This is a genomic window from Actinopolymorpha sp. B17G11 (assembly GCF_040196095.1).
Classification (GTDB): domain Bacteria; phylum Actinomycetota; class Actinomycetes; order Propionibacteriales; family Actinopolymorphaceae; genus Thermasporomyces.
The window spans coordinates 57,672-113,445 of the sequence record NZ_JBEFTW010000012.1; the positions used below are offsets into that span (position 1 = coordinate 57,672).

55 protein-coding genes and 1 pseudogene (1 of these 56 running past the window's edge) are annotated in these 55,774 nt (G+C 67.9%); 22 read left to right on the forward strand and 34 right to left on the reverse strand.

What is annotated here, in order from left to right:
* Window positions 1-197 precede the first annotated feature (197 nt).
* The 7 genes from ABN028_RS14790 (at window position 198) to ABN028_RS35360 (ending at window position 5,988) form a co-directional block, all read left to right on the forward strand.
* Window positions 198-1,010 (forward strand): IclR family transcriptional regulator domain-containing protein, encoded by an 813-nt coding sequence (locus tag ABN028_RS14790; RefSeq protein WP_349331070.1) that lies wholly within the window; start codon window positions 198-200, stop codon window positions 1,008-1,010.
* A 191-nt stretch (window positions 1,011-1,201) separates the two neighbouring features.
* Window positions 1,202-2,395 (forward strand): CaiB/BaiF CoA transferase family protein, encoded by a 1,194-nt coding sequence (locus ABN028_RS14795; protein WP_349696975.1) that lies wholly within the window; start codon window positions 1,202-1,204, stop codon window positions 2,393-2,395.
* A gap of 52 nt (window positions 2,396-2,447) precedes the next feature.
* Window positions 2,448-3,281 (forward strand): citryl-CoA lyase, encoded by an 834-nt coding sequence (locus ABN028_RS14800; protein ID WP_349696976.1) that lies wholly within the window; start codon window positions 2,448-2,450, stop codon window positions 3,279-3,281.
* Window positions 3,282-3,291: 10 nt separating this feature from the next.
* Complete coding sequence (locus ABN028_RS14805) at window positions 3,292-4,155, forward strand: DODA-type extradiol aromatic ring-opening family dioxygenase (RefSeq protein WP_349696977.1); 864 nt, start codon at window positions 3,292-3,294, stop codon at window positions 4,153-4,155.
* Between the two features lie 85 nt (window positions 4,156-4,240).
* Window positions 4,241-4,600, forward strand: a complete 360-nt coding sequence (locus ABN028_RS14810) for a hypothetical protein (RefSeq protein WP_349696978.1) — start codon at window positions 4,241-4,243, stop codon at window positions 4,598-4,600.
* 8 nt (window positions 4,601-4,608) lie between these two features.
* On the forward strand, window positions 4,609-5,589 hold the full coding sequence (locus tag ABN028_RS14815; protein WP_349696979.1) for a quinone oxidoreductase family protein: 981 nt from the start codon (window positions 4,609-4,611) through the stop codon (window positions 5,587-5,589).
* 231 nt (window positions 5,590-5,820) lie between these two features.
* Window positions 5,821-5,988: an RCC1-like domain-containing protein gene (locus tag ABN028_RS35360; protein WP_502879182.1), complete on the forward strand. Its 168-nt coding sequence runs from the start codon at window positions 5,821-5,823 to the stop codon at window positions 5,986-5,988.
* A gap of 138 nt (window positions 5,989-6,126) precedes the next feature.
* Here ABN028_RS35360 and ABN028_RS14820 read toward each other — a convergent pair whose 3' ends face one another.
* The 7 genes from ABN028_RS14820 to ABN028_RS14850 all read right to left on the reverse strand — a co-directional run bounded on the left by ABN028_RS14820 (window position 6,127) and on the right by ABN028_RS14850 (window position 13,283).
* Entirely contained in the window at window positions 6,127-7,116 is a 990-nt protein-coding gene (locus ABN028_RS14820) for a transketolase family protein (protein ID WP_349696980.1), read from the reverse strand.
* On the reverse strand, window positions 7,113-8,066 hold the full coding sequence (locus ABN028_RS14825; RefSeq protein ID WP_349696981.1) for a transketolase: 954 nt from the start codon (window positions 8,064-8,066) through the stop codon (window positions 7,113-7,115). The genes ABN028_RS14820 and ABN028_RS14825 overlap by 4 nt, the downstream gene beginning before the upstream one ends.
* 64 nt (window positions 8,067-8,130) lie before the next feature.
* Window positions 8,131-9,132 (reverse strand): sugar phosphate isomerase/epimerase family protein, encoded by a 1,002-nt coding sequence (locus ABN028_RS14830; protein WP_349696982.1) that lies wholly within the window; start codon window positions 9,130-9,132, stop codon window positions 8,131-8,133.
* 49 nt (window positions 9,133-9,181) lie between these two features.
* Window positions 9,182-10,078: a carbohydrate ABC transporter permease gene (locus ABN028_RS14835; protein ID WP_349331061.1), complete on the reverse strand. Its 897-nt coding sequence runs from the start codon at window positions 10,076-10,078 to the stop codon at window positions 9,182-9,184.
* Window positions 10,075-10,902, reverse strand: coding sequence for a carbohydrate ABC transporter permease (locus ABN028_RS14840; protein WP_349331060.1), 828 nt, complete (start codon window positions 10,900-10,902; stop codon window positions 10,075-10,077). The genes ABN028_RS14835 and ABN028_RS14840 overlap by 4 nt, the downstream gene beginning before the upstream one ends.
* A gap of 123 nt (window positions 10,903-11,025) precedes the next feature.
* Window positions 11,026-12,321 carry an ABC transporter substrate-binding protein gene (locus ABN028_RS14845; RefSeq protein WP_349331059.1) on the reverse strand — a complete coding sequence of 432 codons (1,296 nt, stop codon included), beginning with the start codon at window positions 12,319-12,321 and terminating at the stop codon, window positions 11,026-11,028.
* A gap of 71 nt (window positions 12,322-12,392) precedes the next feature.
* A complete protein-coding gene (locus ABN028_RS14850) occupies window positions 12,393-13,283 on the reverse strand; it encodes a nucleoside hydrolase (RefSeq protein WP_349331058.1) in 891 nt (296 codons plus the stop codon).
* A 188-nt stretch (window positions 13,284-13,471) separates the two neighbouring features.
* Here ABN028_RS14850 and ABN028_RS14855 point away from each other — a divergent pair, with 188 nt between their 5' ends.
* Together ABN028_RS14855 and ABN028_RS14860 are read left to right on the forward strand one after the other, a co-directional pair.
* A complete protein-coding gene (locus ABN028_RS14855; RefSeq protein WP_349696983.1) occupies window positions 13,472-14,929 on the forward strand; it encodes an FGGY family carbohydrate kinase in 1,458 nt (485 codons plus the stop codon).
* A gap of 91 nt (window positions 14,930-15,020) precedes the next feature.
* On the forward strand, window positions 15,021-16,001 hold the full coding sequence (locus ABN028_RS14860) for a sugar-binding transcriptional regulator (protein WP_349331056.1): 981 nt from the start codon (window positions 15,021-15,023) through the stop codon (window positions 15,999-16,001).
* Window positions 16,002-16,123: 122 nt separating this feature from the next.
* On the opposite strand, the gene ABN028_RS14865 is transcribed toward ABN028_RS14860, so the two are convergent.
* Together ABN028_RS14865 and ABN028_RS14870 are read right to left on the reverse strand one after the other, a co-directional pair.
* Entirely contained in the window at window positions 16,124-17,266 is a 1,143-nt protein-coding gene (locus ABN028_RS14865; RefSeq protein WP_349696984.1) for an FAD-dependent oxidoreductase, read from the reverse strand.
* 116 nt (window positions 17,267-17,382) lie between these two features.
* Window positions 17,383-18,327, reverse strand: coding sequence for an AraC family transcriptional regulator (locus ABN028_RS14870; RefSeq protein WP_349696985.1), 945 nt, complete (start codon window positions 18,325-18,327; stop codon window positions 17,383-17,385).
* Window positions 18,328-18,447: 120 nt separating this feature from the next.
* Here ABN028_RS14870 and ABN028_RS14875 point away from each other — a divergent pair, with 120 nt between their 5' ends.
* Window positions 18,448-18,897: a pyridoxamine 5'-phosphate oxidase family protein gene (locus ABN028_RS14875; RefSeq protein ID WP_349331053.1), complete on the forward strand. Its 450-nt coding sequence runs from the start codon at window positions 18,448-18,450 to the stop codon at window positions 18,895-18,897.
* 9 nt (window positions 18,898-18,906) lie between these two features.
* Here ABN028_RS14875 and ABN028_RS14880 read toward each other — a convergent pair whose 3' ends face one another.
* Both ABN028_RS14880 and ABN028_RS14885 read right to left on the reverse strand, forming a co-directional pair.
* Entirely contained in the window at window positions 18,907-20,049 is a 1,143-nt protein-coding gene (locus ABN028_RS14880; protein ID WP_502879183.1) for a sensor histidine kinase, read from the reverse strand.
* On the reverse strand, window positions 20,042-20,737 hold the full coding sequence (locus tag ABN028_RS14885; RefSeq protein ID WP_349331051.1) for a response regulator transcription factor: 696 nt from the start codon (window positions 20,735-20,737) through the stop codon (window positions 20,042-20,044). The genes ABN028_RS14880 and ABN028_RS14885 overlap by 8 nt, the downstream gene beginning before the upstream one ends.
* An 87-nt stretch (window positions 20,738-20,824) precedes the next feature.
* On the opposite strand from ABN028_RS14885, the gene ABN028_RS14890 reads away from it, so the two are divergent.
* Window positions 20,825-21,529 carry a M15 family metallopeptidase gene (locus tag ABN028_RS14890; RefSeq protein ID WP_349696987.1) on the forward strand — a complete coding sequence of 235 codons (705 nt, stop codon included), beginning with the start codon at window positions 20,825-20,827 and terminating at the stop codon, window positions 21,527-21,529.
* A 46-nt stretch (window positions 21,530-21,575) separates the two neighbouring features.
* Here the strand turns inward: ABN028_RS14890 and ABN028_RS14895 are convergent, their stop codons facing one another.
* The 6 genes from ABN028_RS14895 to ABN028_RS14920 form a co-directional block, all read right to left on the reverse strand.
* Window positions 21,576-22,781, reverse strand: coding sequence for an RNA polymerase sigma factor (locus ABN028_RS14895; RefSeq protein WP_349331049.1), 1,206 nt, complete (start codon window positions 22,779-22,781; stop codon window positions 21,576-21,578).
* Window positions 22,778-23,119: a YciI family protein gene (locus ABN028_RS14900; RefSeq protein ID WP_349696988.1), complete on the reverse strand. Its 342-nt coding sequence runs from the start codon at window positions 23,117-23,119 to the stop codon at window positions 22,778-22,780. Before ABN028_RS14900 ends, ABN028_RS14895 begins: the two co-directional genes overlap by 4 nt.
* A gap of 69 nt (window positions 23,120-23,188) precedes the next feature.
* Window positions 23,189-23,671 (reverse strand): VOC family protein, encoded by a 483-nt coding sequence (locus tag ABN028_RS14905; RefSeq protein ID WP_349696989.1) that lies wholly within the window; start codon window positions 23,669-23,671, stop codon window positions 23,189-23,191.
* Between the two features lie 206 nt (window positions 23,672-23,877).
* Window positions 23,878-24,681: an ABC transporter permease gene (locus tag ABN028_RS14910; protein ID WP_349331046.1), complete on the reverse strand. Its 804-nt coding sequence runs from the start codon at window positions 24,679-24,681 to the stop codon at window positions 23,878-23,880.
* Window positions 24,675-27,770, reverse strand: coding sequence for an alpha/beta fold hydrolase (locus ABN028_RS14915; protein WP_349696990.1), 3,096 nt, complete (start codon window positions 27,768-27,770; stop codon window positions 24,675-24,677). The genes ABN028_RS14910 and ABN028_RS14915 overlap by 7 nt, the downstream gene beginning before the upstream one ends.
* A gap of 175 nt (window positions 27,771-27,945) precedes the next feature.
* On the reverse strand, window positions 27,946-28,746 hold the full coding sequence (locus tag ABN028_RS14920) for a class I SAM-dependent methyltransferase (RefSeq protein ID WP_349696991.1): 801 nt from the start codon (window positions 28,744-28,746) through the stop codon (window positions 27,946-27,948).
* A 186-nt stretch (window positions 28,747-28,932) separates the two neighbouring features.
* Between ABN028_RS14920 and ABN028_RS14925 the strand changes: the two genes are divergently transcribed.
* Window positions 28,933-30,741 carry a DUF429 domain-containing protein gene (locus ABN028_RS14925; protein ID WP_349696992.1) on the forward strand — a complete coding sequence of 603 codons (1,809 nt, stop codon included), beginning with the start codon at window positions 28,933-28,935 and terminating at the stop codon, window positions 30,739-30,741.
* Between the two features lie 32 nt (window positions 30,742-30,773).
* On the opposite strand, the gene ABN028_RS14930 is transcribed toward ABN028_RS14925, so the two are convergent.
* Window positions 30,774-31,496, reverse strand: a complete 723-nt coding sequence (locus tag ABN028_RS14930; RefSeq protein ID WP_349331042.1) for an HAD family hydrolase — start codon at window positions 31,494-31,496, stop codon at window positions 30,774-30,776.
* Window positions 31,497-31,640: 144 nt separating this feature from the next.
* Here ABN028_RS14930 and ABN028_RS14935 point away from each other — a divergent pair, with 144 nt between their 5' ends.
* Window positions 31,641-32,393, forward strand: coding sequence for an SAM-dependent methyltransferase (locus ABN028_RS14935; RefSeq protein WP_349331041.1), 753 nt, complete (start codon window positions 31,641-31,643; stop codon window positions 32,391-32,393).
* 21 nt (window positions 32,394-32,414) lie between these two features.
* Here the strand turns inward: ABN028_RS14935 and ABN028_RS14940 are convergent, their stop codons facing one another.
* A complete protein-coding gene (locus ABN028_RS14940; RefSeq protein ID WP_349696993.1) occupies window positions 32,415-33,977 on the reverse strand; it encodes a globin domain-containing protein in 1,563 nt (520 codons plus the stop codon).
* Between the two features lie 307 nt (window positions 33,978-34,284).
* Here ABN028_RS14940 and ABN028_RS14945 point away from each other — a divergent pair, with 307 nt between their 5' ends.
* On the forward strand, window positions 34,285-34,638 hold the full coding sequence (locus ABN028_RS14945; protein ID WP_349331039.1) for an MmcQ/YjbR family DNA-binding protein: 354 nt from the start codon (window positions 34,285-34,287) through the stop codon (window positions 34,636-34,638).
* Between the two features lie 117 nt (window positions 34,639-34,755).
* Here ABN028_RS14945 and ABN028_RS14950 read toward each other — a convergent pair whose 3' ends face one another.
* On the reverse strand, window positions 34,756-35,547 hold the full coding sequence (locus ABN028_RS14950; RefSeq protein WP_349696994.1) for a phosphotransferase family protein: 792 nt from the start codon (window positions 35,545-35,547) through the stop codon (window positions 34,756-34,758).
* Window positions 35,548-35,754: 207 nt separating this feature from the next.
* Window positions 35,755-37,053 carry an NADH-quinone oxidoreductase subunit NuoF gene (nuoF, locus tag ABN028_RS14955; protein WP_349696995.1) on the reverse strand — a complete coding sequence of 433 codons (1,299 nt, stop codon included), beginning with the start codon at window positions 37,051-37,053 and terminating at the stop codon, window positions 35,755-35,757.
* Window positions 37,054-37,363: 310 nt separating this feature from the next.
* Between nuoF and trpB the strand changes: the two are divergent.
* The 5 genes and pseudogenes from trpB to ABN028_RS14980 all read left to right on the forward strand — a co-directional run bounded on the left by trpB (window position 37,364) and on the right by ABN028_RS14980 (window position 41,832).
* Window positions 37,364-38,534 (forward strand): annotated as a pseudogene (gene trpB, locus ABN028_RS14960) (tryptophan synthase subunit beta).
* Window positions 38,531-39,373: a tryptophan synthase subunit alpha gene (trpA, locus tag ABN028_RS14965; RefSeq protein ID WP_349696996.1), complete on the forward strand. Its 843-nt coding sequence runs from the start codon at window positions 38,531-38,533 to the stop codon at window positions 39,371-39,373. Before trpB ends, trpA begins: the two are co-directional and overlap by 4 nt.
* 40 nt (window positions 39,374-39,413) lie before the next feature.
* The gene (locus tag ABN028_RS14970; protein ID WP_349696997.1) at window positions 39,414-40,169 is read left to right on the forward strand and encodes a GntR family transcriptional regulator; all 756 of its coding nucleotides are present in this window, start codon (window positions 39,414-39,416) and stop codon (window positions 40,167-40,169) included.
* A 200-nt stretch (window positions 40,170-40,369) separates the two neighbouring features.
* Window positions 40,370-41,284, forward strand: a complete 915-nt coding sequence (locus ABN028_RS14975) for a helix-turn-helix domain-containing protein (RefSeq protein ID WP_349696998.1) — start codon at window positions 40,370-40,372, stop codon at window positions 41,282-41,284.
* A gap of 53 nt (window positions 41,285-41,337) precedes the next feature.
* Window positions 41,338-41,832, forward strand: a complete 495-nt coding sequence (locus tag ABN028_RS14980) for an NUDIX domain-containing protein (RefSeq protein WP_349331033.1) — start codon at window positions 41,338-41,340, stop codon at window positions 41,830-41,832.
* A gap of 61 nt (window positions 41,833-41,893) precedes the next feature.
* On the opposite strand, the gene ABN028_RS14985 is transcribed toward ABN028_RS14980, so the two are convergent.
* Entirely contained in the window at window positions 41,894-42,394 is a 501-nt protein-coding gene (locus tag ABN028_RS14985) for a GAF domain-containing protein (protein WP_349331032.1), read from the reverse strand.
* Window positions 42,395-42,636: 242 nt separating this feature from the next.
* Here ABN028_RS14985 and ABN028_RS14990 point away from each other — a divergent pair, with 242 nt between their 5' ends.
* The gene (locus tag ABN028_RS14990) at window positions 42,637-43,974 is read left to right on the forward strand and encodes an Nramp family divalent metal transporter (protein ID WP_349696999.1); all 1,338 of its coding nucleotides are present in this window, start codon (window positions 42,637-42,639) and stop codon (window positions 43,972-43,974) included.
* A gap of 123 nt (window positions 43,975-44,097) precedes the next feature.
* Window positions 44,098-45,123, forward strand: coding sequence for a VIT1/CCC1 transporter family protein (locus ABN028_RS14995; protein WP_349697000.1), 1,026 nt, complete (start codon window positions 44,098-44,100; stop codon window positions 45,121-45,123).
* 19 nt (window positions 45,124-45,142) lie between these two features.
* Here the strand turns inward: ABN028_RS14995 and ABN028_RS15000 are convergent, their stop codons facing one another.
* From ABN028_RS15000 to ABN028_RS15045, 10 genes are all read right to left on the reverse strand, one after another.
* On the reverse strand, window positions 45,143-46,231 hold the full coding sequence (locus ABN028_RS15000) for an SRPBCC family protein (RefSeq protein WP_349331029.1): 1,089 nt from the start codon (window positions 46,229-46,231) through the stop codon (window positions 45,143-45,145).
* A 20-nt stretch (window positions 46,232-46,251) separates the two neighbouring features.
* Window positions 46,252-46,893, reverse strand: a complete 642-nt coding sequence (locus tag ABN028_RS15005; RefSeq protein ID WP_349697001.1) for a hypothetical protein — start codon at window positions 46,891-46,893, stop codon at window positions 46,252-46,254.
* 28 nt (window positions 46,894-46,921) lie between these two features.
* A complete protein-coding gene (locus ABN028_RS15010; RefSeq protein ID WP_349331027.1) occupies window positions 46,922-47,167 on the reverse strand; it encodes a gas vesicle protein GvpG in 246 nt (81 codons plus the stop codon).
* Between the two features lie 7 nt (window positions 47,168-47,174).
* Entirely contained in the window at window positions 47,175-47,930 is a 756-nt protein-coding gene (locus tag ABN028_RS15015; protein WP_349697002.1) for a GvpL/GvpF family gas vesicle protein, read from the reverse strand.
* Window positions 47,923-48,366 carry a gas vesicle structural protein GvpA gene (locus ABN028_RS15020; RefSeq protein ID WP_502877630.1) on the reverse strand — a complete coding sequence of 148 codons (444 nt, stop codon included), beginning with the start codon at window positions 48,364-48,366 and terminating at the stop codon, window positions 47,923-47,925. Before ABN028_RS15020 ends, ABN028_RS15015 begins: the two co-directional genes overlap by 8 nt.
* A complete protein-coding gene (gene gvpJ / locus ABN028_RS15025) occupies window positions 48,363-49,079 on the reverse strand; it encodes a gas vesicle protein GvpJ (protein WP_349697003.1) in 717 nt (238 codons plus the stop codon). The genes ABN028_RS15020 and gvpJ overlap by 4 nt, the downstream gene beginning before the upstream one ends.
* Window positions 49,076-50,254: a GvpL/GvpF family gas vesicle protein gene (locus tag ABN028_RS15030; RefSeq protein WP_349697004.1), complete on the reverse strand. Its 1,179-nt coding sequence runs from the start codon at window positions 50,252-50,254 to the stop codon at window positions 49,076-49,078. Before ABN028_RS15030 ends, gvpJ begins: the two co-directional genes overlap by 4 nt.
* On the reverse strand, window positions 50,247-50,657 hold the full coding sequence (locus tag ABN028_RS15035; RefSeq protein WP_349697005.1) for a gas vesicle protein: 411 nt from the start codon (window positions 50,655-50,657) through the stop codon (window positions 50,247-50,249). Before ABN028_RS15035 ends, ABN028_RS15030 begins: the two co-directional genes overlap by 8 nt.
* On the reverse strand, window positions 50,654-50,980 hold the full coding sequence (gene gvpO, locus ABN028_RS15040) for a gas vesicle protein GvpO (protein ID WP_349331023.1): 327 nt from the start codon (window positions 50,978-50,980) through the stop codon (window positions 50,654-50,656). Before gvpO ends, ABN028_RS15035 begins: the two co-directional genes overlap by 4 nt.
* Window positions 50,981-51,220: 240 nt before the next feature.
* A complete protein-coding gene (locus ABN028_RS15045; RefSeq protein ID WP_349331022.1) occupies window positions 51,221-51,850 on the reverse strand; it encodes a nucleoside/nucleotide kinase family protein in 630 nt (209 codons plus the stop codon).
* 102 nt (window positions 51,851-51,952) lie between these two features.
* Between ABN028_RS15045 and ABN028_RS15050 the strand changes: the two genes are divergently transcribed.
* Window positions 51,953-53,146, forward strand: coding sequence for an MFS transporter (locus ABN028_RS15050; protein WP_349697006.1), 1,194 nt, complete (start codon window positions 51,953-51,955; stop codon window positions 53,144-53,146).
* On the opposite strand, the gene ABN028_RS15055 is transcribed toward ABN028_RS15050, so the two are convergent.
* Entirely contained in the window at window positions 53,134-54,423 is a 1,290-nt protein-coding gene (locus ABN028_RS15055) for an ArsB/NhaD family transporter (protein WP_349697007.1), read from the reverse strand. The genes ABN028_RS15050 and ABN028_RS15055 overlap by 13 nt on opposite strands.
* 316 nt (window positions 54,424-54,739) lie before the next feature.
* Window positions 54,740-55,774, reverse strand: the 3' portion of a protein-coding gene (locus ABN028_RS15060; protein WP_349697008.1) for a winged helix-turn-helix domain-containing protein. 174 nt of this gene lie beyond the right edge of the window; the window shows 1,035 of its 1,209 coding nt (coding positions 175-1,209); the start codon falls outside the window, past its right edge — the gene reads right to left on this strand; the stop codon is at window positions 54,740-54,742.

The following is a 55,774-nucleotide window of genomic DNA, read 5'->3' on the forward strand; positions in this document are numbered from 1 at the left end:
GGGATCCTCGGCCCGAACGGACGGGTCCGCGCCGGTCCGGCCACCGCGCTGGCCGCTCGTGCCCGCGGGAGTGGCGCTTTGTCCGCACAGCGGCCAACGTGGTTGACTGTCTACGCCTGCGGCTCTGGCCAAGCACCTGAACGCAGAGAGTTGAGGCATTCGCCCTACGAACACGCCGCAAGCTTCAGGAGTGGTCGATGCCCCGTCGCGACAGCGACCCCGACTTCATCGAGTCGATAGCCCGCGGCTTCGACGTCGTCCGGGCGTTCGACGCCCACCGGCCCGTGATGACCCTCAGCGAGATGGCGGCGGCGACCCAGTTGGCGCGTCCCACGGCCCGCAGAATCCTTCGTACGCTGGAGTCCCTGGGGTACGTGCGGGCAGTCGGCGGCGGGTTCACCCTCACCCCGCGCGTGCTCGAGCTCGGTCTGACCTACGTCCAGGGCATGGGGCTGTGGGACGTGGCTCGTCCGCACATGGAACGGCTCGTCGCCCGTACCCACGAGTCGAGCTCCATCGCCCAGCTCGACGGCTCCGACATCGTGTACGTCGCGCGGGTGGCCGTACCCAAGATCATCACGCTGGCGGTGCAGATCGGCACCCGGTTCCCGGCACCGCCGACGTCCCTCGGCAAGGTCCTGCTCGCCGGACTCGACGCCGACGAGCTCGACCACGTGCTCGCCCAGCCGAGCCGCTCGGGCGTCACCGCGAGGTGGCAGCCGGACCGGACCGAGCTCGACGCGGCGCTGCGGGAGGTTCGCGCGCGCGGGTGGGCACTCACCGACGAGCAACTCGCCTCCGGGATCCGCTCGATCGCGGCGCCCGTACGCGACGGCGCCGGCCGGGTCGTCGCCGCGATGAACGTGACCGTGCACGCGGCCGAGACCTCGGTGGAGACGCTCACCGAGGAATACCTTCCGCTGCTCCTGCAGGCGGCAAGCGCCGCGAGCGCCGACTTCGCGAGGTACGACGCCCTGCCGCGCACCGTCGTCGAACCCAGCGTCTCCTGACGGTGCCGTCCGGCCCGGCCGTCCGGCCCGGCCGCCTGACCGAGGCCGCCTGACCGAGGCCGCCTGACCGAGGCTGCCTAGCCGCGCCAGCTGACCGGGCGAACCCGCCTCCCGACCTTGACACCGTGGCCCTCGCCGACGGATTCTGGCAAGCTATCGGACGGTTGTCCGAACAGCGGACGAGGGGGATAATGACGGAAGACACCCCGGTGGAGGCGGCGCGGAAGGGTCCGCTCGCGGGCCTGCTGGTGGCCGACTTCTCCAGGATCCTGGCAGGCCCGTACGCGAGCATGCTGATGGCCGACATGGGGGCCGAGGTCGTCAAGGTGGAAGGTCCGGCAGGCGACGACACCCGGACGTGGTCCCCTCCGCTGCGGGGTGACGTGGCGACCTACTACCTCGGCATCAACCGCAACAAAAGGTCGATCGCGCTGGACTTCGCCGACCCGGACGACCGCGCGCTCGCCCAGGAACTCGCGGCCCGCGCCGACATCGTGCTCGAGAACTTCCGGCCCGGAAGCCTCGCCAAGTTCGGGCTGGACTACGACAGCGTGGCATCCGCCAACCCAGGCGTCATCTACGCCTCGATCACCGGGTTCGGTTCCGGCGGCGGCGCCGCGCTGCCCGGCTACGACCTCATCGTGCAGGCCATCTCGGGGCTGATGAGCCTGACCGGTGACCCCGAAGGCCCGCCGTACCGCTCCGGCATCTCGGTGTTCGACGTGATGTCGGGGATGCAGACCACGATCGGTGTCCTCGCCGCATTGCAGCACCGCAACCGAACGGGCACCGGCCAGCACGTCGAGGTCAACCTCCTGTCGACCGCGCTCTCCGGGATGGTGAACCAGACCAGCGCCTACGTTGCCGGCGACGTCGTACCGCACCGGATGGGTAACGCCCATCCGAGCCTCTTCCCGTACGAACCGCTGCCCACGGCGGACGGCGAGCTGATCATCACCGCCGGCAACAACCGGCAGTTCGCCAATCTCTGCAAGGTTCTCGGCGTGCCGGAGCTCGCCGACGACGCCAGGTTCCGCACCAACCAGGACCGCACCGCCAACCGCGAGGAGCTTCGCCCGTTGCTGGTCGAGCGCCTCCGGACGAGGGGGCGGATGGAGTGGTTCCGCGACCTGCTCGCCGCGGGCGTGGCCTGCGGGCCGATCAACACCGTCGAGGAGGGCGTGGCGTTCGCCGAACAGCTTGGCCTCGACCCGGTTGTGCGGGTGGGCGAGGGCGATACACCGTCGGTCCGTAACCCGATCACCTTCTCCGAGAGCCCCACCCGCTACGACCTGCCGCCGCCCGGCCTGGACGAGCACGGCGCAGAGCTACGCGCCTGGCTCTCCGCTCCTCGCCCCCAGCACGAACACGGACACGACAACTGAGACGAGACCGGCACCGAGCTGCCCGGCAGACCGAAGAAGAGGAGATAACGGAGTGAGTAACGAATCCTCGCCACCACAAGCACCGACGTACCCGACCTCGCTCGGCATGTCGGACGCGGACTCGATCTCGTTGCTGGGCAAGGATCTCGCCGCCGACCTGATGGGCCACGTCGGCTTCGGCGAACTTGCCTTCTGGCTGGTCACCCAACAACGTCCCACCCCGGCTCAGGTGCGGGTCTTCGAGGCCGTGCTGGTCGCGCTCGCCGATCATGGCTTCACCCCGACCGCGATCGCCGCGCGCCTCACCTACCTGTCCGCCCCGGACTCCTTGCAAGGGGCGATCGCCGCCGGCCTGCTCGGCGGTGGCTCGCGGTTCCTCGGCGTGACCGAGGACTGCGGCCAGTTCCTGGCCGGCGTCCTGGAACAGCATCGCGACAAATGCCCGGAACGCCTCGACGACGACGCGGCGTGGGACGCGGTCGCGCTGTCGGCGATCCAGCACGCACGGGAGTCCGGCCGCCTCGTTCCGGGGTTGGGCCACCCGGTCCACAAGCATCAGGACCCGCGTACTCCGCGCCTGCTCGCCATCGCCGCGCAGGAGGGGTTGAAGGGACCGCACCTCCGGCTGTTCGAGGCTATCGGCAGGGTGCATCCTCGTGTCCTGGGCCGCACGCTGCCGCTCAACGGCGCCGGCGTGTGTGGCGCCGCCCTGGCAGACCTCGGCCTCCCGCTCGAGCTGCTGCGCGGCTTCGCCCTCCTGGCGCGTGCCGCCGGGCTCCTCGGCCAGCTGGCCGAGGAGGTGCGGCGCCCGATCGGGCGGGACGTCTACCTCTCGGTGGACCGGAACGCGACCTATGTCGACCCACTCAGCAACACGTCCAGCTGAAGGAGTCCCCATGGCCACCGTCGTCGCGGTCATCGCCTCTACGCACCATCCGTTCTACTACCGGGCGAGTACGTCCACCGGCGCCGACCGTCCGCCGTTCGCCGACGAGTGGGTGGCGAAGATCGAGCGCTTCCGCGAGACCCTCACGGGTGCGCGGCCCGACGTTCTGGTGATGGTGGGAAGTGACCACTTCCACCAGCTGTGGCTGGACAACATGCCGCAGTTCCTGATCGGCAAGGCGCCGTTCTACGACGCGAACTTCTACAACGAGGAACGCGAGTTCGGCCTTCCCAGGATGCTGCTCACCGGGCACGAGAACCTGTCGGCCTACCTTCTGCGGTCCGGCCTGGACGCGGGCTTCGATCTCGCGTTCAGCAACGAGCTGCGCATCGACCACAGCATCACGTGCCCGATCATCACGCTGCGACCGGAGGCCGACCTTCCGATCGTGCCCGTCTACACCAACATCTTCGCGCCGCCGCTCCCCCAACCGCGACGGTTCGTCCAGCTCGGGCAGGCGATCCGGGAGATGGTCGAGTCCTGGCCGTCGGACCAGCGGGTCGCGATCATCGGTACCGGTCACCTCTCTCTCGAGCTCGGTGGGCCGCGCCAGTTCGGCGAGCACGGCCCCGATCCCGCGTTCGACCGCAAGGCCGTGGACTGGATCGGCAGCGGCAACCTGCAGGAGTGCCTGGCGGAGGTGAGCCTGGACAGCCTCCACGCACCGGGCAACGCCACCCACGGCTTCATGGACTTCATGCTGATGATGGGGGTCGCCGGAGAGAACGCCAAGGCCGACCACGTGGACAGCCTCGACCTCTTCCACACCATGGAGGCGTACTTCACCTGGTATCCGAACGGAGCACCAGCATGAGCGCGAGGAGCCCCCACGCAGGTACGCCGAGGAACGAGGTGTGCCGGAGTGAGGCACCGCAGCGGTCATGCGAAAGGAGACCAGCATGAGCAAGTACCTCGTTGACAAGTTCCTCTACACCGTGGACCGTGACCCCCAGCTGGTCGAGCGCTACCGCGCGGACCCGCGGGGCACCGTTCAGTGGTGGGAGACCGAGCGCGCGGGCAGCATCCTGGGTTGCGTACATGCCGAGGCCACCACGTGGCTGGAGTTCGCGCCCGTGGAGCGCGAGGCACTTGCCACGCACGACTACCCGAAGCTGTTCGAACTCGGCGCGCACCCCTTCCTCACGCTCACGCTGTTCATCGCGATGTTCGAACGCGATCACGAGCCGCTGGGGTTCCAGCAGGAGTACGCACGACGGCTCGCGCACTTCACCCTCCCCTATCCCGACTACTCCACCTGAGAAGCCCTATGCGTGCAGCAGTCATCGAGCGCCATGGCGCCGCCCCCGCCCTTGTCGACCGGCCCTCGCCCGCCGGCCTCGACGGCCATGCCCTGGTCACGACAACGGCCGCCCCGATCACGCCACTCGACATCCTCTGCGCTACCGGCACGTCCTACTTCGGGGCTCCCGCTCTTCCGTACGTTCCTGGCGTGCAGGGGGTGGGCGTCGTCGCGGCGGCCAGCTCCCTACCGGGCGGCACGCGGGTCTGGTTCCCCACGACCGCGGGAATGCAGCCGGGCGACGGCAGCATGGCCGAGCAGGTGACTGTGCCCGAGTCCGAGCTCGTGGCCCTGCCCGGCCAGGTCGAGGACACGATGGTCGCGGCGCTGGGCCTTTCGGCGGTCGCCGCGTGGATGGCTCTGACCTGGAAGGGCGGCCTACAGCCAGGCGAGCAGGTCCTCGTGCTCGGCGGTGGCAGCGTCGTCGGCCAGGTCGCGATCCAGGCCGCCCAGCTGTGCGGGGCGCGCCGGGTCGTGGCTGCCAGCCGTTCCACCGGCGCGCAGGACCGCGCGGCTTCGTGTGGCGCCGACGCAGTGGTCCCCCTCCGCGACGACGACGAGGTGGACGAACTCGCCGCAAAGCTCGCGGCGGCCTGCGACGGCGACGTGGACGTCGTCATCGACCCGCTCTGCGGCGTACCGGCATCGGCGGCCCTGCTGCTCCTTGCTTCCGGCGCGAGATTCGTCAACCTGGGAAGCTCAGCAGGGCAGAACGCGACCTTCGCGTCTGCCATCGTGCGGAGCCGTTCGGCCAAGATCCTTGGTTACACCAACAACGAGATCGACACCGAACAGAGGGGCGATGCGCTGTCGACCCTGCTCCAACACGCCGCCGCCGGCCGTCTGACGGTTTCCCACGAGATCGTTCCACTCGACCAGCTTCCCCATGCATGGCAGCGGCAGGCCCAGGGCCTGGCCGAACGACGCATCGTGGTCGATCTGACCTGATCCGCACGACGAACCAACCACGCAGGGCGACCCGCCGGCCGAGGCATGCGAGGGTTCGCACCCGAGCATAAGAGACGTAGGAACAACGTTCGTGGGAACGCGGGGGATGTCGTGCGTATGCGGTGCGGGCGGGGGCGTTCTTTTGTCAACCAGGTGCCGCGACGGCACAAGCTCGGCGGATTCTGCCTTGCTGGTCTGGTTCTCGCGTTGGCGACAGCGCTGTCGTTGACGATGGGCGCCTCGCCCGCGGTGGCGCAAGGGCCGGGCGAAGTCCTGGCATGGGGAGCCAACAGTGAGGGACAGCTGGGCACCGGCTCGACCGTAGCGTCCTCCGATGTCCACGTGCAGTCGTCGGAACGGGAACGATCGTTGGCGCCAGCCTGGTGGCGTTGGCCCTGACCGTGTGGGCCGGCACCGCGATCCGGCGTAGCCGACAGCACAGCACCGGCCCAGTCCAAGCCCCCGGGCTTCACCTCGACGTGAGGTCCTGAGTGCGCGTTCCGTTCCGCTGTTCCCGCCGAACGCCCGGATCTGGCCTCACCGGTGCTCGAGCAGCCGCCGAGCGGACTCGGCGATGCCCTCAGGCGACATCCCGTAGCGGTCGAGGAGATAGCCCGCGGAGCCGGTCGGAGCGAACTCCGGTATGCCGAGGATGGTTACCCGGGTCGGATGATGCGCGACGACTGTCTCTGCCACCGCCCCACCCAACCCACCGGCCGTCGACGACTCCTCGACCGTCACGATCCCGGCGGTCTGCGCGGCCGCGGCGATCACAGCCTCGACGTCGAGCGGTTTGACGGTCGGCATCGACAGCACCCGAGCCGAGATGCCGTCGGCGGCGAGGCGCTCGGCGGCGACCAAGGCACGCCAGAGCACGGTGCCGTTGGCGATCAACGTCACGTCGTCGCCGCTCCGCATCGTGAACGCCCTGCCGGGGACGAACTCGTAGTCATCGGCGTTCACCTGCGGGACCCGCATCCGACTGACCCGGACGAAGACTGGCCCCTCGATCCCGGCCGCCCAACGCAGCGCGGCCGCGGTTTCGATCGGATCCGCCGGGACGATGATCGTCATGTTGGCGATGGCCCGCAGCCATGCGATGTCCTCGATCGAATGGTGCGTGGGCCCGAGCTCGCCGTACGCCACACCCGGGCTCATGCCGCAGAGCTTGACGTTGTGGTCGGAGTAGGCCACATCGGCCTTGATCTGTTCCAGGGCCCGCGCGGTCAGGAAGCAGGAAGCCGCCGAGACGAAGGGGATCCGCCCTCCGTTGGCCAGGCCGGCCGCGATACCGACCATGTCCTGCTCGGCGATCCCGACGTTGATCAGCCGGTCCGGGAACGCCTTCCGGAAGCTGTTCAGCTTGCTCGAGCCGATCGAGTCGTTCACCACGCCGACGATCCGGTGGTCGTCATGAGCGAGCTCGGAGAGAGTGGCGACATACGCGTCACGGCAGTCGTAGCGTGGTCCGTCGGCGACCGACAGGTGAGGTAGCTCGTCACCACCGCCGACGATGGATTCAGTCATCCCAGCTCCCTGCCGATCCGGGCGTTCCCTACGGCCTCGATCTCGGTCAACGCCTGCTGGAACTCCGCGTCGTCTGGCACTTTGTGGTGCCACGCGACGTTGTTGCTCATGAACGAGATCGGGTGGCCCTTGTGGGTGTGGGCGATCACGAACGTCGGCTTCCCTGGTCGGAACGGCACGGCGGACAACACCTCGAGCAGCTCGCCATGGTCATGACCATTGACCTCCACCACGGCGAAACCAAACGCCGTCGCCTTGTCCCGCAGCGGATCAAGGTCGTTGGTCTCCTTGGTCGTCGCGCCCTGCTGGAGCCGGTTGCGGTCGACGATCACGGTCAGGCGGTCGAGCTGGTACTGCGACGCCGCCATCATCGCTTCCCAGTTGCTGCCCTCCTGCAGTTCGCCGTCGCCGACAAGCACGTACGTACGACGTAGAGACACGTCGAGCTTGGCTGACAGTGCGTGGCCGACAGCGATCGGCAGGCCGTGGCCGAGTGGTCCCGTGTTGGCCTCCACGCCCGGCACCTTCGCCCGGTTGGGATGGCCGTTGAGGGCCGACAGTGGCTTCAGGAAAGTGGCCAGATCGGTGACCGGCAGGAAGCCGAAGGCTGCCAGCGTGGTGTACAGCGCGCCGGCGACGTGTCCCTTGCTCAGCACGAACCGGTCCCGCTCCGGATCGTCGACCGTCGCGGGGGTGATGGCGAGTACCGCACCGTACAGCGTCGCCAGGATGTCGATCGCGGAGAAGTCCCCACCGATGTGGCCGGCGCCAGCGTGGTACACCAGCTTGAGGTCCTGGATCCGGATCTGTCGGGCCGCCTCGGCGATGTGGGCCACCTTCGCTGGCCTGCTGGCATGGGCTTCCAGCCGGCGGAGCACCGGCATGGTCGTGTGCGCGGTGGAAAGACCGCCTCCCGACGCGGGATCGATCCTCGGAAGGGCCTTGGTCATGAGACCTCCTTCGTCGGTCTCACGACCAAGGTGCTGTGCTCATGAATGACCTCACTGCGTTCGGTCATGTGTCCTCCGTGCCGGCCATCGAGGTGAGCAGCGCCCGCTGGACGAGCCTTTGAGCAGCCAGCGCATCGTGGTCGGCCTGCGCCGCCGCGAGCGCCGAGTCGTCGAGGGTGTCGAGCGCGCGGTGCACCGCCTTCAGGAAACGGATGGCCTGCCTGGCGGCCTCCACGCAGTCTTCCCGGAACGGGAACTGGTCCAGCTGCCAGACGCCCTGCCAGTTGTTCTTGCGCAGGGTGTGGAAGAACTCGAAGGTCTCCACCAGATGGACGGATCCGACCACCATGTCGTCGTCCCAGCCGCGCAGGTTGTCGTTGACGTCGATCGCGAACAGCCTGCCGTAGTCGATCGCCAGCTGCGCCGCGTCGGCCGGGGTTTCCAGGCCGTACAACGAGTGTCCGAAGTCGAGGAGGATGCCGAGGTTCGGCAGCCCGATCTTCTCGATGCCGAGGAGCGTTCGCGCGACATTGGGAAAGATGATCTTGACTCGCGGTTCACGCGGCTTGTACTCGATCACGAAGTTGATCTCCGGATGAGCTGCGCAGAGCTCCCGTAGGCCGTCGAGCGCGAGTTGCCAGATGTCGTGGTAGTTCACCTGGAAGGGGTAGTCCCAGCCATCCTGGCCGGGCCACAGCTTGACGTAGGAGCAGCCGAGATCCTTGGCCACGTCGGTCGCGTGGTGCATCAGGTCGAGCGCCCGCTTGCGAACCGCCGGGTCGGGGTGAGTGAACGAACCCTTGACGAAGTCCCGGGTGTAGATCTCCGGGGTGATGGCAATCGCCTCGAGCCCGTTCCTCGACAGCGCAGCCTTCACGTCGTCCAACGTCCCGTCGAAGCCGGCGAACGGCCAGTTGAGGTCGACGACCGACAGGTCTCCCACGGCACCCGCGCGATCGATCTGTTCCAACAGGCCGACCGGTGGACCGTAGCCGTCGGTGGCATAGCGGTCCTTGTAGGTCGCGAAGTGCCAGATGCCCGCACCGAAGACCGGCAGATCTGTCATCGTGCTCACTCCCCCTCGGAGGTGGTTGGTCGTCCGTCGGCTGTGGTCGTCATCCCTTGGTCGCCCCAGCGGTCAGTCCGCCGACGATCCAGCGTTGCAACAGCGTGTACGCGATCAGAATCGGAACCACGGCGATGAGAATCCCCGCGGCGAGGCCGGTGGTGTTGTTGGCGAACTGGCCCTGGAAGTTGAGCAGTCCCACCGGGATCGTCTTGTGGGCGTCGGAGTTGAGCAGGATCAGGGCGAACAGGAACTCGTTCCAGGTCGCCACCGCGTCCAGGATCGCCACGGTTATCAGGGCCGGTGCGGACAGCGGCAGCATGACGGTGAAGAAGATCCGCCAGTTGCCGGCGCCGTCGACCTTGGCCGCCTCGATGATCTCGTCCGGAACCTGACGGAAGAACGACTGCAGAACCAACACCTCGAACGGGATGCCGAATGCGAGGTACGGCCCGATCAGGCCGGCGATGCTGTCCGTCGCACCGGCGGTTTTCATCATGATGAACACCGGCACGATCGTGATGTAGATCGGGATGGTGAGACCGAGAAAGACCGAGAACATCACTGTCCGCCGGAACTTCATCTGCAGCTTGGCGAGTGCGAAGCCGAGCATTGCGGAAATCAGCACACCGAGGGGCACCTTGACCATCGTGATGAGTGCGCTGTTGCGGTAGGTGGTCGCGAAGTTGCCGATGTCCCAGGCGTCGGAGAAGTTCGTCCAGGTGAACTCCGACGGCCAGGACAGCGGTCCGTTGCCGATGAAGTCCGCCAGCGGCCGGACGGCGGTGACAACCAGGAGCGCCAGCGGTGAGATCCAGAAGATCGCGACGACGGCCAGCACGGTCGTGAGGACGATGCCACCCTTGCCTCCAGGTGGGCGGGTCGATCGCTCTTCCCCGGTCACCGCGACCGAAGGTGGGGAGTGCACCGGCGCGAGGGAGGTCATGAGGTGTGCTCCCTGGTCTGTGACCGTACATACGGAATGCCTACCGCGATCGCCACCAGGGTGATCACGACGGCGATGGCCGTGCCGTAACCCGCCTGGTAGTACTGGAAGACGTTGGCGTACATCCACGTGCCCATGACCTGCGTCGACGTTCCAGGACCGCCGTACGTCATCGCATAGATCATGTCGAAGACCTTGAACGAGTCGATCAAGGACAACGCCAGCACGATGTAGTGCGCCGGCCGCAGGCTCGGCATGGTGATGTGCCAGAACTGTCGCAGGCGGCTGGCGCCGTCGACGGTGGCAGCCTCGTAGAGCTCATCCGGAATCCCTTGCAGGGCTGCGAGATAGAGCAGCATCGGGAACCCGGTCCGCAGCCAGATTGCCGGGACCATCACCGCCCACAGCGCCGTGGAGTCCTGGCCGAGCCAGGGCTGGGCCAGTCCGTCCAGTCCGATCAGGCGGAGGGTCGAGTTGATCGCGCCGTACTGCGGGTTGTACAACCAGCCCCAGATCGAGGCGATCGACACCAGAGGCAGCACGCCCGGTGTGTAGAAGATCAGCCGCAAGACCGGCTTGCCATGCACTTTGCCGTTCAGCGCCAGGGCCAGCGCCAGGCCGAGCCCGACCGGGAAAGTGATCGTCACCACGGACCAGAGCAGGTTGTTCGTAGCGGCGGTGAGCACCACCGGGTCGTCGAGCAGGCGCGTGTAGTTGTCGAACCCGATGATGTTGTACGTCGGACTCAAACCGTCCCAGTCGGTGAAGCTGAACCACAACGAGGACAGGGACGGATAGACCAGGAAGACGACGTAGACCGCCAAGGCCGGAACAGCGAACAGCCACGCATGCCACCAGCCTCCCCCGCTTCCCTTCGATCGTTGTCGTCGCGGCCGCCCTGCGGCGGCGGCACGATCGGCTGTGAGCGTCGCCATGAGGTGCCCAGATCAGCCCTTGGCCCAGGCGGACACGATTTCCTGCATCCTCGCGGCGGCCTCCGCTGGTGTCACCGAACCCTGCAGGATGTCGCTCTGCACGGTGAAGTACTCGTCAGCCTGCTTCTTGGGGAAGGCCTGGTCCTGGATCGTGTAGAAGGGATTGCTGCCGTACTTTTGCGACCACTCCGAGGCCAGCGGCAGCTCCTTCGGGTCCGGCTCGGCACCCTTCACCGTCGACGCCGTGTTCCGCAGTGCCTTTTGCGTCTTCGGCTTGGCGAGGAAGTCGAGCAAGGCAGCCGCCTTGTCTGCGTTGGGGGACTTCGCGTTGATCATGTAGCCCTCGACGAAGCCGGAATGGCGCGCCGGCTTGTGGTCGGTGGGCAGTTCGAAGTTGCCGAAGTCGGCGGGATCTTTCTCGGCCGACAGGATGGCGACGGACTCCGTCCATGGGCCGATGATCGTGTAACCGTTCTTCCCTTGCACGTAACCAGGTTCGACGTCGGCCGGGTCCATCCCGAGTGCACCCTCCGGCACCCACTTCTTGTCCTGCCACTTCTTGAACAGCGTGAACGCCTCGACGACCTCTGGACGGTCCCAGCTTTCGTCGCCGACCAGCAGCTTGTCGTGCAGCTCGGGACCTGCCGTGTGCTCGAGGAGGTACTCGAACAGGCGCATGATGTTCCAGCCGTACTTGCCGGCCAGGCCACACGGCGTGGTGCCGGCGGCGACGAGCTTGTCGTTCATCTCTTCCAGCTCGGCGTAGCTGGTCGGGGTGGCGGTGACGCCGGCCTTCTCCAGTAGCGCCTTGTTGTACCAGGCGCCGAGGCCGAGCGACATGAACGGCAACCCTGCCTTGACACCATCGAACGTCATGCCGTCGATCGCGGCGGTGTTGATCAACGAGTCCCAGCCGTACTTCTGGTAGTACGGCGCCAGATCCAGCGCCTGCTTGGCGGTGGCGAACGGCGCACCGATCTGTCCGCCCCAGATCCGCCAGACGTCCGGGCCGCTGCCGCCGAGCAGCTCGGTCCGGAGCTTGTCCGGATACACGGCCGCGCCCGAGCCGGGCAGACTTCCGACCGTCGTGGTGGTGCCGTTCTGCTCGTCGAACTTCTTCAGTTGGGCCTTGAAGAGACCGATGGTCTCGTCGCCTTCATAGGTGAAGACGCGGAGCTTGTTCGAGGCCGGCGCCGACGAACCACTGCTGGTGGTGGAGGCGCCGGTGCAGGCACCGAGGCTCAGTCCAGCCACGGTGGCGGACGACAGTCCGAGGAATCCCCGTCGAGTAAGCGACCTGGCGGTCATGTCATTCTCCTCTATGCGCAAGGGCGATGGCGTCCTCGTATGGGTCGGGAGTCACCGATATGTGAGTCGGGTCACCGGGTTTTGCGGCCGAAGGCGCGGATCTTGGCGAACATGTCCTCCAACAGGAAGCGCACGTCCATGTACTCGCACACACTGATGGGGTTGTTGGAACCAGGCAGGTACCAGCCGTCGACCCCGAACCGCGGCGCCGGCCGGACCCGCATGGCGCCGCTGGTCGGGTAGAGCATCAGGGCGATGGCCGGCGAGTCGCCGAGCGAGCGAGACTCGATCGGCTCGGGGTGATAGGTAGCGTTCCACTCGTGGAGCTGCTTGATCAGGTAGTGCCCGAGCGGACCTGCGTCGCCGATCTTCTCGTCGAGTTCGGCATAGCTCACAGACACCTTGCTGTAGACATCGCTAGGCACCTGCCAGATGGTGATGCCGGAGCCGAACACCACGTTGGCGGCGTGGATGTCGTTGGACAGGTTGAACTCGATCCCACGCCATCCCGGCGCCATCCCGTCGTACCCGCGGCCGCCGATCCAGATCACGATCACCTCTCGGTCCACGATCTCCGGGTCGAGCAGAATCGCCGAGGCCATGTCGGTCAGCGGTCCGAGGAACGCCACGAAGAGCGGATCGCCCTCGGAGGCCAGCTTTGACTCCTCGATGATCAGCCGGGCGCCCGGCGAGTCCAGCGGGGTCTGCTCGTCCGGGATGCCGGTCGGCGCGCCATTGGCGACAGTGACCTTGCCGGTGAGGTCGAGCAGGTCCAGCAGGAGGTCGATCTCCTCGCGCGACTCCTCCATGCTCCGGTCCGAGCGCCGGGTGCCGAAGTGGGCCGGGATCAGCCCGCGCACGTCGAGCGTCGGCGACAACATCCCGTGAACGATCGCGAACTGGTCGTCCGCCTCGTTCTTGGCATCGGTGTTGATGATCACGCGGCGCCGCGTCGGCCTCATCAGATAACCACCCTTGAAGGATTGAATAATGATTCAAGGCCGCATAATCTATCAATTACGGCTGGCGTGATGTCAATAGGCCACTGCAGAATCCGGGGGAGGCACGGCGCCCAGTCGAGGCGATCGAGTGATGCGGCCGCAGATATGCCGTCGGGGGAAGCCTGCGCGTACGAACGAAGGGAAGGTGGATGGCTCCGAAACAAGCCGTGCTGGCCATCGATCAGGGCACGACCAACTCCAAGGCGATCCTGGTAGACGAGTCCGGAACGGTGCTCGCCACCGGCTCGACACCGGTCAACCTCTCCCTCCCTCGTCCGGGCTGGGCCGAGCAGGATGCGGAAGAGCTCTGGTCCAGCGTGGTGACCGCTGTCGAACGCTGCCGAGCGGCCGCGGGGACCACCGATGTCGTCGCGGTCGCTCTGACCAACCAGCGCGAGTCCGTGGTGGGTTGGCGGCGCAGCACCGGCCGGCCCTTCGGGCCGTTGATCGGCTGGCAGGACATCCGGACGTCCGCGTGGTGCGAAAGACTTCCGGCCGGCATCGGCGACCTTGCCCGCGACCGCACCGGGCTCAGAGTCGACGCGATGTTCTCGGCCCCGAAGATCAACTGGCTACTCTCAACGGCGGCCGCTACCCCCGCGGCCGACATCTGTGTCGGAACCGTCGACTCCTGGCTGATCTGGTGCCTGACCGGCCACCGCCGACACGTGACCGAGGCTGGCAACGCCGGCCGCACGCTGCTCTACGACGTCATCGACCTCGAATGGTCCGACCCGTTGTTGGACGCCTTCGACGTGCCGCGCGGGCGCCTTCCGAAGGTCGTCGCCTCGAACGGCGACTTCGGCACCACGGTCGGTGTCCCCGGCGTGCCGGACGGGACCCCCATCGCCGCCGTACTCGCCGACTCCCATGCGGCGTTGTACGGACAGGGGTGTACGGAGGTGGGCATGGCCAAGGCCACCTACGGCACCGGATCATCGCTGATGACTCCCATCCATCAGTTCGACCCAGGCCAATCCCCCGTACCGACGACGCTTGCCTGGCTCACCGACCGCCCGGTCTACGCCCGCGAAGGCAACATCGTCTCCTCTGGCGCGGCTCTCGCCTGGACGGGCTCGATGCTCGGGCTCGGCATCGTCGCCGAGCTGGTCGACCTGGCCGGGACGGTTCCCGACGCCGGTGACGTGACCTTGGTGCCCGCCTTCTCTGGCCTCTGCGCGCCGCACTGGGACCGCAACGCGCGCGCCGCCTTCACCGGGATGAGCAGTAGCACCACCCGAGCGCACCTGGCGCGAGCGGCCGTCGACGCCGTCGCGCACCAGGTCTGCGACATCGCGGATGCCATCGAAGGCACCGACCCCCCGCTGAGCGTCCTGCGAGCTGACGGCGGCGCCGTTGTCGCCGGCCTGCTGATGCAGACCCAGGCCGACCTCCTTGCCCACCCGGTGGAGGTGGCCGACGTCGCCGAGCTCTCCGCGCTGGGTGCGGCGCAGCTGGCCTGGCAGAGTCTGGGGAGCACTACCAGCTGGGCCGAGCAGCGCATACCAGCCCGGATCTTCACATCGACGCTCGACGACGAGACTCGTAGGAGACGCCGCGAGCACTGGGCGGACGAGGTGGCAGCAGTCAGAGCCCGCAAGCGCTGACCCGGCGGCGCCGCGACCCATACCGGTGAACGACAGGATGGACAATGGCCGATGATGACTCTCCAGCAACCGTGAAGTGGGGCGGATCGTGATGGCTGTGCACGCGTCCAGCGGCAGTCGACTGGCCCCCGATGCGCAGGTGCGGTTGATCACCAAGATCGCACACATGTACCACGAGCAGGGGATCCGGCAGGCCGACATCGCCGACGCCCTGCACGTCTCCCAGGCAAAAGTGTCCCGGCTGCTGAAACGAGCCACCGAGATGGGCATCGTGCGGACCGTTGTCGTGGTCTCGCAGGGCGTGCACACCGTTCTGGAAGAGGCCCTCGAGCATCGGTACGGGCTGCGCGAGGCGGTCGTTGTCGACGTGGACGGTGGGGAGCAGGAGATCCTCACCGGCATCGGGTCTGCGGGAGCCACCTATCTCGAGGCCACCCTGACCGGCGGGGAGCGGATCGGTATTTCGTCGTGGAGTCAGACCCTGCTGGCGGCGGTGGATCGGCTGCGCCCGCTCCGCGTCGCAGGGGCGGAGCGTGTCATCCAGCTGGTCGGCGGTGTCGGCGTGTCCGCCGTCCAGGCCCAGGCCAACCGGCTGCTGGGTCAGCTCGCCGAGCTGATCGGTGCTGCACCGACGTACGTGCAGGCCCCTGGGCTGGTGCAGACCTCGGCCATCCGCAAGAGCCTGCTCAACGACCCGGCGATGGAATCGATGGCCGAGGAGTGGGCCAACCTGACCATGGCACTGGTGGGTATCGGCAGCGTCCAACCATCTCCCCTGCTGCGGCAGAGTGGCAACGCGATCGCGCCGGATGACCAGGAGCAGCTCCTGGCCGCGCACGCCGTCGGCGATGTCTGCCACCGCTTCTTCACCGCGACCGGAGATCTGATCCGCAGCGATCTGAACAGCCGCGTCGTCGGCATCGACCCCGACACTTTCCGGGCGATCCCCCGGCGGGTCGGGCTGGCCGGAGGCGAACGCAAGCACGAGGCGATTCGTGCGGCGATCATTGGCGGGTGGGTGAATGTCATCGTCACCGACGTTGCCACCGCCCGCGCCCTGCTGAAGGAGTGAAACAACCGCGGCCGTCGAGCCGTCAACGACCGCAGCGCAGCGCCCACCTGAGACCGGCGCTCAGACCGAGCCCACCGGCGGCACGGCCTCTGACCTGGCTGCAGTAGGCCATGTGGCTGTCTTCATCCACGTCCGGGTGCCGGAAACGACCTGTCGCCGAACAGGATGCGGCGGGCCGCGGCCTGCCCCATCGGCGTACGCAGCAGGGTGAACGCCGCCGCTGCAAGGGCAGGCGTGCGGACCTGGGCCAATCCCCTGCGCAGCATGAGCCTTCCGCGGAAGCGGGCACGCAGTGCGGCTCCGTCGAAGTGAGTCAGCGCGTCCGTCCGCCCGGATCGCAGGGAGTCGTGCAGGATCGCGGCAGCGAAGTCCGACAGTCGCAGGCACGGGTCGAGGCCGCCAGCGGTGAGCGGCGAGACCGCACCCGCCGCATCCCCCACCAGAAGTCCGTCGGCACAGCTGATCCGGCGCAGCAGGCCACCGACCGGGATGGGACCCCCACGTCGCTCCACCTCGTCAGGGCGGGACGTGCTCGGCAGCCCCGGTGCCGAGGTGCCGAACCGCTCCAGGGCCCGGCGGAGACCGTCGGGGAAGCGGTCGGCGTAGCCGGCCGTGCCGACGTGGGCATGCCGCCCGTCATTGACGACCCACGCCAGGTAGCCGGGAGCGAGCGACGGGTCGAGCACGCAGTGGAAGGTCGGCGGTTCCTCGCTGCGCGGGATCTCGAAGACTTCTTCGGCACCGATCAGCAGGTGGTGGTTGCGGTCCAGGTCGAGGTCGCGGGCGACCCGTGAGCGGGCTCCGTCGGCGCCGACCACGAACCGTGCCCGCACCCTGGTCGGTCCGTCCCGGCCGGTCAGGAGGTAGGTGCGGTCTCGCCGACCGGCATAGCGAGTGCCCAGCGCTATCCGGACGCCGGCGTCGGTCGCGGCATCGGCCGCCGCTGCGTAGAGGGGCGCCATGTCACCCACCCGGTACTCATCGCGCGCACTGACGAGGGTCACCGGGCGCCGCAGCCCAGGTGGGTAGAGCACCACTCGCCGAATCGGAGGACCGAGGCACTCGGGAGGCAACCGGAAATCGTCGAGCGTTCTGCGAACGAAGATCCCAGTGGTACGAATCGCGCCCGTGAGGCTGGGACGCCGTTCGACGAGCAGCACGTCGTGGCCTCGCTGGGCGAGCAGCGTCGCAGTGTGAAGCCCCGCCAACCCGGCTCCGACGACCAGCACGTCGGCAGCCTCGACCAATCGAAGAGCAGCCTGCATCCATCGATTATCGCTCACTTGCTATCGAATGACAATGGTCGCGTGGTGACTCAGCGGTGCGCGACAAAAGTCGACGGTCGCCGCCACGGCGACGACGAACGCCCGTGGCGCCGCGATCAGTCGGAGCGGGCCCGCCTCGACCGGCGGTAGTCGCTCGGCCGGACCTGGTAGTGGCGGGTGAACGCCACACTGAGGGCGTACGCGTTCGCGTACCCCACCTGCCGCGCGATCGTGTCGACGGTGTGGTCGGTGTCGGCAAGCAGGTCGGCGGCAGTGCAGAGCCGCCATCCGGTGAGGTAGGCGATCGGCGGCTCGCCGACGAGCTGGTCGAAGCGCCGAGCGAATGCCGCGCGCGACAAGCCGACCTTGGTCGCGAGCTCGCCTACCGTCCACGCATGCGCGAGGTCGTCGTGCAGAAGCCGGAGCGCCTCGCCCACCAGCGGGTCGGTACGGGCGGCGTACCACGACGGAGGTTGCGCATCCGGTCGGGCGAACCACGCGCGCAGCCCGCGGATGAGAAGGAGGTCCAGCAGCCGGTCGAGGACGGCCTGTTGACCGGGCTCGTCGCGGGCGATCTCTGCGGCCACGAGGGCAAGGGGTGAGTCGGTGATCTCGTGCCCGGCGACGGTGATCAGTCGCGGCAGCGCCGCCAGCAACCGCCGGTCGACCTCACCGCGCACGCGGTACTCCCCGAACAGCAGGAGAGCCGGGCTGTCCGGCCCGTCCCCGCAGGTGCGGGTGTCCAGCGCCAGCGCCGCACCGATGTCACGACCTTCAGGGTCCCGGCACGTGTCGTCCGGGCTGATCACGACCTGCACCGGCGTCTCCGGCGGATCGGCGACGACGAACGACTCCGGCCCACGGACCACCGCGATGTCCCCGGCGGCAATCCTGGCCGGACCGTCGCCGACGTCGATCCAGGACGTTCCGCGCACCATGGCCACCACCGTGAGTGGTGCGGCGTCCGCGAAGCGCCACGACCAGGGCGGAGTGAGATAGCTCTGTCCCACCACAGCACCGCGGGCACGTGTGCGGTCGAGTAGGTCCGTCAAGGCATCCACGCCGTCCAGCGTAGACGCACAGACATCGAATGCAGACGTACAGCCATCGTCTGTCTCGAACCTTCTCGGTTGGCTGGATCTCGAACCACCCACGAGCGAAAGCGAGATCAGCCGATGCCCATGACAGCCGAAGCACGTGAGAGGTTCCTCGCCGAGCCCCGCGTCGGAACACTTGCGGTCGCCCGCGACGGTCGGGCCCCACTCGCGGTGCCGGTCTGGTACGACTACAGCCCGGGCGGCGACGTGCGTGTCTGGATGGAGCGAGGAACGCTGAAGGACCGCCTGCTCCGGGCCGCCGGACGGTTCAGCCTCAGCGTCCAGGCCGAGGACCGCCCCTACCGCTATGTGACCGTCGAAGGCCCCGCGCACTGGAACGAGCAGCCGACCGGCGATGACGTCACCACGATCGCGGCTCGGTACCTGCAGGAGGCCGAGCTCGCCGTGTACGTGCAACGGACCCTCGGCCCCACCTCCGTCGTCGTCCACCTCCAGCCCGAACACTGGCTGAGCAGCGACCTGTCCGAGGCATTCGAGGAGCTCGAAGCGGCCGTCGCCGCGGCCTCTCTCTAGGCGTGTCTCTCAGTTTTGAACAATGGTTGGGAGGGGCGACGCGTCCCCTCGCAAACCCTCAGTGTGCGGTGGTGCGGCGGGTAGTTGCACCGTGACGCGGAGCCCGCCAGCGGGCCGGGGTGTGAGCGCGAGGGTCCCGTCGTGGGCTTGGGCAATGCTCTTGACGATGGCCAGGCCGAGGCCGACACCTGCGTGGTCGGTGCGTATGCGTTCGGTCCCGCGCTGAAACGGCTCGACAAGCGTGGAAACCAATTGTGGGAGGAGCTTCTCGCCGGTGTTCTCGACTCTGAGCACCACAGTCCCGGGGTGAACGCTGGTGGTGACCCACACTCTGCCCTGGTCAGGCAGGTTGTGGACGATCGCGTTGTGCACGAGGTTCGTCGTCAGCTGTAGCAGGAGCGCGCGTGAGCCGATGGTGGGGGTGAGGTCGCCGGAGGTCTCGATGGCGAGGCCGCGTTTTTCTGCGAGGGGGAGGAGCGTTTCGGTGGCCTCTTCTACGAGTAGGGACAGGTCGACGTACTCGCGGGTGAAGGATCGCTGGTCCGCACGGCTCAGCAGAAGCAGTGCTTCGGTGAGGTCGATCGCTCGGGCGTTGACGAAGTGGAGACGCTCGACGAGTTCGCCGGCGTCGCGGTTCGGATCGTTGCGGGCCACGTCGAGAAGGGTCTGCGTGATCGCCAGCGGGGTGCGCAGTTCGTGGGAGGCGTTGGCCGCGAATCTCTGTTGTTCGGCGACGTTTGTCTCGATCCGAGCGAGCATGGCGTCGAAGGTGTCGGCGAGTTCGCGGAACTCATCTTTGCGGCCCGGTAGCCGGATTCGGTGGGAGAGCGAACCGTTCGCGGCCAAGCGGACGGCGTCGGTGATGCGGTCCAGGGGCGCGAGCATGCGGCCGGCGAGAATCCACCCACCCAGCAGACCGAACACCAGAAGGAACGCCATGACCATGGCCGCAGCCAGGCCGAAACCACGCAGGGGGTCGGAGCGGCTCGGTCCTCCGAGCCACGGGAGCCCGCCTATGGTCACACCGTCGTCCAGATACCGCGCCTGGACCGCCCACACGGCGGCGAGCATCAGGGCACCCGCAACCATGAGGAATCCGGCATAGCTGAGGGTGAGTTTGAGGCGAACGCTCAATCCAGGCGCCCTATTCACGGTCGGATCCCGCACGTCCGGGGCCGGGTGCAGTGTCGATGCGGTAGCCGACGCCGGGCACCGTGGCGATCAGCCAGGGTTCGCCGAGCCGTTTGCGCAAGGCCGAAACCGTAATGCGCACGGCGTTGGTGAACGGGTCGGCGTTCTCATCCCATGCACGCTCCAGGACCTCTTCGGCACTGACCACTCCCCCTTCGGCGGCGACGAGGACTTCGAGCACGGCGAACTGCTTCCTGGTCAGCGCGACGTACCGGCCGTCGCGGTAGACCTCGCGGCGGAACGGATCCAGCCGCAGACCGGCGATCTCTCGCACGGGTGGCCTGTTGTGGGCGCGCCTGCGGTCGAGCGCCCTGAGCCGCATGACGAGCTCTTGAAGTTCGAAGGGCTTCGTGAGGTAGTCGTCGGCACCGAGCTCGAACCCGGAGGCCTTGTCGTCGAGCCGGTCGGCAGCGGTGAGCATGAGGATCGGAATGCCGCTGCCGGAGGCGACGATGCGTTTGGCGACTTCGTCACCGGTTGGCCCAGGAATGTCCCGGTCGAGGACGGCGATGTCGTAGGCATTGATGCTCAGCAGTTCCAGAGCGGTGTCGCCGTCACCGGCGATATCGGCCGCGATCGCTTCCAGGCGTAGGCCGTCGCGGATGGCCTCTGCCAGAAAGGGCTCGTCCTCGACGATCAACACACGCACACTCTCGATGCTACGAGCCGGAGCATATCGTCGGCATATCGAAATCCACATACGTGGTGAGAACACCACGCTGCGTTGACTGCGGGCATGGCCTACAGCGAACCAGCACGAACACCGGCCCGCCGTACCCGATCGACCATCCTCGCCGCCCTTATTGTCGCCCTTGTCACCCTCAGCGCGACGCTTTTCGGCGTTCTCATCTGCCAGTCGCTGGCCTCCTCCTCGGGCGCAGCACAACCCACCGACGCGGCGGCCACCGACACCCCTTCGGCGGCTGCGGATCGTCAGCGGAGACCTATGCACCCTCGCGGCGACCACCGTCCTGCGCTTGGCGACCGCGATGTGGCAGATGGCGCCGTCCCTGGTGGCGTGACGATCTTCGAGGACGAGTTTCCGGCCGTGGCCAACCTTGATCCCGATCTGCTCGCTGCCCTCCGCCAAGCCGCAGCCGCCGCCGCAGACGACGGGGTCGAGTTCCACGTCAAGAGTGGCTGGCGAACCCCTGCGTACCAGGATCAGCTGCTTCGTGAGGCCATCTCCGAGTACGGCTCGGAAGAGGAAGCTGCCCGGTGGGTGGCCACCGCGGACACCTCTCCTCACGTGTCGGGGGACGCGATCGACATCGGGCCCTCCGATGCCACGACGTGGCTCTCCGAGCACGGCGCGGAGTACGGGCTGTGCCAGATCTACCGCAATGAACCGTGGCACTACGAACTGCGCCCCGAAGCCATCGATGACGGCTGCCCGCCCAGGTATGCCGACCCTACGCACGATCCAAGGATGCGGCAGTGACCAGCACGCTCGGTATGAGCGGGAAGTGGATCTCTATCGCATGGTGCTAGGTCCAGGTGAGCCGTTGCTGGAGGATGGCTTGTTCGGCGGGGTTGGTCGTGTGCTGGAGGGCTTGCACGTCCGCGGCGTGTGCCTGGTCGAGCTGACCGAGTTCGCGCAGTAGCTCGGCGCGAGTGGCGTGGTAGAGGTGGTAGCGCTGCAGCGTTTCACCGAGTGTGTCGAGTTCCTTCATCGCGGCCGCGGGCCCTGCGGTGTAGCGCAGGGCGATCGCCCGGTGGAGGCGGGCGACCGGCGAGGGTGCGAGATGAAGCAGCATGTCGTAGAGCAGGACGATCTGCTCCCAGTCGGTGTCTTCCCAACGTTGTGCTTCGGCATGGCAGGCGACGATCGCTGCCTGGAGCTGATACGGGCCCGGACGATGTTGTCTGGCGGCGATGCTCAACAGCCGGGTGGCGTCGGCGATCGCCTTGTGGTCCCACCGGGACCGGTCCTGGTGCGGCAGGAGTATCAGGTCGCCGCCCACTCCGAAGCGGGCAGCGTCGCGGGCGCGGTGGAGGCGGATCAGGGCGAGCAGGCCGGCTACTTCGGGCTCGTTGGGGACGAGCTGGTGCAGCAGGGACGCCAGCCAGTCGGCGTCGTCAACGAGGTCACGTGAGTGCGCGTGGTCGGCGGTCGACAGGTAGCCCTCGTTCAGAACCAGGTAGATGACCGCGAGCACCTGGCTCAGCCGTTCGGCGAGTTCGTCCTCAGCCGGCATCCGGTACGGAATCTTTGCCAGGCTGATCTTTCGCTTGGCCCGGGTGATCCGCTGCGCAACGGTCGTCTCCCGGATCAGGAAGGCACGCGCGATCTGCGCCGTGGTCAGTCCGCACACCACCCGCAGCGTGAGGGCGATCTGCGCCTCCTGTGGGAGAGCCGGGTGGCAGCAGGTGAAGATCAGCCGAAGCCGGTCGTCGGGTTCGGGCTGGACCGGCCATTGCACCTGCGCCAGCTTGGTCCGGTAGTTGCCATCGCGGCGGAGCAGGTCGACGCCGCGCCGCCGGGCGACGGTGAACAGCCAGGCATCCGGTCGGGCCGGAATTCCGTCGGTCGGCCAGCGCTGCAGGGCGGCCACGACGGCGTCCTGGACCAGATCCTCCGCGGTGGCGAAGTCGCCGGTGACCTGGACCAGGGCGGCGGCGAGCTGGCCCGCGTGCTCGCGTACGACGCGGGCCAGCTCGGCATGCGAGGCCTTCTCGGGCAGGTGGTTCATGATTCCAGCGGGCGAACTTCCACGGTCGGGCAGCCCGGCCAGGTCCTGACCATCCGAAGCGCTGCGTCCAGGTCGTCGACCTCGATCTCGGTGTAGCCGCTGACAACTTCCTTGCCCTCGACGAAGGGGCCGTCGGTGACGATCGGCTCACCGCCACCAAGCCGGACCGTGGTTGCGGTGGCCGGTGACTGCAGCTTGGCGCCTCCTCGGACGACATCGGCGTGGTCGGCGAACCATTCGTGGACGCGGGCATAGGCCCGCTCGCGCTCGGTCTGCCCCATGGCCTGCAGTTCGTTCATGTACTGCTCGGTTTCGACGAACAACAGCACATACTTCATCTGGTCTTCACTCCATTACGAGTCCTGGACAGGTGGCGCGTGGACGCCACCACGACGGCGTGGTGTGGGTCAGGTCTGATCGGAGAAGGCGGCCATGCGGCGCATCATCTCCTCAGCCGAGACGTCTTCCACATGCGTGGCGATGGTCCAGCCATGGCCGAACGGATCGATGAGGTAGCCGTCCCGGTCACCGTAGAACTGGTCCTGCGGAGGCCGCTTGAGTTCCGCGCCGAGTTTCACCGCGCGCTCGATGGTGGCGTCGACGTCTTCAACGTAGACGAACAGGAAGGTGGGGGATCCATCGAGCCCGGTGACCGGCGGCGCCTTGGTCCCCATCTGTGGTGATTCGTCCTCGACGATGACGACCGAGTCGCCGATCTCGATCTCGGCGTGGACGATCGTGCCGTCAGGACCTGGAAAGCGCATCCGTTCGGTCGCTGCGAACACCTCGGCATAGAAGTCCAGGGCCTGGGCGGCACCGCGGACGACGAGTGCTGGCGTGACTCTCCGGTAGGAATCCGGGATCGGGTTGGGGCTGGCTGTCGAGGACATCCGGGTTCTCCTTACGTCGAGCTGTGGCCTGCGAGGGGGCGGACTCAGTGGAGTCCGCTCCTGCACCTCCGCGTGGCCTTTCCTGGTAAGACGATCGGCGGCCCATCGGATACGACATCAGTGGAGGTCGACCGGCAAGTATTTTCGGGATCTACCGGTGGTATCGAACATACGGGGCACGGCCGGGGCTCGAGCCCTCCGGCCGGTCAGGAGAGGATGTCCTTGCGCAGGAACGTCCACCATGCGCAGGCGAAGAAGATGGCCGAGTAGACGACGGTGGAGAACGCACCCTTCGCCATCCCGTCCAGTCGCACGGGATCCACGTACAGCCCGCTCCACTGGCTCGCGTAGTGCATCGGCAGCAGGCTTCGGATCACGCCGAGGGCGTCGACCTGGTTCAGGATCTTCGAGACGATGATCACCATGACCGCGCCGCCCACAGCGGCCAGCGGAGCGTCCGTGGCGGTGGACAGCCAGAACGCCAGAGCGGCGACGAGAACCAGCGTCACGGCGAGGTAGCCGACCGTGCCGGCGAGCCGCCACACCGCGTCAGCCCCGACGAGGTTGCCGCCGTACGGAGTACGCAGGGAACCCCACCCGAACGCGGCCCCGCCCACGCACAGCGACGTGACGGCGAGGATCACGAGGGCGAGGGAGGACATCAGCAGGCTCACGACGAGCTTGACGCCAAGCAGGCGGGCCCTGGGTACCGGAACCGCGAGCAGGTACCGCAGGCTGCCGCAACTCGCCTCGTTGGCGACCGTGTCGCCACACACGAGAGCGACGATCACGGTCAGGAGGATGCCGGCCGCTGCGCCGAGGGTGAAGACGGTGAAGTTGCCGCCGCTGGCCGTCGCCAGCGCGGCGAAGGAGAGGGTGTCGTCCTGGTCGTTGCCACCGAGTTCGAACGCCGCGACCAGGACGACGGGCAGCGCCAGCGCGAGGCCGAGGGCGAGTTTGGTCCGCCGGAGCGACAACTGCCGGCGGATCTCTGTCCGTACGGTCAGCATGGCGGTCCGCTCGTTCCGTCCCGCCCCCGAGTCGCGACACCCGCGCTCTGGTCACCGGACTCCTCGTCCGGAACGTGTCCGGCCCGCTGTTCCGGACGCTGCGCCACCAGGCCGAGGAAGACGTCTTCGAGTCCCCCGCGTGGCGCGACCCGCGACACGTCGACGCCCCCGGTCACGAGAGTCCGGACCAGCCGGGTGCGGGGCACCCCGTCCAGGTCGACGACGAGGCCGCCGTTGTGCCGCGCCACCGCACCCACCTCGAGCCCCGCGAGCAGCGTCTCGGCTCGGCTGACGTCGGTGACGTCCACGACGACCGAAGCCGCCCCGCCCACGATGTCGGCCACCGGTCCGGCGGCCTGCAGGTGGCCGAGGTGGAGGACGACGACATGCGTACACGTCTGTTCGACCTCGGCCAGCAGGTGGCTCGACACCAGCACCGACCGGCCGCCCTCGGCGTAGGCCTGCAGGACCCGGCGCAGTGCCGCGATCTGCGGCGGGTCCAGCCCGTCTGTCGGCTCGTCGAGAATGAGGAGGTCCGGCATGCCGAGCATGGCCTGAGCGATCCCCAGGCGCTGCTTCATCCCGTGGCTGTACTCCCTGACCTTCCGATCGACCGCGGCACCGAGACCGGCGATCTCCAGTACGTCGTCGAACTTGGCCTGCTCGCGCGGAAGGCCGGTGGCGTCCCAGAACAGTTCGAGGTTGGCGCGTCCGGACAGGTGCGGGAGGAAGCCCGGGCCTTCGACGAGCAGGCCCGTACGAGACAGGACGGAGGCGCCCGGCACGACGTCGCGACCGAACACCAGGACCCGGCCCGCGGAGGGCCGGATGAGTCCGGCGAGAATCCGCAGACAGGTGGTCTTGCCGGCGCCGTTCGGTCCGAGCAGGCCGACGACCTCGCCTCGCCCGACCGTGAAGTCCACGTCGCGCAGGGCGTAGCGGTCGTGGCCGTACCTCTTGGACACTCCGCGCACCACCAGGGGCGTCTCGGCATGGACCGAGTCGACGCCGCGATCCCGGCGCCGGGTTCGCCGCCGGGCGAGCAACCAGAGAGCCGCTGCGGTGACAGCGAGTGCGGCGGCGAGGGCCATGGCGGCGTCCAGCCACGGCCCCGCGGTCATGCCGGAGGTCGTGGCCCGCACCTGCGGTAGCCGGATGGAGTTCCCCGCCAGGCCGACGACATAGGTCCGCGGCTCGGCGGGGCCGGCGTACGCCTGGTCGGACGTCGCGACGGTGACGCGGATCCGGTGGCCGGGTTGGAAGCGGTGGACGACTCCGGGCAGGGTGACGTCGACAGGCTGGGCCTGGTCGAGCGAGGCGGGAAGGTTGTGCAGCCGGATAGGTGCCACCGCGCCGCCTGGCAGTTCGGTGAGGCCGTTGGGCGCCACGTCGTACACCTTGACGAAGAGCACGGCGTCCCCGGACCGCGACGCGGCGCGGACGCGGACCGTCGGCGAGCCCGTGACATCGACCGGACCTGACAGCGGGCCCGAGTCGTACGACACCGCCTGTCCAGGCACGTCGAGGGTGACACGCGTGAGCAGGCGGCCGGCGACAGCGCCGAGTCCAGGCACTGACGACATCGCGGCCGGCGTACCGGCCGGAGGGTTACTGATCTGACCCGGACCGCCTCCCAGCCGGACCTCACGGGCTGGCAGGTCGCCGTCAAGCCCTGGGTAGGCGGACGGCGCGAGGAGGCCGAGCGCCCGCACGGAACCGCTCTCGTCATCGACGCCGGTGATCCGGGTGAACGCGAACGGACGGACGGGCGGCGGTCCCGCGTCGTGCTGGTCGGCCGCGCCGAGGTAGTGGTCCAGCCAGACGAGGGTCGCCATCCGGACCCGCCACCGGTCGACGTCGGAGCCAGCGCCCGCGTCGTGGCCGCCGGAGTACCACATCGCGCAGATCGGGGTGCCGTTCGCACGGATGCCGGCCAGGTTGGCGTCGGCCTCGGCGAGCGGGAACAACGTGTCCTGGGTGCCCTGGACGAGCAGGGTCGGTGCGGTGATGCGGTCGAGAACGCCGGCGGGGCTCGACGTGTCGAGCAACCGGACGGTCGCCGGGTCGGCCCGCCCGGTGAGGGCGGCCCGCTGGTACATCCGGCAGACCGTGGGCGCGAACCGCCCGCAGCCGGCGCTCCCGTCCGCCGCGGGCGTGGCCCCGCCAGTCGTGCGGAACACGCGGGACGCGCCAGCCCCGTTCGCTCCGTCCGGTCCGTTCGCTCCGTCCGCTCCTTGCGGTCCGTTCGGTCCGCTCGCTCCGTTCGGCATGGTCGAGGCCAGGCCGCCCGAGTCCGTCGACTGGTCCTCGCCGAGGTCGGGGGCGAGCTGGGGCAGCGAACCACGGTCACCGAGCCCGGATGCGTACAACCAGCCCGCCCACGCCCGCTTGAACACGCCGGCCTCGGGACCCTTGCCCGTCGACTCCGGGAACAGCGAGCGTCCCAGGTCGTTCCAGGTCGACTGCGGCACGATCGCGTCGACCCGTTGGTCATGTCCGGCGAGCAGGAGGGCGAGCGCGCCGCCGTACGACGATCCGACGACGCCGACCCTCGGGTCGCCCGGAGAATCGCGGCGCACCTCGGGACGCTCGGCCAGTAGATCGAGCAGGGCACGGGCATCGGCGACCTCGTGGTCAGGACTGTTCAGGTGGATATGGCCGCCAGAGCGGCCGAAGCCCCGCGCCGTCCAGGTGAGCACCACGTAGCCCTCGTCGGCGAGGTCCAGGGCCTGGTCCTCCACGCTCGTCTTGGTACCGCCGAGGCCGTGCGCGAGAAGAATCGCAGGAGCGGGATCGTCCGGGCTCGCAGCCCGGGGAACGTACAGGCGCGTGTCCAACCGCACCGGCCGGTCGCGCCGCGGGCCGGACAAGACCGTCACCACAGCGTTCGTGATCACGGTTTTCGAGACCACGGTGTTCGAGACGGCGGTGTTCGAGACGGCGGTGTTCGAGACGGCGGTGTTCGAGAACCTGGTCGACGCAGGCGAATCGCCCGCCGGCAGGAAGAGACTCAGGCCGAGGCCGGCGACCGCGGTGGAGATGACGATCACCAGCGCCGTGATGTGGATGCGCCGGCGAGGTGCGACCATCGGGCCACGGTAACCAGATACGGGAGAAGCGAGTAGTTTCGCTCATTTCGGCTACCGGCCCATTACTGACAGGGGTGGATCAGCCCAGCTTTCGGGATTTCCCAAGCCCAGTTGGGTCTTCCAGGCCCAAGATCGCGCGTCGAGTCGCGATCCTCGGGCGCGCTCATGCTCGCCTTCACGCCCGCCGGCCGACGGTCAGATAGCCAACGAACGTGGCGGTCAGCTGGGGCCGTCCGAGCGTCTCCAGTCGGTGCCTCACGCGGGCCAGGAACTCCGTGCTTCGATCCTCGCCGAGTGCATGGGTGCCAGACTGCGTAGCCAGGTTGGCGAGGTAGTCCTCAGCGCTGAAGCGGACCTGGAAGGGATAGCGCTGGCTCGCCACCTCCTCGAAGAGACTCCCGGCCTCGAGCGGGAGGTGCCGCGGGCCCAGTTGTTCGGGCGGAGGCGGCGGACAGCCCTCGAATCCCACGGCCCGGTAGTCCTCCTGCACGTCCGTCCAGAAGCGATCGGCGTCTGCCGGCCGTGCCCACTGGCACCCTGCCACGGCCATGACACCTCCAGATCGCAAGAGCTCATAGGGCTTGGCGTAACGAAGGTGCGGGTCGATCCAGTGCAGGGAGTTGACCGCGACCACCGCATCGAACGGGGGACCTTGTGGCTGCCAGTCCTCAAATGGACAGGTGACCACTTCGGCAGCAGGGAATCCGGTCAATCGGCGGCGGGCGATGGCTGCCAGCTCGGCACCCAGCTCGACAGCGGTGACGGCCAGCCCGCGCTCGGCGAGCGGCACCGTCGCCTGGCCGGTGCCACAGCCGACCTCGATCACCCGGTCGCCCGCTTCGAGCTTGGCCAGGTCCATGAGGTCATCGAACAACTGCGGCGGACAGACTGGCCTGGTGCGCTGGTAGTCCTCGGCTGCCCGGTCGAATCCGCCACGCAAGCCGTGACGCCTCGGGTCATCCTCCGTACATCCCATGATCGTCCTCCGCGTCGTGTGCGCGAGCGACCTACTCGCCCGCGCTCGCCAGACTCCTCGACATCGCCCGCCGAGCCTGCCCCCACCTGGCGATCCCGAAAGTCGATGGAGCGTGGCACATGCGCCACAGTTCCTGGAAACACCCGACGGTGTGCATCGGACGCGCCGAGAGGGCAGGGTGTGCACATGTACTACGTCGGCGTCGACCTCGCGTGGGGTCAGGAGAGACAAAGCGGCCTTGCCGTCGTGGATTCCGACGGGCGGCTGGTCCATCTGTCCGCGCAGAAACGCGACGAGGCCATCGTGGGTGTCCTGAAGCCATACGTCGACCGCGACTGCCTTGTCGCGATCGACGCCCCCCTTGTGGTGAAGAACTCCACGGGCAGCAGGCCGTGCGAGACGGCACTCAACCGCGACTTCGCCCGCTTCGACGCCGGCGCACACCCGTCCAACACCGGCAGGCGCGAGTTCGCGGAGGTCCCTCGCGGGGCGCGGTTGGCCGCCATCCTCGGTCTCGACATGGACCCGTCGTCTCGGTCGCGTCAGCGAGCGATCGAGGTCTACCCGCATCCCGCCACGGTGGCGCTGTTCCGCCTGGGGCGGACGCTGAAGTACAAGCACAAGTCCGGCCGACCCCTCGCACAGCTCCGGTCCGAACTGTTGCGACTCATGGTGTTGCTCGAAGGTCTCAGGGACTCATCTGTCCCTCTGGTCGTCGACGAGCACGACGCCTGGAAGGCGCTGGTCGCACAGGTCGAGTCGGCCGCCCGTAAGAGTGACCTGCGACGAGCCGAGGACCAGATCGACGCGGTCGTGTGTGCGTACGTCGCGATGTTTGCCGAGCAACTGCCAAGCATGATCACCATCTATGGCGACTTCGCCGCCGGCTACATCGTCACGCCGACCCTCCCGGAGGGACACCAGCCCGCACCCCGCGCGGCACGGGTTCATGAGCAGGCGGCCGAACCGACTGTGGTGCAGAAGGATCCGGTCCGGCGGGCAGTTCAGGCGTACGCAGCACTGCAGCCGACGCTACGTGCCGAGACCGACCGGCTGGTCGCCCATGTCACCACCCTCCTCGATGACGCCGGGATCAACTATCTCAGCGTGACCGGACGGGCGAAGAGTGTCTCGTCCTTCGCGGCCAAGGCCGATCGGAACGTCGCCGGCGAACCGCTCTACGCCGATCCTCTTAAGGAGATCACCGACCAGATCGGTATCCGTGTCATCACCTACGTGCACGGTGACGTCACAGCGGTCGCGGACCTGCTTCGTGATCAGTTCTTCGTCCTCGACGACCGGGACATGGGTCAGGAAACAGCGAGCGAGGGCCGTTTCGGCTACGCCAGCAGGCATCTGCTCGTCGCACTCGAGGCTGGCCGGGAACCGGATCCGTCGTACGAGGCGCCTCGTGAGCGGCGTGCTCAGGTGCAGGTACGAACGGTTCTCCAGCACGCGTGGGCGGAGTTCGAGCACGCCATCCGCTACAAGGGCACGATTCCGGAAGAACATGTGCCGGACCTCAACCGGCGATTCACTCTCGCCGCCGGGCTCCTGGAACTCGCCGACCGTGAGTTCTCCCTGATCCAGGACCGCTTGCAGACAACGGCCACTGGCCAGCCGCCGGAGCAGGACGTCGGCGACCCACGCATCAGCGCACAGGACCTCGCGACGTTCCTCGCCGGGCAGTACGCCGACGCCGGCTGGTCCCGAACCGACCACTACGCATGGGTTTCCGGGCTGCTGCTCGAGCTGGGGGTGACGTCGCTGGACGAGCTCGCCGCACTGCTGAGCTCCGTGGACAGCGCGGCCCTCAATGCGCGGATGGGATACCGGTATCCACCGGGTGCCGTACGCAGGCTCGACGACGCTCTGCTGGCAATCTTCGGCACCCGGTACCTCGAGCTGCACGGAAATGCGCACCGCACGACGTTGTTGCGGACCCGCCTGGAAAAGTTGCGTACGCCCAAGGAGCAGCCAGACGTCGATCGTTAGCCGGCGCGTCCATCCCGTTGGGCCCCGTATGGTCAGGACGAGGTACGGGCTGCGGGCTGACTCGCTCGGATGGCGGCAGCGAGCGTCGCCATACTCTGGGTCACCGCGTTGGGTAGCGCGGCGAGCAGGGCCCTCCGCCGCGAGGGCGACCTGATGTAGCCAATACTCCGTACACCTGTGGCGTGTGCTACCTCGATGTCGGTCAGTGAGTCGCCGACGAGTACGCAGTCCGACGCAGGGGTGTCGAGGATCGCGAGCACTCGGTTCACCGGGTCGGGATGTGGCTTCATCAGGTCTGGCCGGATGGGTTTTCTCCCCACGACCGCGAGGACGAGGTGGCTGAGCCCATGGGCATCGAGGAATGCCTCGATGGCCGGCGCGGAGTTGTTGCTGACGATGCCGAGCGGACGACCTGCTTCGTGGCAGGCCAACATGGTGTCCGCCGCGTCGGGCGTCGGTAGCGCGTCGGCGACGGCGCGGAGTTCGGCCTCCCGGAGAAAGTCTTCGATCTCGGTCATCACGTCGGCCTGCCCGAGCTCGTACGCGTAACGCAGAATGCGCAGGGGGTTGTACGCACTGTTGACCTCGCCTGGTGGCTCGATCTCATGGCGGCGGAGGATCGCGCGCATCTCGTCCGCGACCTCCGCATCTCGACCATCGGCGAAGACGGCGCAGATCGGGCCGTCGAAGTCGAGGAGGACACAGCGCGTCTTCGCAAGCACATGCACCAGAGCGCTGGGAATGGTAGTGGTCATGACGTCCACATGATCGCCGAGCGGTCCCCCAGTGTCCTGTGCCAGATGCTGATCAGGTCACCCTACCCGTCACATGTGAGGAAAGGGCGGGAACGACTGATATCGGGTTGCCTGGCTGATCCGGCGCGGTCAGAGTTTCGTCCCATGGACGACGACGAACTCGCCACGCTGCTGGCCAACGAGCGCTACCCACGGTCCGCTCGATATTCGATCCGCTGGATGGTCGACAACGCCATGGGGCCGAACCCCGTCTGGCTGGCTGAAGCGCTGACGCAGGTGATGCCGCTCGAAGCCGGCATGCGGGTTCTCGACATGGGATGCGGCACGGCCCTGACGTCGATCTTCCTCGCCAAGGAGTTCGACGTCGAGGTGTGGGCGGCCGATCTGTGGGTCAAGCCCACGGAAAACTGGTCCCGGGTGGCAGAAGCAGGTCTCCACGACCAGGTCCATCCCCTCCACGCCGAAGCCCACGCGTTGCCCTTTTCCGAGGGCTTCTTCGATGCCCTGGTCAGCATTGACGCTTACCACTACTTCGGGACCGACGATCTCTACATCGGCTACTACTCGCGGTTCGTCAAGCCCGGTGGCCAGATCGGAATCGTCGTCCCCGGCCTGGCCGAAGAGCCCGAGACATTGCCGCCGAGCCATCTCGAGCGCTACTGGAAGTGGGACTTCTGCAGTTTCCACAGTCCTGCCTGGTGGAGGTATCACTGGCAGAAGACCGGCCAGGTCAGCGTCGACGTGGCCGACTGGGTCGCCGACGGTTGGCACGACTGGCTGCGATGGAACGTTGCGTGCGACCGCGACCGAGGAGAACCAGGCGAGGAGGCGGCCATGCTTCGCGAGGATGCCGGCCGGCTACTCGGCTTCACGCGGGTCGCGGCTCACCGCAGATGAGAAGGATCTTCTCGACCCTGGTCACCGCCGTCGCCGTCCGGACGTGAGCAGGCGTCGGACGGCCGCCCGCCGGACCGATGGTGCCGCCTTTTCCAGCCAGTCCAGCGGCGTGCGGCCGTGGCTGTCACGGGCGTGTGGGTCGGCTCCATGCTCGAGGAGGACCTCGATGGTGTTCAGGAACCCTGCCTTGGTGGCGTAGTGCAGAGCTGTCGCGTTGAGGGCCCCGACGCCGGAGGTGCCTCCGGAGTCGCTCGTACGGCGATCATCGGCGCGGGCACCGTGGCGCAGGAGCGCGCGGACATACTCCGGATCGTCCTTGCGGCCCTGGTTTCCGGTACAACTGGCCCCGATCCACGAACCTGAGGAGTCGATCGACGCGCCCCGACCGGCAAGGAGCGAAGCGAGTTCGGGATGCAGGACCCAGCGTCCGACGTCGATCCGGGTCGCGTCCGCCCCGTACGCCAGCAGCAGTTCGACCATCGCCACGTTGCCCCTTGTGGCGGCACCGCGCAGCGCCCGCACCCCGTCCGGGAGCCGGCGTGGGGCGTGGCCGAGGAGGAGTCGTAGCGCGGCGATCCGCCCGCCCGCGACCGCATGGTCGACCGGCGTGATGTCGAGAACGTCGCCCGCGGGATCCGCCGCCTGCGCAAGGTCCGGATCGGCCGCGAGCATCCCCGTGAGCCTGGGGATGTCGCCGAGGAACGCGGCGGTGAAGACGTCCTCCCTCGCGCCGGCGGCAGTGAGGAGCGTCTCGACCGCGGAACGACGTTTCATCCGCGCCGCGCACAGCGGCGTCACAAACAGCACCCGCTCGTACGCCACACCCGTCACGCCCACCGGAAGGTAGTAGGGGTGGTCGGCCCCGACGCCGCGACCCAGCAGCGTCCGGACGACCTCGGCACGGCCGGCCAGAGTGGCCGCCTGCATGATCGCCGCGGCGTACGTGGGACGCAGCAGATCCGGCGCCTCCACCACGGCCGCGTCGACCCCGGCGACATCACCGCGACGAGCGAGATCCATCGCCTTCTTCACCGTCCGGGCGCCGGATCCGCACCAGGCCACCTCCCGGGCGACGCCACTCGTCGCGCTCGGGTCGCCGCTCTCTCCACTCCTCTGCCTCCGTCTGGCCGGGGCCACCTGCTCGTTGACGAGAGCCAGCGCCAGCGAGCGGACCTGCGCGAAGATCGCCGAGCGGTCGTTCTCCGCCGCGATCGTCGCCTCCAGCGCCCGGCGGAAGTGCCCGAGCCACCTGCCGGCCAGCGCCGACGTGATCGGAAGGCTGTCGTGGCGGTGCCTCAGACCCGCGTTCGACTGCTCGCTGTAGCGACGGGGACCACCCAGCCACTCGGCGAAGAAGAGCTTCTGCATCGACCGACCATCGGCGAGGTCGCGCGGGAACAGGGGTCGCAGCTGCTCGTCGTCGTCGAAACCGTCGTAGAGCAGGTCGACCAGTCTGTCTATCGCCGGCTGGCCGCCGATCCGGTCGAACAGATCAGTACCTCGGAAAGGCCGGAAACCCGGCGGATGATCCAGCAGCCAGCGGTGCTCGAGGGCCGCGTGAGAGGGAGCGGGCTGCTTCGGCATGGCTACATCCATTTCCGGCAGGACCCCACGCGTTCCGCCGAACGAAGGCATGCCGGCCAGACAGCGGTGATCCCGGGCCCCGAGAGACCTTGACCGGCGATGCCACCGTGGGCGTGGGCGCGGGTGGCGGCGGCGGACGGCGTACGGCGTACGGACCATGCCGTAGCCGGCACGATAACAACCGTTGTCAACACGCTGTCCATGCCTCCGCCTTGACAGCCAATTCCGGGATGCGGGGAGCCGCGAGTCAGGCGACTCCCCTTGGAATTGGCCATCTAGGGTAGGAGCCGAAACCGAGGAGCAGCCGATGACGCGCGATGATCTGCTGGCCTACTGCCTCGCCAAGCCCGGAGCCTGGCGGGACGAACCGTGGGAGGGCGATGTCGTCGCCAAGGTCGGCAGCAAGATCTTCGCGTTCCTAGGCGGTGACGCCGGGTCCTCGGTCGGAGTCAAGTGCGGCCCCAACCGGGAGATCGCCGACGAGTGGCTGGTGCGCTACCCCGACGACGCGACGGTCATGGCCTACATCGGACGTTCGGGATGGAACACGCTGAACGTCGGCGGGGCGATTCCCGAGGACGAGTTGCTCGAAGCGATCGACGCTTCGTACGACACGGTGGTCAGCAAGCTGCCCAGGAAAGAACGTCCCGCAAACGCCTGACGACACGCGGAGTATCCCTGACCACAACCGCCCGAGGGCTTGACCTACGCGCGCCGCCCGAACGCGGTGTACGCATGGCGCATCCCCAAACGGACACGTCGAGGCGGATGAAGTCGATCAGCCAAGCCGCGCAGCCGCCGTTCGCAGCACACTCTCAACCCGTTCGACTATTCCTCGCCCGTCGGCCCGTGCACGTCCGGCCACCTGGCGGGGAATGAACTGCAACCAACTGGGGCCGAAGGCCAGCAGGGCTCGGATGTCTGCGCGCGGGTCGATGTGCAGGCCCGCCTCGGCTTCGTACCGCCGCAGAAAGGCCTCCGCAACCTCGGGCGAGAACAGCACAGCTAGCCCGAGCCGACACCTGCCAACGTCGACTTCGCGCTTACCGCTGCCGGCGTAGGTCCAGTCGACCACGCCCGACAACCGCTCATCGACCCATAAGACGTTGAGGGGCAGGTAGTCGCCGTGCACAAGCACCTGCTGCCCCCCGGGCGGGGCGGCCGCTGCGGCTTCGGTCGCAGCGTGGGCAAGCGCGGGATCGCCGATCCAACCGCGATCGACCTCTTTGCAGAAGCCGTGAGGATCGGTCGATTCCAGCCCGGTCGGCACGATGTCGTGGATGCGGACGAGCACGTTCGCCATCTGACGCACGACACCGGGCAGATCCGACGGCTCGAACAGTGGCTCGCCAGGCAGCGCCGTCATCAACAGGCACGGCACGCCCGCCTGTTCGCCCGTGCGGTCAGCGGCCAAGAGTCGTGGCACCGGCAGATCGTGCTCGGCGAGCGCCAGCAATGCGGCCGTCTCGCGATCGATCAACCCGGTTGCCCACGTTGCCCATTTGTCCGACCACCGACGCAGTACGACGTCGAACGGGCCCCTACCGGCAGCGATCGTCAGCCGGTCCATGTCGGCGGTCAGCCCACCGACGAGCCTTGACGTGGCAAGAACCCGAGCATTTGGACCCAGAGCGGCTTCTACCCACCCAAGAGTCTGCCCGGACGGTTGTCTGTAGCTGTCGGCCACATCGCACGAGTCTGGTCGACAGCCTTGGTGCATGACTACGGAATTTACCGAAGGTGTCCACGCCCGGCTGGCTCTCGCCTGGTCTCCGGCTCAGGGCTTTCGAAATAGTGTCGACGCGGCCGGGACGAACGGGCAGCCGCCGTTCGTCTGGTGCGCGATGTATTCGTCGCGGAAGTGCTTGATCGACGAAATGACCGGACCGGTCGCGAAGTCTGCGAGAGCACACAACGATCGTCCGGCGAGGTTGTCGCACAGGTCGAGCACAGTGTCGAGGTCCTCCTCGCTCCCGTCACCGTTCTCCAGCCGTTGGAGAATCTGAGTGAGCCAGTACGTGCCCTCACGGCATGGCGTGCACTTGCCGCACGACTCGTGTTTGTAGAACTCCATCCAGCGCAGCACGCAGCGAACGACACACACGGTCTCGTCGAACACCATCGGCGACCCGGTACCGAACTGGGATCCGGCCGCGGCGACCGCGTCGTAGTCGAGCGGGACGTCGAGATGATCGGCTGTGAACATCGGTGTCGACGACCCACCCGGCGTCCAGAACTTCAGCCGATGCCCCTCGCGGACGCCCCCGGCAAGCTCCAGCAGCTGACGCATCGTCGTGCCCAGGGCGGCTTCGTACTGACCGGGCCGCTTCACATGCCCCGACAGGGAGTAGATCACCGTGCCGCGGGCCTTCTCCGTTCCCCGACTTCGGAACTGCTCCACCCCGCCGCGAATGATCGACGGCACAGTCGCGATCGTGCAGACGTTGTTGACCACCGTCGGCGACGCGTAAAGCCCCTCCGCGGCGGGGAACGGCGGCCGCAGTCTCGGCTGTCCTCGACGGCCTTCAAGTGAGTCCAGCAGTGCGGTCTCCTCGCCACAGATGTAGGCGCCCGCACCGGCATGGACGATCAGGTCGAGTTCGTACCCGGTGCCGAGAACATCGGTGCCCAGGTAGCTCTCCGCGTAGGCCTCGGCGACGGCGCGCTGCAGCCGTCGTACGACATGAAGAACCTCGCCGCGCACATAGACGAACGCCCACCGGGCCCGGATCGCGTAGCAGGAGATGATGACGCCCTCGACCAGCGTGTGAGGGCTGGCCATCATCAGCGGGATGTCCTTGCACGCTCCAGGCTCGGACTCGTCAGCGTTGACCACCAGGTAACGCGGCTTGTCACCGAGCGGCGCCAGCAAGCCCCACTTCATTCCGGTCGGGAAACCTGCGCCACCACGACCACGCAGGCCGGAGTCCTTCACCATCTCGACGATGGCATCCGGGTCAAGCTTGACCGCCTTGCGCAGCGCGTCGTAACCGCCCTGGTCGACGTACGCGTCGTGCGTCCAGGCGCGGTCCTGGTCCCAGTTGGCGGTGAGCGCCGGCGCCAGCAAGGCCGTCATCCTTCACCCCTCTCGCCGAGCCTGCACCCGACAGCACTCTCGTCGCTGATCAGCCGTGCGGGTCACTGTCGCCTGTCGCCACCAATTGTCGCGGCGACCAGCCTGCTTGTGAAGCTAATCACAAATCGCCCTCATGTCGAAGGCCACTGGCCGGCCGCGGCCACCTCGAATGAGAGGCGCGTCTGACTGCCGCTGGACTTGCCAGCCACTTCCCATCTGTTCTATAACTGGAACGACAGTTCTATAACTTTGGTGAGGTGCGACCATGACGGGCGTTCTGGCGCGTACGCAGGAAGACGAGCGGTTCGCGATGCGCGATCCCGGGCCAGCGGGGCGGTTTGGAGCCTTTGGCGGCCGCTGGGTGCCGGAGTCGCTGGTGCCGGCGTGCCAGGACGTCGCTGAAGCGTTCGCCGAGGCATGGGGCGATCCGGGATTCCGGGGCAGCCTTACGCGGCTCCTGGCCGTGCACGTGGGTCGCCCCACGCCGGTGACACCGGCTGTACGCCTGTCGGCCGAGCTGGGTGTGACCGTCCTGCTCAAGCGTGAGGATCTGGCGCACACCGGCTCACACAAGATCAACAACGTGCTGGGGCAGGTGCTGCTCGCCCGGCGGATGGGCAAGAGGCGGCTGATCGCGGAGACGGGTGCCGGCATGCATGGTGTGGCCACCGCTACGGCGGGAGCGTTGCTGGGCTTGCCGGCCATGGTGTTCATGGGCGAGCGCGACATCGAGCGGCAGGCGCACAACGTCTTCCGGATGCGGCTGCTCGGCGCCGACGTGGTCCCGGTTCGGGCGGGCAGCCGCACGCTCAAGGACGCGACCAGTGAAGCGATGCGCCACTGGGTGGGGGCGGCGGACGAGGCGTACTACTGCATGGGCTCGGTGACCGGGCCGCATCCCTACCCGTGGATGGTCCGGGAGTTCCAGCGCATCATCGGTGAGGAGGCCCGCGCCCAGTGCGCCGCCGAGCTGCCCACCGGCATCCCTGACTACGTGGTGGCGTGCGTGGGTGGTGGCTCCAACGCGGCCGGCACCTTCGCCGGATTCGCCGACACCGGCGCGCGCCTCGTGGGTGTCGAGGCGGTGGGCGGTGCCGGCCGCGACCGGCGGCGAGGTCGGGATCCTGCACGGGTTCCGGTCGCTGTTCCTGCAGGATGCTCACGGGCAGGTCCGGGAGGCGCACTCGATCGCGGCCGGACTGGACTATCCAGGCGTCGGTCCCGAGCACGCCCACCTCCGCGACATCGGCCGGGCCCGCTATGTCACCTCCGGCGACGATGACGCGGTGGCGGCCGCTGTGCGGCTGTCCCGTACCGAGGGCATCGTGCCCGCTCTCGAGTCAGCGCATGCGGTGGCGTGGGTCCTGCGCGCCGCCGGGTCGGACGAGCTGCCTGCCGGATCGACCGTGCTGCTCACCCTTTCCGGCCGCGGTGACAAGGACGTCACCACCCTCATGACGCGTACGGGCGTGACCGCATGACCGAACGAAGTGAGGTCATGAACCAACACAGCACCACCCTGGAGCAGCACCTGCGTGCCCGCCGCGACAGTGGCCACAAGCTGCTGATGCCCTATCTGACCGGCGGCATCACGAAGGACTGGGTGGGATACCTGCAGACCTTCGCCGACGCCGGCGCCGACGCCATCGAGGTCGGCATTCCGTTCTCCGACCCGACCCTGGACGGCAAGACCATCCAGGAGGCGTCGGACGCGGCTCTCGCCCGCGGAGCCACGCCGTCCGGCATCCTCGACGCACTCGCGCGAGCAGGCGTGGGCGTGCCGATCGTCGTCAGCACCTACGCCAATCTGGTCCTGCGGACTGGTGCCGACCGGTTCTGCACGGCTCTGCGCACGGCCGGTGTGAGTGGATTGATCGTTCCCGACCTGCCGCTGGAGGAGGCCGGCGACGTCGAGAGGGCCGCGGCCGGAGCCGGCGTGGAGCTCGCCCTGCTCGCCACTCCGGCCACGCCGGCCGAGCGGTTGGGTGAGATCGCGGCGCGCAGCCGGGGGTTCGTCTATGCGGTCTCAGTGATGGGTACGACGGGCGAACGGGAGGAACTCCCGGCCTCGGCGGCGCACCTTGCGACGCGGATCGGGCAGGCCACCGATCGGCCCGTACTCTTGGGCTTCGGCGTCTCCACGCCCGAACAGGCCACCGCCGCCGCCCGGTACGCCGACGGCGTGATCGTCGGCGCGGCGATCATGCGCCGGGTGCTCGACGGAGCCGGTCCTGCGGCGACAGGAGCGTACATCGGGGCGTTGCGCGTCGCGCTGGACACCGCGAACGGAACTGTGGGAGCCGCGGATCGACGCGGCTGAGACAGGCTTTTGAAATGGACTGGGGACGGACCGGACGAGGATGACCCACGACGTCAGACGCGAGGCGAGGTATCGCAGGATCGCCCGAGACCTCGAGGCAAAGATCCGGGCCGGACACTATGCCCCCGGAGAGGCGCTGCCGCCGCAGCGTGAGCTCAGCAGCACCTACGGAGTCACCCTCATGACGCTGCGTCAGGCGTTGAGGCAACTCAGCGACGACGGACTGATCGTGCAGCGGCCCGGTCGCGGGACCTTCGTCTCGCCACCGCAGCTGGCGTACCAGCTCGGTTCCCTACGCAGCTTCGCCGACGACCTCCGCGACCAGGGCCATGACCTGCGTACGACAGTGGTGCAGCGAGCGGTGCGTCGCCTGCCCTCCCGCGTCGCGAGGCAGCTGCGCGCCCGTGTCACCGACACCGGTCTGCGGCTGGAGCGGGTCCGCGAGTTCGCCGGCCGCCGGGCGATCCATCAGGTCTCCTGGGTGCGTCCACCACACGCCCAGGATCTCCGCGAGGTCGACTTCACGGCCGTCTCCCTCTACGCGTCCCTGGCCGATCTGGGCGTCGCGGTCGCTCAGGCGTCGGAGACGATCGGCCCGGACGTGCTCGGGGACGATGTTGCCCGCCACCTCGACGAGCCACCGGGGGTGCCGGTCCTCATCAGCGAACGGATCACCTACACAGCAGACGGCATCGCCATCGTCGCCGACCGGGCGACCATTCTCGGCAGCATGATGCAGATCACCACCCAGCGCGCCGCGAACGGCTTGTCCCTCCACTGGGCGGCCACCGGCTGACGCGCAGCCAACGCCCTCGGCGGTGGCGGGTCGCATGAGGTCCCCTCATCCGATGGAGGTTCGCATGAGGGCGCCCCTCATCCAGTGCAGGCTCGCGGCAGGTGCCCCTCATCCAAGGCAGGTTCGCGTCAAGCGCCCCACAAGCGCCTGACAGCAAATTCGTTCAAGCCGGCGGTCGATCCACTCGGCAGGATGGGGTCATGGGTTCCCGGCCGGACGTGTTCGCGGCGTTCCTCGACGTCCTGACGGAGGCGCTGGACGATCACGAGGCGACCGGTGCCGACCTGGCGGATCGGATGCACCTGTCGCGATTCCACCTTGACCGGGTGATCGCGGCGGCCGCCGGGGAGCCGCCGGCGCGGCTACGCCGACGCGTGCTGCTGGAACGCGCGGCCTACCACCTGGTGACCACGGCCCGGACAGTGCTCGACGTCGCCGTGGAGGCGGGGTACTCCACCCATGAGTCGTTCACCCGGGCCTTTGCCAGGGCGTACGGATCGCCACCCGCCCACTGGCGCAAGAGCCCCACCCGGATCCGGATCGAGGCGCCCAACGGCGTGCATTTCCATCCACCCGACAGCCTGCGGCTGCCGGCTCAGACGAAGGTGAGTGCCATGGACCTCCTTGTCCGCATGGTCGAACATCACATCTGGCTGCTCGGGGAGATGCTGACCCGTGCCGAAACGCTCCGCGACGACCAACTGGACGCACCGATCGAGATCTCGGTTGAGGGCGTCGACGACGAGCCGTCCCTGCGGTCGCTGCTGTCGCGGCTCGTCGGTCAATTGGAGATGTGGAGTGCCGCGATACAGGGACGGGCGTACGACTTCGCCGTCGAACGCGGCGAGAGCATCCCACACATGCGTACCCGCCTGGCCGACGTGGGCCCGGAGTTTCTTGCGCAGGTACGCGAGACCTGCGCGCAAGGTCGCCTTGACGAGGCGATCGTGTGCCCCGGTGACCGGGTGGAGGTCTACACGTTCGGCGCCGTCATCGCCCACGTCCTGACCTTCGCCGCCCATCGCCGCACGCTCGCGGCTGGCGCGCTGCACGATGCGGGCTTCACCAACCTGGACAGCGGCGATCCCATTCGGTGGATCACCCAGCATGCCTGACACCCATGGCGCGCAACGCCTCGTCCGCCGCCGGGCCCACTAGATTCGGGGGCATGTCCGAGGTGGAGCAGACGAGCGACCATTGGACGGCAAGACTTCCGAAGAAGCGGATGGCCGCCGGCGCCTTGTTCTTCGACAAGGATGGCCGGGTACTGCTCGTCGAGCCCACCTATACCCCGGGCTGGGACTATCCCGGCGGAGTCGTGGAAGCGAACGAGACCCCGTACGTCGCGGCATGCCGGGAGATCGAGGAGGAGCTCGGACTCTCCACGAAGCTGGGCGCACTGTTGGCCGCCGACTGGGAGCCCGCCCGCGACGAGATCCCGTTGGAAGGCTTCGGAGTGGTGTTCGACGGCGGGGTGCTGTCCGACGACGAGATCGCTCGGATCCGGCTTCCCGCAGAGGAACTGCATCGCTTTGGCTTCTTCACACCCGCCGAAGCCGCTGAGTTGCTCCCGGCGCATCTCTGGCGCCGGGTGTCGGCAGCGATGCGCGCTCGCGACGATGCGACAGCGGTCTACCTGGATGACGGCTATCCGGTGAGGTGAACCGACCCGGTTGGCTCCTTGGAGGTTTGCGGCAAGTGGTGCAGGCCGGTGCTTTCGTGCGTTACCGCATGAAGCCGGGGTCAGGCATCCCCTCTGGGAACCGCACGAGCGCCTCCGCCGTGAGGTTGGCGAGCCGCTCCACCGCACTGACCACGTGGCTCGTCGGCCACCCCACCCGCGCCCAGTAGACACCGATCGCGCCGACCGGCGCCGGCATCAGGATCGGAGTAATGAGCATGCTGCGCACGAAGGTCGGCCGGTAGGCCTCCTGCGGAATCCGCTCATCCTTCTCGGTGTCAGGAACGATCGCGGTCTCCTTGGCCAGCATCGCCCAACCGCTGATGCAGTCGGTGACGGGGAAGCGCTGCCCCTTCCACAGAGGACTCATCGCGTCCTCGTCGGCGTAGTAGCACATGTCCGATTCAAGGAGAACAAATGTGGCTCCCTGTGCGCGGGCAGCCCTGCGCGCGGACACCTTCACGATCTGTTGAACATCCTCGAGACGCTCTGCCGCATCGAGCTGACGGGCGACATGGTCGAGGAGCACCACACTCTCGGTCATCACGAACCCTGCCTCACAAGCTGAACCCACCATCGCTTCCGACAATAACCCTCACCCGCGGGTCGTCCGGAATCGGACCGCAACCCTTGACGCCCCGCCCTCGGTGCGGGCAGCGTGGGGACGCCGCAGAACGCACATTTGCCCCACCACGAAAGCGAAAGACTCTCCTCGGACGGCAACGCCGGCACGGAAGTCACCGGATCGATGGAGATCGCGAACGCCAAGTGAAGGGTTTGCGTCACATGGCAGCAGAGGAAACGTCGGCCGGGCCGTCGAGCCCGTCGGTTCCCGAGGGCCCGTCGATTCCCAAGGGTTTCAAGGGATACGTACAGTTCACCGGCCCCGGCCTGCTGGTGGCGATGGCCTGGCTCAGTGCCGGTGACCTCGTGACGGCCTCCGTCTCCGGCGCGGACTATGGCTACGCCCTGATCTGGGCGCTCGTCATATCCCTGGTCGCGCGGTACTTCTTCGTTTCGGCGATCGGGAAATACATCCTCGCCAACAACGAGGAAAGCGACTCGATCATGGCCGGCTTCCGCCGCCTCTGGCGTGGCCTGCCGATCCTCATGGGCGCGGTCGCCTTCGTCGTCGGCTTCATCGTCCAGACCTACATCATCAAGGGCGCCGCCGCTGCTCTCTACAACCTGGCCGGACGCCCGGGCGACTCGGGATGGGGCGTCTTCGTCGTCGCCATTCTGCTGGTCGGGCTGACGACCGCGATGCTCCTGGCCGGACGCCAGTACAAGGTGCTCGAACTCCTGGCCCGGCTGTCCGTGGTCGCGCTGCTCGTGACATTCATGATCATCGTTGCGCTGCGCGGATTCGACGCCATGGAGCTGCTGCGTGGATTGGTCTTCCAGGTTCCCGAGGACGCGGGAGGCTTCCGGTCAATCGTCATCGTGGCCGCGATCATCGGCGCCGTCGGCGGATCGGCCGCCAACCTCCTCTATCCGTACTTCCTGCGCGACAAGGGCTGGAACCGTCCGGAGTACCGCAAGCTGCAGATCGTCGACCTGCTCATCGGCATCGTGGCCATGGTCATCATCAACCTCGCCGTCTGGATCATGGCGGCGGAAACCCTGCAGGGCCGTGACTTCAGCATCCAGGACGAGAACGACCTGGCCCAGATGATGCAGCTGGGAATCGGCGCGCCAGGGCCGGTTCTGCTGTGGCTGGGGCTGTTCTTCGTGACCTTCAACTCGTTTCCCGCATATTCGTACGGCTTCACCAAGGTGTTGCTCGACGGCGTGCGCCACACGTTCCCTCGGGTGTCGGACCCCGCGGACGACCTGGAACGCATACCCGGGTTCCGGTGGCTCCAGATCGGTGTGCTCCTCTGCCTGCCGTTGCTGTTCTCGTTGCCGATGGCGCCGAACTTCGTCGTGTTGACGATCGCCGGTCAGGCCCTCCAGGCGTTGACCGGGCCGATCATCATCGTCGGGATCATCATCCTCACCAGCAGTCGCCGGTTCATGATGGCTGCGTACGTCAACAAGTGGTGGGAGACGCTGGCTTTGCTGCTCATCGGCGCCATCGGCCTGTGGGCGACGTTCGGCACGATCAGGAGTTTCTTCGGCTGAGGACCATTTTGCCTGAACGGCGTACAGTGTTCTGGCGTTTCGAGCAGGATGCGCCTCATGGGCGATGGCACTCCTCGGTCTCCGGCCGGCCGCTCGCCTGCGACACTTCGCCGGTGGCGCCGCATGCTGGCTGACGAAAGGGAGGAAGCCAGGGTCTACCGTGAGCTGGCCGGCCGCAGCGACGGTGAGGAACGCCAGATCCTGCTCGGTCTGGCAGACGCCGAAACACGCCACGCGGCCTACTGGGAACGCCTCCTCGGCGAGGACGTCGGCCCGCCCCAACGTGGCTCACCCAGGATGCGGCTGCTGGCCCACCTCGCGCGGCGGTTCGGCTGGCTGTTCGTCCTGGTCCTCATGCAGCATGCGGAGAGCCGGTGGCGCTATGCGGCCGACGCCGATGTCCCGGCGGCGATGGCGGCCGACGAACGGATCCACGCCGAGGTCGTCCGGGGTCTTGCCGCCCGGGGGCGGGCCAGACTGTCCGGCACGTTGCGCGCCTCGGTCTTCGGAGCCAACGACGGCCTGGTGAGCAACATCTCCCTTGTCCTCGGCGTGATCGGCGGCGGTGCGAGCAGCCGGAGCGTCCTGCTCGCAGGACTCGCCGGGCTGCTCGCGGGCGCGCTGTCGATGGCCGCCGGCGAGTACATCTCGGTGAGTTCCCAGCGTGAGCTTCTGGCCGCGTCGCGACCCGACGACCAGGCAAGGATCTCCGTGGCACAGCTCGACGTCGACGCCAATGAGCTCGCCCTCGTCTACCGGGCCAGGGGTATCCCCGCCGACGAAGCGGAGCGCCGGGCGGACGCGGTGTTGCATCGCCAGTCCGCAGGGCCGGCACCGCCGACCCGTGCGGGAATCGACGGCACCGATGTCGTGGGAAGTGGCCTCGGTGCAGCGATCTCGAGTTTCGTCTTCTTCGCCGTCGGCGCGTTCATACCGGTGCTCCCGTTCCTGCTCGGAATGCAGGAACTGACGGCCGTGCTCGTCGCCGGGGTACTCACCGGTGTCGCGCTGATGATCGCGGGCGCGACGGTCGGGGTGCTGTCGGGCGCGTCCCCACTGCGACGCGCCCTGCGCCAGTTGGCGATCGGAGTCACCGCGGCGACAGCGACCTATCTGCTGGGCCTGGCGTTCGGCACGATTGTCGGCTGAACGAGTCGGATCGAGCGGCCTACCGCCGGGCCTTTTCCTTGCTCCTACGCTCTTCTGAGCGCCGCTGCCGCGGTGGACGTGCCCGACGCTTCTCGTCCGGCTCTTCCTCGCCCTCTTGCTCCTCCTCTTCCTCGGCGCGAGGTTCCCTTTCCTCACGTTCCTCCTCGCCGGTCGGCTCCTCGCGCTCCTCGCCTTCACCTTCCGGCTCTTCGCCACCCTCGCGTTCCTTCTCCGCCTTGACGACCTCGTCGTGGTCGCGGACTATCTCGCCGTCGCGGACCTCGCCACGCCAGCCGTTGTCGGCATCCTCTTCCTCGGCCTGCATCATCGCGTAGCGACGGAAGAGTTTGAGGTCCAGGCGTGCTCGTCGACCTGGTGCCCGCCAGAGGTTGGCGGTCTTCTCGAAGAATCCGTGCGGAGTGTACTCGAGCACGACAAGGATCTTGGTGAGCTCGTCCTCGAGGGGGTGGAAACTGACCGTCCCGTTGACTTCCGTCTGGCCCTCCGTCCGCCAGGTGATGCGTTCGTCGGGTATCTGCTCGGTGATCGTGGCCTTCCAGCTCCGGTTGGACCAGGCGACCTTCGCCTTCCAGTTGCTCTGCGTACGGTCCCCCTCGTCCACGTCGACGCTCTGAGCACCCTTGGACCAGCGCGGGAACTGGTCGAACTGCGTCCAGTGGTTGTACGCCACTCTCAGGGGGACGCCGACGTTGAGGTCCTCGACGATGTTCATCGACTTCCGCCCGGATCCGCCGCCTTTGCCGCCGCCCTTGAACATGGACTTCACCTTCTCCCCCACACTTTTCACGCCGGCCTTCGCCATCGCCTTTCCAGGTGACGCACCACCGAGGGTCTCCTTCAACGTTCCCGCGAGCAGACCGCCGGGACTCGCCTTGCCCTCAGCCACATCGGAGAGCCCACGCGTCATCCCTCCGATCTTGCCGCCGAGACCCTGAATCATCCGCTGCGCCTTCGCGGAGACGTACTGCTGACCTTCGTCGAGCAGTCGCTGAGTCGCCGGGTTCTTCGCCGCGGCCTTGCGTACCCCGTCGCCGATGTCGGACAGGTTGGCTTGACCACGTTTCCCCTTGGCCGCTGTCTCGCTCATGTCGTCCCCCTCATTCGGATTCAGTCGCGGTCGCCGCGAGAGCCGGCACCCGCGGGCGTACGGCGTCCTCGGGTACGGGACATGCGGTCCGCCGCGCTCCGGGTTTTCGGGCGGGTTGGTTGGGTCGGTGGACGGCGCCGCCGCGGGCGCTGCTCGTCCTCCCGTTCCTCGCCCTGCTGCCCGCGGTCCTCGCCGCGATCCCCCTCATCACCTTCACGCTCGTCGCGTTTCCCCTCGTCGCCTTCACGCTCGTCGCGTTTCCCCTCGTCGCCTCCACCCTCGGTGCGGCCTTCCGTGTCCTCAGACTCGTCCTCTGCCGACCGCTTCGACTTGCCGTCCGGTGAGGGCTCCTCGGACTCGGCGCCGGTGAGCTTCGACGTCCGCTGGTGCAACCCGTCCGCCAGCTTGTTGAGTGGCGCGCTGAGCACCGCACCCGCGGCCGAGCGCCCCGTCGACACCAACTCGCCACGAATCTCCTCGCGGATCTGGCCGAACTGCGCTGACTCCGCGATTCGTCCCATCGCCTCCCTGCCGAGGGAACGTACGTTGAGCCGCTTACCGACCAGCACAGATCCCAACAGGAGAGCCATCTTCGCCTTCTTGCGCCGGCCGAGCACGTACCCTCCGACCACGGCGGCACCAATCTTCGTCGAGGTGTTCATCAACGCTCCTCCTCCTGACGCTTCGTTTCTATTCCCCCGCAGCGCGTGCGTCGGCCTCCTCGAGCAGGTCGAGAAGTTCGTCCTCTCGCTCGTCGAACTCCTCCGGGGTGAGCACGCCGTCATCGAGGGCTTGCGAGAGTTCCTGAAGCTCGGCTCGGATCCGCGCCGGGTCGTAGTACTCGTCCTCACCCACGTCGGCGATTCGCCTCGCCACCCAGCCGATCCCCCGCGCCGGTGCCAACGGAAGGGTAAGAAGTCCCGTCACCAGTCCCATCCGCTGCTCACCCCTCCTGCGCACCTACGAAGCTGTACGGAGGTAGCGGGCCGATCCGCTGCAGCCGGACGTCCGGACCGAACCACGCGTCGAGCCGATCCACCGCGTCGACGAACTCCGCCGTTCGGTTCCGGTCCACGAGAAAGCTCGCATTGACGGCGGCCCCCTTGACCGGCGGACCCGGAACACTCCGCTCGGCCAACGGTTCGAGCGCTTCGTACATGTGCTTTCCGATGTGGTCATACCGCGTCTGGATGGCCTGCGCGACATACTCACCCAGTTGGATCCGGTCCTCGATCGACGTGGCGGGTTGGGTGCGGAGGCGGCGGATCGTCGGGTCGGTGGTCGCGACCTCCCGGACCATCTCGTCCTCGTCGCAGAACACCTTGATGTTGATCTCGATCCGACCCTCGAGCTCGGCGAGCAGGGCGAGGTGTGCCTCGCCGTCCTCGATCAGCTCTTCGCGCAGGCTTTCCTCGTCCCGGGCAATCACACCGAACCGCATCGGCAGGACGGTGCCCTGCGTGGTCATCGCATCAAGGACGCGTTGGTGAGCCGTCACGTCTCTGCGCTTGGCCCGCAGTTCGGTGGGTGCGTCGCTGACGACGGCTGCCACTTGCCCGGCATCCAGCCTGCGCAGCCTTGTCGGTGGTTCGCCGACACCCTCGACCTCCTCAAAGTGGCAGGGGTGTTCGGCGCCGACGATGCCGTAGACGTACGTGGCTTCTGACCGGGTCGCGCGCGGTTCGGTCGGGTCAGTCATCGCGCCGCTCCGATCGTTCACGGCTACTCCCGCGCGGACGCGGGATCTCCTCACGTTCCCGTTCGTCTTCGTCCTCGCCGCCGCCGCGGCCCTTGCGGAACGCCTCGGTGAACGTCTCGGCGGCTCCGCTCAGTGCACCCTTCGTCTTGCCGCTCGCCCCCTGCTCTGACAGCTCGCCGACGAACTCGGGAAGCTGCCGGGGTTTCTTCTCGGAGAGATCAAGACGGTTCACCGCTTCGGCAAAGCGCAGATAGGTGTCGACACTCGCGATGACGACCCGGATGTCGATGGTGAGCAGTTCGATGCCCACGAGCGACACCCGGATGTAGGCATCGATGACAAGACCCTTGTCCAGGATGAGTTCGAGAACGTCGTACAGGCTGCTCGAGTGGCCCCGGCCGACCCCTCCTGAGCCCTGGTGCGGCATGACAGTCATGGGTGAGCCCTTCTTCCTGAATCAGTCAACGGCATGCCCAGGTCGAGATCCCGGGCCGAACCAATGGGGGGCGGATGGCGACGTTGCCGACCAACGAAGTCGGTGAGTTCCGCCGTCTGCTGCTCCAGCGCCATCAATGACCGGCCAAGCCGTTCCACTTCGGCCTCGGTGAGGGTGCCGGCATCCATCCGACGCAACGCCTGGCGTTCCAGAAGCTGTCGCACGATGTCGACGAGAACGACGACGAGCCCGGCGATGCCTGCCTGGCGGTTGTCGTCTCCTTCCGCCCGGTTTCCCGACGAGTCGCCACCGGTGAGATCGTTCGCGGTACGAATCAGAGAGGCGGTCTCTTCGCCGTTCATGGCGGTCGCAGTCCGTTCGGGCACAGTCCGTTCGGGCGCAGTCCCTACGGACGCGGGCATTTCGCGGAACGGTGCGTTGCTGTCGAGGACCTCATCGCGTGCGCGGACCTCTGCCTCGCGGGGAACCGCTTCGCGTCGCTGCCCGGCTGCCAGGTGTCGGCTCTGCTGGGCGGAACTGTCCGGGCGCAACGTGTTGACCGATGCCAGCAGGAGCCGGAGATCGAGTCTCACCAGGTCGACACCCGCGAGGGTGAGCAGCACCGTCCCGTCGAGGTAGGCACCCGCGTCGAGGAGCCGGTCGAGAACGTCGACCAGCGAGCCGTCGTCGAGCGCGAGCCGGCGGTCGCTCATGACACCACCCCTTGCCGGGTAGGTGTTTTCGTTGCTCCGGCGTCTCCGGGCTCTCGCCTGGAGGGGATCCCCGACGCCTTCTCCTCCACAGGTACCGGCTCATCCGTACGCATCGATACGAAGTGGTACGGCGGCCACGGACCGGTGACCTCCAGGCGCAGGCCCTCCTCCGCGTGGCGCGAACCGAGGAGGTCCAACGCTTCGTGGAAACGGGTCTCCGCCGAGTGCGGTATGAGATAGACGGCATCGAACGCCAGAGCAGCGGAATCTCCCTGCCGTGAGGCCGCGCGGATGACCGTCTCTCTGGCATGCGGTGACAGTGCATCGTCGATCTGGGCCGCCATCTCTGCGCGCAGTTCGCGGGAGTGCGTGCGCGCCTCCGCGGCCGCTTGCCTGCGCCTCATCCATTGCGTACCGTCCGGCGCCTCCGGCCCGCCCGTCGCAACGGATTCCGCACTCGAATCATCGGCCAGCGGACCCGTGGCGTGAGCTTTGACGCCCCACTCGGCGGCACCGTCGAGGCGGTCGAGTTCACACCGGAGTTCGTCTGCCCGGGCGTGCAGTACGCGACGCACATGATCGCGACTCGGATAGAGCGCGCCGAACCTGAACGGCAGCGCGGTGGCATGGCGGCACACGCGGTCCAGCACGTTCTCGTGCGCGCGGACCGACTTGTTCAGCCAGCCTTCCACGCTGAGGTCCGGTTCGTCGCCGCTGGCGCGGAACCCGCGGAGGGGAACCTCGGCGGTGACGGCGGCGAGATCGTCCGTGGTGACCAACTGCACCCGTCGCGCTTCGACGCCGGCGATACCGTCCGCGATCACGCCGGCCACGTCGTCCTTTCTGGCGATGGCGTAGAGGTACCAGGCGGTCTCGCCCGCGAGTTCGCCCGGAGCGGCCGATGCGGCTGGAGCGGCCTGAGTGGCCGGCGCGGCTGGCGCGGCTGGAGCGGCCCGTGCGGCTGGCGCGGCCGGCGCGGGCGGCGAACGCTGCGGTGGCGGCGCTGTGGAAGGTCGCGCCGCAAGCCACTGTGCGACGGCGGCACGGTACTCCTGGGCGAGCTGACGGGCGAGTTCGTCGCACACGAGGTCCCGGGCACGCCGATCGGCGTCCGCCACGAGCGACTCGATCTCCTGCACGGAGGGCGGCCGTCCAGTCAGAGGAGCATCACCCATCGGACGCTCCGTTCCCACGACGCGTCGATGCCGCCCGGACCTGCCGGTGCTCGCCGCCGGTCGACGACCCCTCCGGCTCGGGCAGGCCGGCCGCCGCCACCTGGCGTTCCAGTTGCTCGATGCGGCTCTTCAGCTCCTGATTTTCCCGTTCCAGTTGGTTGTTTCCGGTCAGGAAGGGATCGGCGGTCCACCAGTCGATCCCCATGTCCCGAGCAGTGTCGACCGAGGCGATCAACAGCCGTACCTTGAGCGTCAGAAGCTCGATGTCGAGAACATTCACCATGATGTCGCCGGCGATGACGACTCCCTTGTCGAGCACCCTTTCAAGAATGTCTGCCAACGAGTCATTGGAACGCGACACGGGTGCGGTGCCGGTTCTGCGGTATTCGGGCCGAGCAGTCACAATTCACCCGCCTGATTACGCGGATAGCGGCGAGTGCGGTGATAGGAGAGGACATTGCCGTCCTCGTCGGTTCGCGTCTCATAGCTCGCCAGCACACTTGTCGAGTCAGGTATCCGGTCGAGTTCGACGATCTCGACCTGGAAAAGCCACCCATCCTCGTCGTGTTCCAGGCGGGAGACGCCTTCGACCGCACGACTGGTGAGCATGGAGAGCTGGTCCATCGCCTTCCGGGACACTGTCACCGGACTGCGATCACCAGACGTACCACCACGTCGTCCACGTTCGTGCTCCCGACCGGTGTCATGCCTCCGTCCGTCCGCCATCGCAAGCCCTCTTCCGCGTTGGCTCGTCGACGTACGCTTCGACGTTTCCGCCCGCGATGCGCCTGAGGAATTCCTCTACCTCTTTCGACCCACGTTACGCAGCAGGTAGTGAACTTTCGACCGGCGCTTCCCGCTAACTATCTCCGGGACAGCGAGAAAATAGGGAAAGCGGTCGCGGGGACCGGACATGTCTTTGCTTGGCGACTCTTCCGGAAATTCCTCGCTATGGCGTGGTGAAGTTCACCGGCATTCGACGAGTGCGGGGTGGCGCGGATTGTCGAGCAGGACCACGACGTCGGCCTGCCGGCTCGGTTCAGCCTCGACCTCATACCGGCCGTACGCAGGCAGTGTCCACCGCTCCTCCTCTGGCGTACCGCGGGCGAGCGCGGAGGGCGACAACGCCAGGTGCACGCTCAGGTCGGCGGGCAGGCCACATCCCAGCAGGAGTGAACCACTGACCAGGACCACACCGCCCGGTGGAACGGCGACATACTCCGAGCGGTACGCCCGGTCGAGCGCCGCATCATGGCGCGCCGGAAGGATGCGCCCGGTGCCGCCCGCCGCCAACGGTGCGAACACCTCCCGGACCAGCGCGCCGGTGTCGAGCCAGTCCTCGTACATCACGTCGGGGTCGTCCCGGCCGCGTTCGAACCGGAGCGACGCCGGGCGGAGGTAGTCCTCGGCGGACACCTGCACGACGGGGCGCCCCCGCGTGCGCAGGGGGTCGACCAGCGCGCCGGCCCATTCCCGCGGCCGCGTGGGCGGGCTGCCATCGACAAGCACCCGAACCCAGCTGTCGCGCGGCCGGTCGTCGATGGCGTCCACGACCTCCGCGACGAGCCGGTCAGGGGTGAGCGGACGGACGTGCATGCCCCCATTCTCGTCGACCATCTGGGCCGGATCCCGCGCGGCCAGTTCGTTCGCCGGCCACGCTCGACCTGCGCTACCTGCCGTCCGGATATCGTCGCGGGTGTGCTCGAGCCGTATCGCGCGCTCCTTCGCCTTCCTGGAACGCTGAAGTTCTCCGCCAGTGGACTGCTGGGCCGGCTGCCGATCTCGATGGTCGCCCTCGGCATCATCATCCTGGTCTCGGCCAGGACGGGCTCCTACGGCATCGCCGGCTCGGTGGCCGCGGCGTACGTGATCGCCAGGTCGGCCTGCTCGCCACTGCAGGCCCGGTTGGTCGACCGGTACGGCCAGCGGCGGATGCTTCCGCTGATCGCGTTCGTCCACGCGGCGACGCTCGGCGGGCTCGTCGTCGTGGTGGACCTCGACCTGCCCGTTCCGGTCCTCCACGTCCTCGCCGCGCTGGCCGGTGGCAGTTCACCGACGATCGGATCGTACGTACGAGCCCGCTGGAACCACCTGCTCGGCAACACGCCGGAGTTACAGACCGCGTTCGCGCTCGAGGCAGTGGTGGACGAACTGCTGTTCATGATCGGCCCACCCGTCGTGACGCTTCTCGCGACCGCGGTCAACCCGAGCGCCGGAATCCTGGTGGCGTTGGCCTCCGGGTTCGCCGGGACGCTCCTGCTGGCCTCGCTCCGCGGCACCGAACCGCCGGCGCACGGTCGGAGCGGGGCCGGAACCGCCTTGCAGCCGCTCGGGTGGCGGCTCCTCCTTCCGGTGGTGGCGGCGAGTGTGGGGATCGGGACCCTCTTCGGGGCCTTCGACATCTCGGTCATCGCCCTCGCCTCCGAGCAGGACGCGCGGGCGTGGTCCGGGGTACTCCTCGCCATCACCGCCACCGGCTCCATGCTCGCCGCCGCCATCCTCGGCGGCCTGCGGTTGCGGAGATCCGCCTCGGCGCGGTTCCGCATCGGGACGGTGGCCATTGCGGTCGCGATACTGCCGCTGCCGTTCATCAACCACCTCGGCGTCCTCGCGGTGATCGTCTTCGGAGTGGGGTTCACGATCTCGCCCACGCTCATCGCGAGCACGGCGCGGGTATCGGAGACCGTTCCGACCTCCCGCCTCGCCGAAGGGCTCGCCTGGACGACCAGCGCCGTCGTGGGCGGCATCGCCCTGGGTGGGGCGGTCGCGGGCCAGGTCATCGACCACGCTGGTGCGAGCGCGGGCTTCGTCGTCTCGATCGCGGCCGGCGTCCTCGCCGCGGCCGCGGCACTCGCGAGCCCACGCGGCAACGGGCCCGGTCAGATGAGATAGCGCAGCCAGAGGTACGGCAGGCTGAGCAGGACCGTCGCCGCCGCCACGACCAGGCCGTACTTCGTGAACTCCCAGAAACTGATCGGGTGCCCGTTGCGCTTGGCGATGCCGAGGACGACGACGTTGGCGCTGGCTCCGATCGCGGTCGCGTTGCCGCCAAGGTCGGCGCCGAGGGCGAGCGCCCACCACAGCACGGTCTCGCCCGCAAGCGGGCCGTCGGGCGCTACCAGTTGGGCGACGACCGGACTCATCGTCGTGACGAACGGGATGTTGTCGATGATCGCCGACAGGACCGCCGACCCGAACAGCAGCAGCGGAACGGCGCGGGTCGCCTCACCGTCGGTGGCGGCACTGAGGGCGTCGGCGATGGTGTCGATCACGCCGACCTTGACCAGTGCACCCACCATGATGAACAGCCCCGCGAAGAACAGCAGCGTCTCCCATTCGACGTCCTCCATGTACGCACCGGTCGGCAGCCGGCTCACCAGTACCAGCAGGCCCGCACCCAGCAGGGCAACGACCGACGGCTCGATGTGCAGCACCGGATGGAGAACGAAGCCGGCGAGGACGGCGGTGAGCACGATCAGGCTGCGGACGAGGAGTTTCGGATCGCCGATGGCCTCCCGTTCGTTCAGCTCCATCATTTCGGCGACCCGGGCCGGATCGGCGACGAAGTCCTTCCGGAACAGCACTCTCGCCATCAGGAGGAACACCGCGAGGAGGACGACGACCAACGGCGCCAGGTGAACCAGGAAGTCGTTGTACGACAGCCCTCCCCGGCTCGCGATGATGATGTTGGGCGGGTCGCCGACCAGTGTCGCCGTACCTCCGATGTTGGAGGCGAGGACCTCGGCGATCAGGAACGGTACCGGTCGCAGGCCCAGTCGTACGCACACCAGGATGGTGACCGGCGCGACCAGCAGCACCGTGGTCACGTTGTCCAGCATGGCGGACGCCCCCGCGGTCAGCACGCAGAGGAGGACCATCAGCCGGTACGGCTTACCTCGGGCCTTCTTGGCCGCCCAGATCGCGAGGAACTCGAAGACGCCCGTCTGGCGCAGCACGCCGACGATGATCATCATCCCGAGCAGCAGGAAGATGACGTTCCAGTCGATGCCGGTGTGCTCGGAATAGAACAGGTCGTGGGCACCGACGACGCCCGCGGCGGCGACGATTCCCGCGCCGACCAATGCGATCATGGTCCGCGGCAGCCGGTCGTGCACGATCAGGACGTACGCGAGGGCGAAGACCGCGACCGGCAGGATCCAGCCGGTCATCGCGACAACTCGCCTTCAGCGCCCCGCCGGACAACCGGCGCGGCGCCTGTCTGAGTGGCTGGCTGGCCGGCTGTCTGGCTACTGGTCACGAAGGCGGCGCTCAGCGAGCCAACAGGCATGTGGGGATCCTCCTCGGCGGTCGGTGATGGGCACCGCCGACCAGACTTCCCGGCACACCTGCCGGGAGCCTACCGAGATCGCGGCCTCCGGCCCGCACCGGGCCAGCCGGAGCACGGGGCCAGGACGTGACTCATGATCATGAGTCACGTACAGCGGATTGACCGGTGCGGAGAGCGACATTCGGGCACCGGCCTGCTCATGAACCCACCAGAGCGGAGCCCAGACTTCCTCGTCCTGTGACGACGATGCGATCGAGGCCGAGCCAGTCGGCCATGTGCCGTAGCTCGACGGCAAGCTCTGCCGCCACCTCGGCTTCGTCGACGCCGGGTTCGGCGTGTGCGGCCTGGACAACCAGGGCGGACCCGGTGCGGTCGGCCCTGAGATCGACCCGACCGACCGGGCGGTCACCGAGGAGGAACGGGAGGACGAAGTATCCGTAGACCCGCTTTTCCTTCGGTTTGTAGAACTCGATGTGGTGGTCGAACTGGAACAGGCGCGGGCACCGCAACTGCCCACCGAACACCGGGTCGAACGGCGACAGCAGGGTACGGACGTGGACCCGGCGCGGTATCCGTGCCTGGTGCCAGACGTACGCCGGCCCGCGCCAGCCCTCCACCCGCACGGGCAGCAGCTCCCCCGCCTCAACCAGCGAGGCGACGAGGACCTTCGACTCGCTGGCCGGCAGGAACCAGTGGTTACGCAGGTCGGCCGCAGTGGCGACGCCGAGTGCCCGGGCCGCCAACCGGATGAGCTCGCGTTGGGCGTCTTCCTCGGTGGGCGTCGGCATCGCCAACACCTCTGGTGGCAGCACGCGCTCGGTGAGGTCGTACATCCGGGTGAAGTGGGGGCGGGCGGCGATGCTCACCTGGCCGGTGATGAAGAGCCACTCCAGCGCGACCTTCGCGTGGCTCCAGTTGAACATCCCACCGCCGCCGGGGCGACGCCCCTCCGTACCGATCTCACCGGCACTGATCGGTCCACGCTCCGCGACAACGGCGAGGACCTCGCGGACGTAGCCCGCCGGCAGCTGAGCGATCCGGGCGCTGCCCGACCACTCCTGCTCCGCCGCACGCTTCATCCGCCAGCGAAAGAGGGGGTGCATCGAGACCGGTAGCAGGGTCGCGGCGTTTCCCCAGTACTCGAACAACGCGCGCTGTCGTCCATCACCCCAGGCGAGGCGATCCAGGAGCCTTCGTGGGTAGGGCCCGAGGCGGCCGAACAGGGTCGCGTA

Coding starts and splice junctions, on each gene's coding strand:
- ABN028_RS14920 (WP_349696991.1), bottom strand. CDS start 28,746: ATGGGATGTACGGAGGATGACCCGAGGCGTCACGGCTTGCGTGGCGGA.
- ABN028_RS14860 (WP_349331056.1), top strand. CDS start 15,021: ATGGCTGTGCACGCGTCCAGCGGCAGTCGACTGGCCCCCGATGCGCAG.
- gvpO (WP_349331023.1), bottom strand. CDS start 50,980: ATGGCGGACGGACGGAGGCATGACACCGGTCGGGAGCACGAACGTGGA.
- ABN028_RS15015 (WP_349697002.1), bottom strand. CDS start 47,930: ATGACTGACCCGACCGAACCGCGCGCGACCCGGTCAGAAGCCACGTAC.
- trpA (WP_349696996.1), top strand. CDS start 38,531: ATGACCGAACGAAGTGAGGTCATGAACCAACACAGCACCACCCTGGAG.
- ABN028_RS14830 (WP_349696982.1), bottom strand. CDS start 9,132: ATGACAGATCTGCCGGTCTTCGGTGCGGGCATCTGGCACTTCGCGACC.
- ABN028_RS14985 (WP_349331032.1), bottom strand. CDS start 42,394: ATGACCGAGAGTGTGGTGCTCCTCGACCATGTCGCCCGTCAGCTCGAT.
- ABN028_RS14945 (WP_349331039.1), top strand. CDS start 34,285: ATGACGCGCGATGATCTGCTGGCCTACTGCCTCGCCAAGCCCGGAGCC.
- ABN028_RS14930 (WP_349331042.1), bottom strand. CDS start 31,496: ATGACCACTACCATTCCCAGCGCTCTGGTGCATGTGCTTGCGAAGACG.
- ABN028_RS14820 (WP_349696980.1), bottom strand. CDS start 7,116: ATGACTGAATCCATCGTCGGCGGTGGTGACGAGCTACCTCACCTGTCG.
- ABN028_RS14855 (WP_349696983.1), top strand. CDS start 13,472: ATGGCTCCGAAACAAGCCGTGCTGGCCATCGATCAGGGCACGACCAAC.
- ABN028_RS14915 (WP_349696990.1), bottom strand. CDS start 27,770: ATGGTCGCACCTCGCCGGCGCATCCACATCACGGCGCTGGTGATCGTC.
- ABN028_RS14795 (WP_349696975.1), top strand. CDS start 1,202: ATGACGGAAGACACCCCGGTGGAGGCGGCGCGGAAGGGTCCGCTCGCG.
- ABN028_RS14810 (WP_349696978.1), top strand. CDS start 4,241: ATGAGCAAGTACCTCGTTGACAAGTTCCTCTACACCGTGGACCGTGAC.
- ABN028_RS15030 (WP_349697004.1), bottom strand. CDS start 50,254: ATGGGTGATGCTCCTCTGACTGGACGGCCGCCCTCCGTGCAGGAGATC.
- ABN028_RS14970 (WP_349696997.1), top strand. CDS start 39,414: ATGACCCACGACGTCAGACGCGAGGCGAGGTATCGCAGGATCGCCCGA.
- ABN028_RS14940 (WP_349696993.1), bottom strand. CDS start 33,977: ATGCCGAAGCAGCCCGCTCCCTCTCACGCGGCCCTCGAGCACCGCTGG.
- ABN028_RS15055 (WP_349697007.1), bottom strand. CDS start 54,423: ATGACCGGCTGGATCCTGCCGGTCGCGGTCTTCGCCCTCGCGTACGTC.
- ABN028_RS14805 (WP_349696977.1), top strand. CDS start 3,292: ATGGCCACCGTCGTCGCGGTCATCGCCTCTACGCACCATCCGTTCTAC.
- ABN028_RS14865 (WP_349696984.1), bottom strand. CDS start 17,266: ATGCAGGCTGCTCTTCGATTGGTCGAGGCTGCCGACGTGCTGGTCGTC.
- ABN028_RS15010 (WP_349331027.1), bottom strand. CDS start 47,167: ATGGGACTGGTGACGGGACTTCTTACCCTTCCGTTGGCACCGGCGCGG.
- ABN028_RS14905 (WP_349696989.1), bottom strand. CDS start 23,671: ATGTCCTCGACAGCCAGCCCCAACCCGATCCCGGATTCCTACCGGAGA.
- ABN028_RS14890 (WP_349696987.1), top strand. CDS start 20,825: ATGGCCTACAGCGAACCAGCACGAACACCGGCCCGCCGTACCCGATCG.
- ABN028_RS15005 (WP_349697001.1), bottom strand. CDS start 46,893: ATGAACACCTCGACGAAGATTGGTGCCGCCGTGGTCGGAGGGTACGTG.
- ABN028_RS14900 (WP_349696988.1), bottom strand. CDS start 23,119: ATGAAGTATGTGCTGTTGTTCGTCGAAACCGAGCAGTACATGAACGAA.
- ABN028_RS15000 (WP_349331029.1), bottom strand. CDS start 46,231: ATGAGCGAGACAGCGGCCAAGGGGAAACGTGGTCAAGCCAACCTGTCC.
- ABN028_RS14845 (WP_349331059.1), bottom strand. CDS start 12,321: ATGACCGCCAGGTCGCTTACTCGACGGGGATTCCTCGGACTGTCGTCC.
- ABN028_RS14980 (WP_349331033.1), top strand. CDS start 41,338: ATGTCCGAGGTGGAGCAGACGAGCGACCATTGGACGGCAAGACTTCCG.
- ABN028_RS14875 (WP_349331053.1), top strand. CDS start 18,448: ATGACAGCCGAAGCACGTGAGAGGTTCCTCGCCGAGCCCCGCGTCGGA.
- ABN028_RS14895 (WP_349331049.1), bottom strand. CDS start 22,781: ATGAACCACCTGCCCGAGAAGGCCTCGCATGCCGAGCTGGCCCGCGTC.
- ABN028_RS14935 (WP_349331041.1), top strand. CDS start 31,641: ATGGACGACGACGAACTCGCCACGCTGCTGGCCAACGAGCGCTACCCA.
- ABN028_RS15045 (WP_349331022.1), bottom strand. CDS start 51,850: ATGCACGTCCGTCCGCTCACCCCTGACCGGCTCGTCGCGGAGGTCGTG.
- ABN028_RS35360 (WP_502879182.1), top strand. CDS start 5,821: ATGGGCGCCTCGCCCGCGGTGGCGCAAGGGCCGGGCGAAGTCCTGGCA.
- ABN028_RS14925 (WP_349696992.1), top strand. CDS start 28,933: ATGTACTACGTCGGCGTCGACCTCGCGTGGGGTCAGGAGAGACAAAGC.
- ABN028_RS14910 (WP_349331046.1), bottom strand. CDS start 24,681: ATGCTGACCGTACGGACAGAGATCCGCCGGCAGTTGTCGCTCCGGCGG.
- nuoF (WP_349696995.1), bottom strand. CDS start 37,053: ATGACGGCCTTGCTGGCGCCGGCGCTCACCGCCAACTGGGACCAGGAC.
- ABN028_RS14850 (WP_349331058.1), bottom strand. CDS start 13,283: ATGAGGCCGACGCGGCGCCGCGTGATCATCAACACCGATGCCAAGAAC.
- gvpJ (WP_349697003.1), bottom strand. CDS start 49,079: ATGAGCGACCGCCGGCTCGCGCTCGACGACGGCTCGCTGGTCGACGTT.
- ABN028_RS14995 (WP_349697000.1), top strand. CDS start 44,098: ATGCTGGCTGACGAAAGGGAGGAAGCCAGGGTCTACCGTGAGCTGGCC.
- ABN028_RS14790 (WP_349331070.1), top strand. CDS start 198: ATGCCCCGTCGCGACAGCGACCCCGACTTCATCGAGTCGATAGCCCGC.
- ABN028_RS14835 (WP_349331061.1), bottom strand. CDS start 10,078: ATGACCTCCCTCGCGCCGGTGCACTCCCCACCTTCGGTCGCGGTGACC.
- ABN028_RS15020 (WP_502877630.1), bottom strand. CDS start 48,366: ATGACTGTCATGCCGCACCAGGGCTCAGGAGGGGTCGGCCGGGGCCAC.
- ABN028_RS14950 (WP_349696994.1), bottom strand. CDS start 35,547: ATGGACCGGCTGACGATCGCTGCCGGTAGGGGCCCGTTCGACGTCGTA.
- ABN028_RS14990 (WP_349696999.1), top strand. CDS start 42,637: ATGGCAGCAGAGGAAACGTCGGCCGGGCCGTCGAGCCCGTCGGTTCCC.
- ABN028_RS14815 (WP_349696979.1), top strand. CDS start 4,609: ATGCGTGCAGCAGTCATCGAGCGCCATGGCGCCGCCCCCGCCCTTGTC.
- ABN028_RS14825 (WP_349696981.1), bottom strand. CDS start 8,066: ATGACCAAGGCCCTTCCGAGGATCGATCCCGCGTCGGGAGGCGGTCTT.
- ABN028_RS14975 (WP_349696998.1), top strand. CDS start 40,370: ATGGGTTCCCGGCCGGACGTGTTCGCGGCGTTCCTCGACGTCCTGACG.